Genomic DNA, 57671 nt, shown 5'->3' with positions numbered 1-57671 from the left:
ATTGCGCTGGCTGTCTGCGCTCTGGTCGATCCATGGTTGCGCGGTCCAGGAGACCTAGAGAGTTTGTCGGCGTTGACATGTGGCAAAAGCCGCGAAGTGCTACGTAACTCAGTGTGACCAGCAGGTTCTTGACGCTATCGCTACCTTGCTGTGAGACAGAGAGACCCTTGCGTTATATAAAGCAGGAGGTAGGGTCGGCCTACAACTACCCTATAGTTTCCTAGCGATTCGGAGGATCAGTGCCTATCTCGCTCCCCGCACCGGACCGCCGACGTCTTGCTACACCAGCGCTCCCGCTCGTCGTCTGCCAGGTCCGCATCGACAACCAAGATCGCTTGGCTGAAAGTGGTGCAGGCCGAAAGATCTATGAGGCACTGGGCGGGCGAAGCGGAAGCTATCCGAAGCTCACCCAGCTTCAAGCCAGCCGAGTTACGGTCACACCTGGTGCTGCCTTACCGGCGGAGCAGGTTCAGCATGCTTCTGAGCGAGGATGGCGTTTCACGTCTGATCCGGAGAATAAATGGACGCTTTCGGTATTGCCAGATAGCTTGGCTATCGAGACAAGCGAATTTCCCGGATGGGATGATATGCGTGTCAGGTTCCGTTCGTTACTAGAAGCCGTGGCCAAAGTTGAATGTCCTGCAGTTGAGCAGCGACTTGGATTGCGATTCGTTAACCTATTCACTTTTGGTGCCGGCGAAACGATGGAAGCATGGTCTAAATACATCCACCCCGAAGCGCTGGGACTTGCGTTACATCCCACGCTTGGGCCTGGAGTAATCGCAGCTCAGCAGCATTCAGTGATGCAGATTTCGGATGAAATTACGTGCACTGTAAGGATAGGTCCAGTTCGTCAAGATTCGGGCGAACTAGGATTTCTTGTGGACTTGGATTCTTATCGTGAGGCTGCAGCCCCCTTCGATATTGAATCCATCATTAGCGCGGCAGATGTCCTAAATGATACGAGCGTTTCCGTATTTCATCAGCTAGTTACGGCAGACCTGCTTGAAAAACTAGGGCAATCTGAGTAGAAGGACTAAACGCATGACGGCTCTTCAGGACCGGCCTACGGACTCCCTCACACTTGCAGAGCAAACAATCCACACGGCTTTGCAGCGTTCGCTCCGTTCTTGCCAGTTCTTCGAGGGACCTGCTACTGGCGATGAATATCACCCTGCAGCGTTTTCTTCTGGGCATCCTCCTCAGATTCTAATCGTCGAGCCGCCCGTTGAAAGAGTTTCCTCCGCTATCCAGGCTGCTAGAAAGATGGTGGAGGGCTTCCTAGTCCTCTTCTCGTCGCGGACAATTTTTGATGCACCCCTGCAACGTGAAATGTCATTCACTCTAATAAGTGAAACCGGAACTCTGGGTGCAATTAATGTCGCTCCGATTGACTTAAGTCAGGCGGAAGTCAAGGAGAATTCAGGTGCGTTTAAGCCGAATATTCACATCGGCGTTCGCGCCATGGATGAGCTGAGGGACTGGCTTACTTTAAGCGTTGAAGAGGTTTCGCAAATTGCGGACCTAGGTGCATCTACTTATTACTACTGGCAAAATAATCCTAATTCCACACCGCGCTCGTCCAAAATTGATCCTCTGTTACGGCTGCATGCGCTTATTGCAGTTCTGGTGACAGAAATTGGTGATCTCCGGACTCGCGACTGGTTGCAGTACGGGCAACCTTCTCGGAAAGAGCGGCTGCTGGCAGGTGGGCCCGGTGTGTTGGAAAGCTTGGAAGAGGAGGGGTATCAGATCATCGAAGACAGCGCTGCTGCCCTCCTCGCTCGTGCTCCGAAGGTGGTTCCTACGGCGGCCCAGTATGCTGAGGAGCTAGAGCTCATTAATGATGCTGAGAGATCGGCGTATGATGAGCTCCGCCCCGGGATTCCGACGTTGGATCCGATGGATCCGACCTGGGAGGACGCCACAAACTTTGGGACCTCCGACTAGAGCCTCTACCCCCTTCCCCTGGGATGACGCCGACCCCAGCACTCGTGACCGAATTGTCCGGAATTTCGAGATTGTCCGCCAGGACGTGTTTTTGTCTGCTCGGCGACGCGATCCAGTGTCTCTAGATCTTGTGCGTGCCTGGTACAGCAAATCCCTCGATGGTGTTCGTCTTGCAGACCCAGAGATCGTCGGTAAGTTCCGTGGGGAAGGTGTCGGCGAGATCAGTGTCTCCAGGGTCCAAGTTGGGGGACGTGAAGCTTGTCAGCCGCATGAGATCGCAAGCGAGTTATCTCTCTTTGAAAAAAAACTTGGTGAATATATAAAGCAACTAGATGCGGAACTTCCCTCGGGGGAGGAGCCGCCAGCTGATACCGATATGGCGATAATAGAGGCTTGCGCTTTTGCTCACGGCGAGTGGGTGCGCATTCATCCTTTCCCCAATAGCAACGGAACTACTGCTCGGCTTTGGGCGAATTGGGTTGTGATTCGGTATGGCCTGCCGGCCTTCGTTCGCGTAAAGCCCCGACCGGATTCCGTCAAGACTGCGGTTAAGGGTCCGGACGGAGAGTTCTTGTCCGCGTACGGGCTGGCTGGAAATATGTCGATGATCGGACGGCACGCCTATCTTAAAAAAGTGCTAGTTGAAATGTTGATTGAAGAACGATACCGCTTGTCTAAGCAGAACAATTAACGTCTCAATGTGCAAGGTGGAGGCAGTCTCTCCCGTCCCCGCTGCCTGAAGTGTTCGTGTGCCTCAATCGGCGTCAACTCCGTCTGTGCACGTTGGGTGTGATCAACGGTGCACGTAGCGGGTCAAGGGGCACGCGAAGTCGGAATTGACCCCTCAATCGGGCCACGAGGTCGGCAGCTATTGGGGACGGAGGAGGGATGGGCCTGGAATCACCCGGCTGACTCCTGGCACCTCGGAAGGCGTGGCGACATCGTCCCTCCAAATCCACGCCGTCACGCCTGTCCTATCGGACTCCTCCGGACAGCAGCGCCATCCAAGTCGCCCGAGCTTTGCTAATCGACCAGATGGAGGTCTCGTGGACCTGATGGCCGTCATCGAGTTGCAAGGTTCGACGGAGGAACGCCCGACCGGCACCCTCATAAAGTTCATAGACCGTTGCACGGCACCAACAGGTCCAGGCCACTGAGCGTGCCCGCTCAAGTGCCAAGTACGGCGGTTGCCAGTTCAATCGAATGTGATCTCGCTGCGGCATTGGCACATGTGGGCTCAGGCACTCGTCGAGCAGAATCACGACGTGCGCTCCGCGAGGCCCTCGAACCGACAGGACGCTTTGCGAAGTTCTTCGTACCGCTGAGCGACACAGTGGGCGACGGTGGCCGGGTTATCTACGCCGTAAACTCTGTACAGGCGGCGGCCCGTCTTCGGTGAGATCTTTCCCGTCCACCAGCGGTAGGCAAGCCCGTCCGTCCAGACCACGAGATTGGTCCAGATGGAGACCAGGGCGACGCTGTGGCCTTCGCGGACATCGGCTGCGACGCCGCAGTGTTCGAGGCCGATCCGCAGATGTTCAGCAGCCAGGGCTGCCGGACATCGCTGAGCCGGCGCTTTCCTGCCTGTGGCATTCATGACTCCAGCCCCTCCTGGTCACGGAGTCGCTGGGCGAGTTCGGCAACATCGTCGGCATCGATTGTCTGGTAGAGGCCACGATTCACCTCTTCATCGGTAAGGTGCCGACCGTTCCGGGTGGCCCATAAACGACCCGCAGAACTACGCCAAATGCACCATCCGGGAAAAGCCGCCTGGAGGTCTTCCAGAATTACGGGGGTTGACATGGAGTAAGCGTCATTCCATTTGGGCGACGAACCCACCGCGTTCCAGAGACGTCCAGGACGTTTCAAAGTTAGAGTCGAAAACGTCCCTGACGTCCTCACACCCTGAGGTGCACCGTGGCCAACGTCCCCTTACGCCGCGCCATGCTCGATGCGAAGCTGAGCAATCAAAAGCTGGCAGACCGATGCGGGGTGGATGTTAAGACGGTGGAACGCTGGTTACAGGATGAGGCACGAGTCCCGCACCTTCGGCACCAGCTGACCGCCGCCGAGGCATTAGGAGTTGATACGTCCATGTTGTGGCCAGAGGCTATCCGTAACACCGTGAAGACCGGGCCGGACCGGGAAGTCCTGACCGTCTACCCCTACCGGTCGGCGTGCCCCAAGTCGATCTGGCGCAACCTGATCAGCTCGGCCCGCAACGAGATCGTGTTCGCCGGATACACCAACTACTTCCTGTGGCTGGAGCACCCCAACCTCGCCAAGGTCCTCAAGCGCAAGGCCGAGCAGGGATGCAAGATCCGCTTCCTGATCGGCGACCCGGACGGCGAGGTCACCCGCCGGCGCGAAGAGGTGGAGAACGTCCCGCTGACCGTCTCCACTCGCATCAGGATCACCCTCTCGGAGATCGAGCAGGTTCGGAACGTGCCCGGCATCGAGGCGCGCTTCGGAGACGAGCACATCGCGATGAGCGTCTTCCGCTTCGACTCCGAGATGCTTGTGACGCCGCACCTGGCCAAGCTGGTCGGCCACGACTCGCCGATGATGCACCTGCGCCGCTATCAGGACGACGGGTTGTTCGACCGGTTCGGCTACCACGCCTCAGAGCTGTGGAGCAACGGCCGGGACGTCTGGGCGGAGGAGCCGCGCAAGCCTGCGGAGAGCGCCAGTTCTGGGTGATTAACTGGGTGAGGACGACCCCGGAAGGGGGCGGACAACGGTGGACATTCGTGGACCGTAAGCCCAGGTTAGCGCCGGTATCGGTTCTGGCCATGCCCCTGTTGGGATCGTCTAAGAGGCGAGCAGGTCGAAGTGGAAGCCGATCAGGAGCAGCCCCACAGATACCCACCGTGCCACCGAGGCGAAATTAGGATGCTGTAACGCGAAGCCGATAATAAACACCAGGAAGGCTGCCGTGCCGCCGCCCGCCACCGCGAGCCAGGCCCGCGCCTGTGAGTTCCCCATTGGCTCAGTAACCCCGATGATGAGTAGCGAGGCGATTGTTCCCGCGGCAAAGCCAGCACCGACGGGCCTCAAAACGGGTTGGGCAGTCATTAACCGCACTAGGCGGTCACCGTAGCGAGAGAGCTTCTCTGGCCCGACCAGGTCGATGAGGACTACGGCGCCGGCTACAAACGTGAGGATCTTCCCAGCGCGCCCCCACCACAACATCGGCACACCGAGCATGTCGTTCCCAATGGTGGGCTTTCCCTGGAGCCACATCTGCCACGCTTCGAGATAGCTGATGTCCGCCATGGACGGAGCGTAAAAGCGGCACAGGTCGCTGGCAATCCCCTGAAATCATGGAGACATCTCTATGCTGCGATGGCCTGAGAAGGAGTTTCGCTCGGTTCCGGAGCCGAGCCTGCCAAGGAGGTCTGTCGAGCGGGAACTTCCGTTCTTCGCTTCCTTCGAGATCGATAATGACTTCGCTGAAGAAGACGGCGTGGGTGAGTGACCAACTGGGTGACAACGACCCCGGACGGGGGCGGACGACGGTGGACGGTCGTGGACCGTACGCCCAGGTCAGCGCTGGTATCGGCCCTGGTCGTGTCCCTGCTCGGATCGCCTTACAAGCGAGATGTCACTGGTTCGAACCCAGTATGCCCACCAGCCAAAACAGCCCCATCCAAGCTTTCTGGATGGGGTTTCGTACTATCACCGTGTGATTGGTCTTAGCTGCGTATCCGGGGCGGCATGGTGAGCGATCCTGTATGCCGCAGAGGGAGCCGCCTCAGATGAGCCCGGCTCGTCTTCAGGCGACCTTGACGGAGTGCGGGCCGACGCTGATCGTCACCTCGACGTGCCCGCCCAGCGCGGCCGCGTAGGCCCGGAGAGTCTCCAGCTCCATGGCGTCGGGGTCACCGTTTTCGATCTGGGAGACCCGTGACTGGGAGATGCCGAGCGCGGCGGCGACCTCGGCTTGGGTTTTGCCCAGTGACTTACGCAGCTCTTTCAGGTGATAGCCCGCCACGTATGCATCCAGTTCGGCTTCGGCGGCAGCCTGACGCTCGGGAGCGGCCAGCTCGGGATGGAGCCGGTGGGCCTCAGCCTTGACCTCCTGCCAGCGGCGCGCAGGGCTCATCGCCTGTCCTCCTTCGTCTTCTCGGCCTTCTTCTCCGCGCGGTACTCCATGTAGCGAGACTTGGCCAGCGGGATCGCCTCGTCATACCAGCGCGACCACTTGCCTGCCTTGTCTCCGGCTACGAGAAAGACCGCTTCTCTGTCGGGTCGAAGATGAAGATGATTCTAATCTCTGATCGCCCTCGCGAGCCTGGACGGAGCTCCTTGAGGTTGTTCAGGTCGTCGTCCTCCAACGTGTCCACCAAGGGGCGACCAAGGGTGGGGCCGACCTCGGCGAGCCGGTCGATCGCCTTCTCGACGAGGATCGCCGAGTCTGGATCACTCTCACAGAGCTTCAGGAACCAGGACTCTACGTGGTCCAGTAGGACGATCTCCCAGGTCATCTCTAGAATATAACTTCTGGCTCATATCTGGGCCGGAGATTCGGCCAGGTCGAAGAGGTTCGCTCGACAAGGCTGGCAAATCTCCTTACGCCAGGGATGCGGAGACGAATCGCCGATGACGCACCTGCGCTGCTACATACAGGACGACGGGCTGCTTGACCGGTTCGGCCACCCATGCTTTCGAGTTGTGACGCAACGGGCGGGACGTGTGGGCGGAGGAGTCGCGGAAGCCTGTGCACTCCGGGTGGGACGATCGTGTTGCTCACGGCTTTCCGTAAGACCAAGCAGCACGATCAGCGACAGATTGACAGGGCGGTCCGGGCGCAGAAGATCTGCGAACGCGACCATCATGGGCCGGTGGCTGAGATTTATGAGGCAGGCGTGATGACTGGGTATCACACCCGCTGGGTGCGACCTGAACCCCAGGCCGAAGATCCCGAACGGATCATGATCCGGGAGGCATTGGCCTTCGGTAAGGCGTTGTATGACCGGCGTAGCGCACTTGGGTTGACCGTGGCAGAGCTGGCCGAGCGTGCCGGCATGACCGAGGATGAGGTCGAGTGCATTGAGGAAGGTGGAACCGCGCCGACGATCGCTTTGCTGCGACATCTGGCTGCGGCGCTGAACGCCGACGTCCGTCTTACTTCCGGTCATGATCTGGGCTCGGTCTGGTTCGAGCCGCACGCGGCCTGATCGACGGACACCGGTCACCTGGCGCGCAGGAAATCCCGCTCGCTGCCGAGGTGCTGTGGGGGTGTCACCAAAATCAGCGTCGATAGGAAGCGCAGAGAGCGCAAGTTCTGGGTGACGGGATCTACTTCCGATGAACCGTCTTCGTGACCAACCGGGTGACAACGTCCCCGAACGCCTGCGGACACTGACGGACGATCCCGGCAGGAAGAGCGTGGTCCCAAGCCACATTGAACCGGTACAGCGATTGCTTCGGGACCAAGAGGCCATGAATTTGCCGAATTGGGCTGTTGGTAATCAAGGGAAACGCTAACCGACTCTCGGGCTTAAGCGCCTTTGGGGAGCTCGGGGCATTCTTCGGCGACGATGCGGGCCAGTTCGGCACGGGATGCGATATCGAGTTTGCCGAACATACGGCGAAGATGAGTGGACACCGTGTGAGGCGAGAGGAACATACGCGCGGCGGCCTGGCGGTTGGTCATCCCCCGGGCGATCAGGCCGGCCACCGCGCGTTCCGTGTCGGTGAGGCTGTCCCATCCGAAAGACGGCCGCTGAGATTGCGCCCAGTGACGGCGCCGCACACCCAGGGCCCGCAGCCGGGCTCGCACCCGGGCCACGTCCCAGAGCGCACCGATGCGCTCGTAGCCTTCGAGTGCCTGGTCCAGGCTGTCGACGGCCTTCGCCGGGGCATCGGCGCCGGAAGCACCGGCCCACAAGACGCCAAGATCTTCGGCGACCAAGGCGCGTGCCCACGGTTCGGGCTGATCGGCGGCGGCGGCCAACGCGCCGGGATCCTGATGGAAAATGCCGCGGGCGTGGGCGAACGTGGTGGCGAAGACGGGGAAGTCCGGGTTGTTTCGGGCCAGGTACTCAGCCGTGTCAACCATGGCCTGCGCATACGGACGGTTCGCCGCGGCCAGCGCCAGCCGGGTCATCCAGGCGGCCGTGAGAGGCGTCGTGAGGAGTGTCCAGCGCCGCTCCTCCTCGTCGGTGTAAATGGTGTGGAGTACCTCGATCGCCCGTCCGATATCACCTTGGGCCTCGGCCACCGCCGCCATCACCCACCTTTCCCACACCGACCCGAACAACATCTCGGGCGCGGCGAGTATGGACTGGAAGCGTTCGATGTGCCCGACCGCGGCGTCGATGTCGCCCCGCCGCAGGGCAAGGACAGCGAGTATGGACAGCCCGACGCGGATGAATCCGTGTGTGCCCAGCTCCTCGGCGATCGTTTTCCCGGCTTGGGCCTCGGCGGCGGCGTCGTCAAGTCGGCCGGCGCCCAGATTCAGAACGGAGCGGAACAGCGCCGGTTGTGCGGCGAGCACGGTCAGCCCAAGATCTTTGATCTCCTCCTCGGCGGCCTGGATGGCGATGTCAGCCTCATCGAACTGACGCACGGCTCTGTAGTGGAGGCTCAGTATCAGGCGCGTATACGGGCGCTGGATGGCTTCGACGGTGCCGGTGTCGGTGATGTGCAGGGCTTCGCAAAGATGCGCGAACGAGTCGGCGATCCGCCCATCGACCATGGCGAACCGGGCGAGCAGCAGGAGCGCTCCGACCACGGCGGCATCGGTGTGCTGCTCGCGATCGGCCAGCACGGCTTCCGCCTGTTGCCGTCCTGTCCGGAAGTCGTTCAGCCAGGTAAGCCCCCAGAACATCGTCCATTCGGCGATGCCGCGGAGGTCATCGGGGATGTCCTGCTGGGCGAGCAGGCTTTCGGCCTCGGATATCGCATCTTCCGGTCGGCCGCTCAGCAGCAGGATGTGCGCCAGCGCGCATCGCAGGCGAGGGGCGTGGCGGGGCGGGGCCCTGCCCAGTGCGGTACGGGCGAGATCGGCTGCCTGGGACAGCCGTCCGATGACCGTCAGGGCATCGACCGCCGTGGTGGCGCGACCGAACCAGTCGGGGTCGGTGGAGTCGCTGAGTTCGAGCGCCCGTAGGGCGAGGTCGGCGGCGGTCTGAGGTGAGGACCGCAGTACTTCCCGCGCGGCTTGGTCCAGTCCGAGGAGTGCGGACGTATCACCGCGACCGACGCTGTGAATGAGGTGTGCGGCGGCGGGAACGGCCGACCCGCCTCGGTTGAGCAGCATCTCTGCTGCGTTGTGGTGCAGGGCCCGGCGTATGGGGGTGGGGATGGTCCCGACCACCGCCTGCCACAGCAGGTCGTGCCGGAAGGTGAGCTCGTCCCCGGCGGATTCGACGATGCCGGCCGACATCGCCTCCTCCAGCATCGGCAACAGGCCGCTGGTCGATTCGCCGAATATTTCGGTCAGATCTCTCACCGAGAATGAACGGCCCAGGATTCCGGCGCCCTGCAGCATGTGCCTGGTCGGTGCGGACAACTCCGCCAGGCGTTCCTGGGTGATCGCCTGAGCGTGCGGCAGCCGTGCCGAGACCATCCGCGCGTGGCCATCGGCGATCTGGAAGACGCCCTCGCCGTTGAATTTCTCCAGGAGATCGACGAGCAGGAAGGGGTTGCCGTCCGCGATGTCGGCCAGGGCCAGCACGTCCGGGTCGGGCGCTGCCCCGAGGACGTCGGTGATGACGTCGGTCACTGCTCGCTCGTCCAGCGCCTCCAGCGTGATCCGGTTCGCGCCGTCACGTTCCAGCACGTCGAACAGACAATTGAGGCGGGGGTCATCGCCGCTGCCGCTGGTGCGAGACAGCATCCAGACAAGCGGGTAGGAGGCGAGCTCTCTGGTCATCGACCGCAGCGCCAGCAGGGTTATCGGGTCGGCCCAGTGCAGGTCGTCCAGGGTGAGGAGCAGCGGTCCTTGAGCCACTCGCTGCTCCAGCGGTCCTTGCAGTCGCTCCACCAGCAGCAACCGCTGATCGGCCGGACCGCAGACGGTCAGGCGATCGTCGGCGGGAAGCGCGCGGCCCGATTGTCCGAGCGCTGAGGTCAGCGGGGCCAGCGGTATCAGTTGGGTCAGTTCGTCCGCGGTGCCCTGGGCGACTGCCAGTCCGGCTTTTGCTGACGCGGTGGCGGTTATGCCGAGCAGGCGGCTTTTTCCGACGCCGGATCGGCCCTCAACCAATAAGACCCCACCCCGGCCGACCTTGGTCGCCTGCAGCAGTCCGGCGACAAGCTCCCACTCCCGGGCGCGGCCACGCCAACCGGGCCATGACGATCGGCAGAAATCGGGCTCACTAGTGGCTTCATGTCCACGGCGGGATGAATCCCCCATAAATCCATGAACTACCCAAGTATCAGCCGCGCCAAGCACGAGATAGGAAGGAGGTCTGCGGTTTCTCCGTCTTCGTGGCGTCACCTTCAGGGGGAAGGCCGTCGCCCGCTTGAGAATGCGAGGCCTTTACTTGGATTCATCCTCCTCGCGCCCTCCATCATGTGGCATCCTCCCAAGATCCAATATTTGATCTCAAATGTCCGTCAAAACAGGATTAAGCCCGGATCTACAGGCGGCGGGGACTGCCTTCTGTGGCTCACCCATCCCGATGCCAGGAAGTGGAGGATCACGATCACAGACGGAATGACGTGGCGGAATCATCAGCGAGGTGGCTACTCTGGCCGCTTACGTGACGGCGCTCGGAGGTCAGTTCAAGACCGTGGCCGACTTCGGTGACTCGGTCATGGTGCTTGACGCACCTCGCCGGCGCCGTACGGGGTGATCGCGTTCGTGATGTATGCGTTCTTCTAGGTACCGGTTAGGCCGTCTCCGGGCCTACTCGGTGAAGCCTGCGTCTCGCCCCCATATAGGCGTTCACGTTGCTGCCAGGCCGTCTGGCCGCATGCCGTACCTGAGTGACCAACTGGGTGACAACGATCACGGACGGGCCCAGACGCCGGTGGATCGCCGTGGGTTTCAGCTCCAGATCAGGGCTTATGTCGGCCCTGGTCAGGCACGTGCTCGGATCGCCTTACAGGCGAGATGTCACTGGTTCGAACCCAGTAGTGTCCACCAGGAAAAACGTCCTCGCTCTCACCTTGAGCACAGAGCGAGAGTGACTACTGGGTGACTAATTCCTGAAGGCTCCGTCTAACGCCTCCGCGCATGTAGGTGCGCCGGGCGAATCCAAGGCCTGTTTCAAAAGCAAGGTTGGATGGGTGCGCGCCCCCTCCGGGACGGGCGGTGAGGGTGCCGTCCCGGAGGGGTTTCGGTCAGAGCCTCCGGTAGTAGACGGCGACGGAGTAGTTGTCGAGCCGGTGGCGGCGTTCCTGCGGGAGCTACAGGCCCAAGACCGGTCGGAGTCGACATTGCGGTCCTACGGCAATGATCTGCTGCTGTGGTGGCGATGGCTGGCGGCAGTCGGGGCGCAGCGGAACCAGGTGACCCTGCTGAAGGGCGGGACTTCGCACGGTGGATGCAGATCACGGACAAGCCGCCGCGGAAGCACTGGCGGCGCCGTGACGGCCAACCTGACGGCGCTAAGAGGCGCGGACCGGGTTCGGCGTATGGCGAAGGCATCCACGAGCACGTCGGCGATGTCCACCTCCTCACCCAGCACCTCACGCAATCGGTCCGCACGGATGTGGACGACCAGACCGGATTCCCGGACCCGGGCGGTGAGGAAGACGGTCTGTCCAGTGAGGATGCTCAGCTCACCGGTGAAGTCGCCTGCGCACCGCGAGTAGACGACTCGCTCGGGCTCGGTAGCCGTGGCGTCGCAGACGACGTCGATTGCCGTCGACTCGACGAGGAACCGGCCCCGCCGCGCTCAGGTCGAGAACCTATGAGTGCCCGGTGGACGAAGAGCGGAGAGATCCTGGACCGCCGCGCCCATGGGCGTCTCGCCGCCCAATTCGGCAAGGAACCGGTCGGCGCGTTGCACGAAGAGATGTGCCCCCTGCCGAAGCGCCACGGTGCGGGCCTGGTCGGCAAGGCGTACGGCGGCGCGGTCGTCGCCGGCGGCGTGCTCCAACTGCGCGCGGACGAGGACGAGCAGCGCCTCCGCGGAACGTTGGCCGTAGCGCTCGAGATACTCCTCGGCGCTGTCGAGCGCTGCCGCGGCCTTGTCCAGCGAGCCCGCGGCGATGCGCATCTCACCCAGCAGGGCGTACCAGGTCGAGACGCAGGTACGGGCGGGGCTGGCGAGGTTGGTGCGAATGAGTCGTTCGGCTTCGTCCGCGGCGGCCGCAGGGTCCTGTCCGGTCGTCGCCAGCGCCCAGCACCGGGCCAGGCGCAGGTAGGTGCCGAGGGAGGCGAAGGAGAAGTGCGGGTCGGCGGCGATCCCGCGCTCTGCTGCACGCAGAGCCCAGTCGGGGTCGCCGACCACCGAGGCGGTCCGGGCCTCGAAGGAGGTCGCGGCGGTGACCGCGTACGGGTCATCACCTGCCGCCTTCGACAGGGTGTCGAGCACTGCGCGCGCCTGGGCCGTCTGTCCGTGGTAGCCCGCGATCTCAGCGAACATCCCAGCGGCCATCAGCTGCACGCCGTCCCGCACGGAATCGCGGTGTTCTTCATCGTGGTCGGAGAGGAGGTCGAGGCTCAGCGCGCTCAGCCGCTGGAAGGACTCACCGATGTTCCCCAGGCACCACTCGTGGATGCCCGCCGCGGCCCTGCCGTAGCACCGGACGACCGGGTCCTCGGAGGTCCTGCCCAACTCCTCGAGCCGGCGGGCGAGAGGACTGCTGCGGTCCAGGTCGAGGGCCTGGCCGTGCGCGGTCCAGCGGGAGAACAGAAACCCAGCCGCCTCGCGATCGCGCCCGAGGCGCTGCGCGATCTGCTCTGCTCGCTCCAGCAGGCTGACGGAGGCCGTGCCGTACATCGAGCGCATCCCGACGACCGCGATCAGCTGCGAGAGCGCCCTGAGCTCCAGTTCGAGAAGTGACGCCCTGCGCGCCAGCTCTACCGCCGACCCGAGGTGGCGCTCGGCTGCCGCCAACGCCGTCTTCGCCTTGGCTCGAGCGCCGGCGCGGACCAGGGCCGCAACGGTACGAGCCGGGTCTGCCACGGGCCCCGCGGACCACAGGTGGTGTGCCACCCGCTCAGCGACGGACTCGTCGCTCAGTCCGACCTCCTCGATGGCGTCCGCGATGGAGCCGTGCAGCGCGGTCGCGCGACCTGGCGGGATCGCCTCTGACACAGCTTGGCGCACCAGGTCGTGGGTGAAGCGATAGGAGAACGGGTCGCCGGGCGTCGGGCCGACCAGACCGAGGCTGCGGACGGGTTCCAAGCGATCGAGGCAGGAACCCACGTCGAGGGACGCCATCCGGGCGAGCAGGGCGAGCTCGACGCTCTGGCCGACAAGCGCTGCGATCTCCAGCAGTTCCTGTGCGTCGCCGTCGAGCACGGCGAGGCGGTCGCGTACGACGTCGCGCACTGTCATCGGGACGGTGCCGCGCAGCACCGTCTCCGTGGTGAGCTCGCTGCCGGCGCCCCACAGCCGGCCCAGTTCCTGGACGAAGAACGGGTTGCCGGCCGTGCGGGTGTGCACTGAGGTGGCCACGTCAGGGGCGAGCCGGACGCCGGTCTCGAGGTGAATGAGCTCGGCCACCTCAGCGGGGCTCATGGGGCCGACCAGGAGCCGCCGGTGACCGGTCGCGCGACTGGCGGCGGCGAGCGTCCGGACCAGCTCCAAGCTGGGCGAAGGGCCCCGGTTGCGAAGCGCGCCGACGACAGCTGTGCCGGCAGGAAGGCGGGAGATGACATGATCCAGGAGCTGTAGCGAGCTCGTGTCGGCCCACTGCAGATCGTCGATCATCATCACGACCGGCCGCTCGCCGGCCGCCTCGGCGATCAGGCCGACGACCTGTTCCAGCAGGCGGAACCGGGCGTTGCCGTCGGGGATCGTCGGTGCCTCTGACCTCTCCACACGGGAGCCGACGAGGTGACCGAGATCGCGAGCCAACCACTGCTCGCACCGTGCCTCTGGCATGACGTCGAGCAGGCTGGACACCGTCTCGACCCACGGCCACATCGTCGGCGTGCCCTCGCCCTCGAGGCAGTGACCCCACACCACGAGGGCGCCACGATCCTCGGCGTGGCTGGCGATCTCCTCCATGAGCCGGCTCTTCCCGGCCCCGGGCTCGCCCTCGAGCAGCACGACTGCCGTGCTGCTCTCCAGGGCCGGCTCGACAGCACGTCGCAGCACCGCGATCTCGTCCGACCGGCCGACCAGTCGGTTGACGTCGCCCGACGGGGGCGTCGGCGAGGCCGGCGGCAGAGACGGTGCCGGCGCGCCCGAGGGCTCGGTGACCGGGGTCTGGGCGGCTGACGCCTGGGTCGCGGGGGTCTGGGTGAGCACCCGCTGGTGGGCGGCCTTGAGGGCCTTCCCGGGGTCGATTCCGAGATCCTCGGTGAGGCGTCTGCGCACCGCGTTGAACACGGCCAAGGCCTCCGCCTGCTGACCCGCGCCGCCCAACAGGGTGATGAGACTGGCCTGCACCGGTTCGTGCAGGGGGGCCATCGCGGCGGCCAGGTGCAGGGCCGGCAGCACTCGCGTGGGCTGTCCGAGCATCAGTGCGACGGAGGCCGCCTCGATGCAGGCCTGGAAGTACTCGTCGTTGAGGCCGGCGAAGATCGGTGCGGCTGCAGGTCCGTGCACCCACCCATCGCCGGCCGGTCCACTCCACAGACGGAGTGCGTAGAGGTAGTGATCCAGTGCCGCTGAGTCGTGCCCCTCCGCCCGCGCTGTCCGGGCGGCGCCGGACTGCTGCCGGAACCTCGTGAGGTCGAGAAGGTCTGCTCCGGCTGCGCACAGGTAGCCGTTGCCCCGCTTCAGCAGGTAGGCGCCCGTTCCTCGAGGGGGCAGGTCGGGCTCCAGCAGGCGTCGTAGCAAGCCGACATACTTGTGGATCACATTCAGGGCGCTGGCGGGCGCGTCCTCACCCCAGATCAGATCGATCAGCTCGCCGGTGCCGGTCGGTCGGCCTCCGCGAGCGAGGAGCAGCGCCAGCAGGTACGCCTGCTGGCGTGGCCCGGCCTCGAGCTCGCTCTCGCCCCGCCACACCCGCAACGGGCCGAGAACCTGCAGGCGCAGGGGGCCCTCGAGCGGAACTCCCCTCATCGCGTCTGTGCTTTCGGGAATGACGAGCGTTGCTGTCATGTCTGACCCCTTCGGTGGCCGGCCCCGATCCTGCCGTTCGCTGTGCGCCGGGTCGGAGTTGTACTAGTGTGAGTGTACGCACACTCTAAACGCTGGAGTGCCACTCTAGCCAGACTCGAATTTCCAACCAGGGGAGGCGCGGTGACGGACGGGGGCGTGCGACTGGCCGCACGGTTGATCGGGTTCACCGACACGTCTTTGCGGTCCTCGGCCAGGTGCCCGGCCCCGACGACGCACGCGAGCTGGACGCGATCCGGATCCGCGTCTCGGCCGTCCTGAGGCGCGACGCGTTCGAGTGCGCGACCGATGCCGCCTGGACCTCCATGAGAGCATTCGGACGCACCTGGGCCGGAGATACCGGTCACTACTGGGATGGGGAGCGAGACATTGTCAGACCAAGCACCAAGTCGCCGTGACGAGTACGCCGAGATGACTCGGCAAGAGGTCATCAAGGCCGCGCGGAAGCTGTACGCCGCGCCCGGCTACGCGCAGACCACGGTCGACAAGATCGCACGCGAGGCGCGTGTCTCCCCTGCCACCGTCTACGCCCAGTGTGGAGGCAAGGAGGGTCTGCTCCGGACCTTGATGGACATATGGACGACGAGCCCGACGGTGGGACGGATCATCACCGACTCGGCGGCCGCTCCCACAGGCCGGACCAAGCTGGAGGTCCTGGCTGCGGGCTACGCCGCGCACGCCGCGGAGGCCGGCGACATCATGCGCATCGTCGAGCGCGCCGCACCCAGCTCCCCAGCCGCCCAGGCATTCCTCGACGTCGCCGACCAACGCCACATCGAGGCGCTGGAGATGATCGTCGAGGGCATCGCCGGCAACGGCGACCTGGCCGAGGGACTCTCGGTCGAGGACGCAGCGAAGATCATCTTCTTCCACTTCCGCAACCCTCAACTGGTTCTCGCCGTGGAGACGTTCGGGTGGGGCGTCGACCGGGGGACACGGTGGCTTGTGGATCGGGTCGCGGCCGCAATCCTCAAGGACTGACGGGGGCGGACGCGTCACTCCGTCGCGACTCCACAATTCGTCCACAGCGCGTCAATACGTTTCGGTGAGCACCCCAAGACAACGGGAACACCGGGCGAAGGCGGCACACAACATGGTCACGATCCATCACCGGTACGCCATGGTCGATGGCTACCAGATCTTCTACCGAGAAGCCGGGCCGAGAGACCGGCCCACCCTGGTGCTTCTTCACGGCTTCCCCGCCAGCTCTCTGATGTTCCGGCACCTCCTCCCACGGCTGGCGGACCGTTGGCACCTCGTGGCACCTGACCATGTCGGTTTCGGACTCTCCGACGCACCGACGGTTGACGAGTTCACGTACTCCTTCGACTCGCTCACCGATATCACGGGAGCTCTTCTTACGCAGCTCGGCATCGAGCGGTACTGCCTGTTCGTCCACGACCACGGCGCGCCGATCGGGTGGCGGCTTGCCCTGAGGGCACCGGATGTGGTCACGGCGATCATCACCCAGAACGGCAACGCGTACGCCGAGGGATTGCAGCCGGAGTTCTTCATCACGGTGTGCGACTACTGGAGAGAGCAGACCCCCCAGACCGAGGCCGGGGTTCGTCAGGCGCTCACCCTTGAGCTGACCCGCTGGCGGTACCTCGCGGGCGTGACAGACGAGACCTTGGTGGACCCCACTACCTGGACTCACGATCACGACCTACTGTCGCGGCCTGGCAACGACCAGGTGCAGCTCGCGCTGTTCCTGGACTACGCCACCAACCTGACGTTGTACCCCAAGGTGCACCGATACTTCCGTGAGCGGCAGGTTCCGCTGCTCGCCGTCTGGGGGAAGGGCGACCCGATATTCGGACCCGCCGGGGCGCTCGCCTTCGCCACCGACCTGCCGGACGCCGAGGTCCGCTTGGTGGCCGGCGGCCACTTCCTGCTCGAGAGCGCTCTCGACGAGGTCGTGCCTCTCATCCGGGCATTTCTGGGCAAACACCTCTGACGCGCCCACTCCGGCCGGCGCGGTCCACAGATCGGTCACTAGTCGTCCACCGCGCCTCCCTACCGTTGGAAGCGATGGCAGGAGCTCCCGAGGAGCAACCAACATCTCACGGACGCGCCGGACGGCGCGTTCCCACTGCCGTCACCGGCGGTTCACCGAAGGAGAAGTCATGTCCAACACGCCCACCGTGGTCCTGGTCCACGGAGCTTTCGCCGATGCGTCCAGCTTCGCCCGCGTCGTCACCGAACTGCTCGCCGACGGCACCCAGGTGTTGGTTCCCGCCGTACCCAACCGCAGCCTCGCCGGCGACGCGGCGTACGTCGCCTCCGTCGTCCGGCAGATCGAGGGACCCGTCCTCCTTGTCGGTCACTCCTACGGCGGCGCAGTGATCACCGTCGCCGGTCGTGAGGACAACGTGGTGGGGTTGGTGTACCTGGCTGCCTACGTCCTCGACGAGGGCGAGAGCCTCGGGGAACTGCAGAGCCGCTTCCCCGACTCGCCGCTGGCCGGGGCCCTCGTTTACACGCCCTTCCCCGTCGAGGGCTCCGACGAGCCGGGCACCGATGTGTCGGTGGACATCTCCAGGTTCCCGGAGATCTTCGCCGCGGATGTGGACACCGTGCTCACGCGCGCCCTGGCCGTTTCACAGCGACCGCTCGCCGGGGCCGCCTTCGGCGAGCCGGCAAGCACGGCCGCTTGGAAGGACCGGCCTGTGTGGGGGATCGTCGCGTCCTCCGACCAGGCCATCAACCCCGACGTCCAGCGGTTCGGCTACGAGCGCGCCCAGGCCAAGGTCACCGAGGTCGACTCCTCGCATCTGGTGATGCACGCCCACCCGGCGGAGGTCGTCCAGGTGATCCGCGAGGCACTCGCTTCCGTGACCGTGTGACGACGCCGGCACCCGATCGAGCGTGACCCACCAGGAGGAGCCCAGGGCGGCGTCGCAGGCCCGACCGGTCATGCTGATCCACGACAGGTGGCTCCACGAGGCGATGCCCCCCGTTGGTGCGCCGGGTCGCCGGACGCGGCCACTCCCTCGTCGTCGACGACGGTTGGCTGGATGTCGCGCATGCCGTCGTCTCCTGGCTGAACGACGTCGACCCCCACCCGGACCCGGATCGAGGGTCGGCAGCGACGCTCCCGATGTCGCCATCGAGACGGACGACCCGTCACCAACACTTCCTTGGATATCGAGATGAGAGGCAGGTAGGTCATGCAGTTTGGGATCTTCTCCGTCGGTGACGTGACGACGGACCCCACCACCGGGCGCACCCCGTCCGAGCACGAGCGCATCAAGGCGCAGGTGGAGATCGCGAAGAAGGCCGAGGAGGTCGGCCTCGACGTCGTCGCGGTCGGCCAGCACCACAACCCGCCGTTCGTCGCGTCCTCCCCGACCACGACGATGGCCTACATCGCCGCGCAGACCGAGCGGATCATCCTCTCGACGGCCACGACGCTGATCACGACGACCGATCCGGTCCGGATCGCCGAGGACTACGGCACCCTCCAGCACCTCACCGACGGCCGGATGGACCTGATGCTGGGCCGCGGCAACACCGGCCCGGTCTACCCGTGGTTCGGCAAGGACATCCGCGAGGGGATCAACCTGGCCGTCGAGAACTACGCATTGCTGCATCGGCTGTGGCGAGAGGACGTCGTGGACTGGCAGGGCCGGTTCCGGACGCCGCTACAGAGCTTCACCGCCACCCCGCGGCCGCTCGACGGTGTGCCGCCGTTCGTGTGGCACGGCTCGATCCGCAGCCCCGAGGTCGCGGAGCAGGCGGCTTACTACGGCGACGGCTTCTTCTCCAACCACATCTTCTGGCCGGCCTCGCACACCCGGCAGATGGTCGCGCTGTACCGACGCCGCTTCGAGCACTACGGTCATGGCACCGCCGACCAGGCGATCGTCGGTCTCGGCGGCCAGTTCTTCATGCGGAGGAACAGCCAGGACGCCGTGGCCGAGTTCCGCCGGTACTTCGACAACGCTCCGGTCTACGGCCACGGGCCCTCACTGGAGGACTTCGCCGCGCAGACTCCGCTGACCGTGGGCTCACCGCAGGAGGTGCTCGAACGCACGCTGGCCTTCCGGGAGTACGTCGGCGACTACCAGCGCCAGCTGTTCCTCATCGACCATGCCGGCCTGCCGCTGAAGACGGTGCTCGAGCAGCTGGACCTGCTCGGCGAGCTGCTGCCGGACCTGCGCGCCGGCTTCGCCGAGGGCCGACCGGCGCACGTGCCCGACGCGCCGACCCACGCCTCCCTCGTGGCGGCCGCGAACGGCCCGCATGACACGACCCTCCACGCCGTCGACGACGTGACGGGCACGACGGACCGCGACGAGGTCTTGGCGTGACGTCGCTCGTCGTCGTCTCGGCCGGGCTCTCGAACCCGTCCTCGACGCGGTTGCTGGCCGACCGGCTGGCTACGGCGACCGTTGAGACGTTCGGGGAGCTCGACGTCACCCACGTCGAGCTCCGCGGCCTCGCGCACCAGCTGACCGATCAGCTCCTGACCGGGTTCCCGGCGCCGGAGCCGGCGGCGGCGGAGCAGGCGGTCCGGGAGGCCGACGGGCTGATCGTCGTCACGCCGGTGTTCTCGGCGTCGTACTCGGGCCTGTTCAAGACCTTCTTCGACGTTCTGGAGACCGGCGCCCTCGACGGGACGCCGGTGCTGCTGGCCGCCACGGCCGGCACGGCTTGGCACTCGCTGGTGATCGAGCACGCCCTGCGGCCGCTGTTCGCCTACCTGCACGCCGTCACGGTGCCGACCGGTGTCTTCGCCGCGACCTCCGACTTCGCCGGCACCGACCTCGGCTCCCGCGTGCTCCGCGCGGCCGGCGAGCTCGCCGTCCTGATGGGCAAGACCGGCGGATCGTCGGGCGTGGTCGCCGAGCGCCGGCATGTCGACACAGACCTCGCCGCAGCGACACCTTTCGAGCAGCTCCTCCGCCAGGCCGGCGCTCCCTCAAGCGCACGGACCGACCCGACTGTGTAGACCTGCTACCCAGGACATCAACGGGCTCGCGAACCCGACGGGCCTCACCGCACGGTGGTGGCCGGACCGACGGTGTTGGCATGCCACGAGCCCGCGACCGCGTCGCGACGTCTGGCATCGGTCGACGGATGCGCGTCGTGCCCGTCCGCCGTGATGACTCGGACAGCTGCTCTTCCCCTGGCGCCTTCCTCCGCTCCGAGAGCACCAGCGGCACTCGAACCTCGCGACACCCGGGGACCGCGATTGCCTGCGTCTGGCAAGGAGGACAGGAGACCGTCGTCAGGTCATTCCCACTCAACCGGTCATGCACAAGAACGTCAGTCTCTTCGCTCCGGCTTCCTAGACATACCGCTTGATCCCATCAACTCATCAGGAGTCACAATGAAGATCTTCCGGGCACGACGGCTGCACGCGGTCAGCGTTCTCACCCTCATCGGGATGCTGCCCCTGACCGGTGTCTCCGCAACTCAGGTGATCGGCAACGCGGGCGGTCGACAGTCGGTGACGAGCACGGCGCCTTCAGGTGAGTCGGAGCCCAAGCCCACGGTGGTGCTCGTCCACGGGGCCTGGGCGGACTCCTCGGGATGGGCGAAGGTCACCAGTGACCTGCAAGCCCAGGGCTACCAGGTCCTCGCGCCGCCGACTCCGCTGCGTGGGCTACGCGAAGACTCGGAGTACCTCGCCGCATTCCTCCGTGACCGAACCACCGGCCCGGTCGTCCTGGTCGGCCACTCGTACGGAGGAGCCGTCATCACAAACGCCGCCAGGTCGGACAAGGACGTCGAGGCCCTCGTCTACATCAACGCGTTCGTTCCCGACGCAGGTGACAGCATCCTTGGGTTGCTGGACCCGAACCACGAGCTCGACCCGGCTGATCTCTTCGACTTCGTGCAGTACCCGGGCGCTCCGGACGGCGACTACGACCTCTACCTGAAGCAGAGTGCCTTCCCGGACGCCATCGCGAACGGGATCCCGGCGCGGGCCGCGGCTGCGATGGCTGTGGCCCAGCGGCCCGTCACCCTCAGCGCGCTCACGGCTGAGTCCGGCGCGCCGGCCTGGAAGTCGCTGCCGAGCTTCTACCTGCTCGGGACCCAGGACCACATCGTCCCCGTCGCCTTGCAGAGCGCGATGGCCAAGAACGCAGGGGCCAAGATCACCAGGGTCAAGGCTGGGCACCTCCCGATGATCACCAACCCGCACGCCGTCGAGGCACTGATCGTCGAGGCCGATCGGTCGACGCCGACCAGGTAGGCAACGCGATCTCGAGCCACCGGGCCGTCCGCGTCCTGCGCGGACGGCCCGGTGAAGTGCGCGGCCGAACCTGCCGGACCTTGCCCGGCTCGTCTGAGGCTGTTCGAACGGAGACGCCCTCTGAGTGGTCATGGGGCGTCTCATCCCAGCAGTCGGCGCTGCCGGCTCGGCGCAATGGTGCACAGGGTCTTCACTCTTCCTCCACTGCACCCACGTAGCTTCGGCGACCTGGCCGCCCAGTCGCGGCTTTTCCTGTATCGCAACAGACAAGCAGACCGCGAGCATGAGGCTCGCTCCGACGAGGGGGACAGATGAGCCGCAACTACCATTCGATCGCATTCACCGAGCCGGTCCTGGACGCGCAGGGCCGGTACGGAAGCCGGACCGCTGTCCACCGCACGGACCGGCATCTCGCCGGCCCGAGGCCTTCGAGCATCGGGGCGGCAGACGGGACGGGCTCAGCTCCGAACACCGAGGCTGCGGAGACCGATGAACTCGATCAGATCAAGGATCCATTGGGCCGCACCGAACGAGACTTCATCGCCGGGCGGGACGGCTTCTATCTGGCGACGGTCGCCACCAGCGGTTGGCCGTACGTCCAGTTCCGCGGCGGCCCACCAGGATTCGTGACAGTCCCCGACGAGCACACGCTGGCTTGGGCCGACTTCCGAGGCAATCGTCAGTACATCAGCACCGGCAACGTGGCGCACGACCCGCGCGTATCCATCATCTTCATGGACTACGCCCGCCGGCTGCGCCTCAAGATCTTCGGAGTCGCGACCATCAACGACGTACGCCACCGAGGACCGTCGTCAAGTGCGTCCGCGGTCCCGGGGTACCGGGCGATCGTCGAACGTGAGGTGCGCGTCGAGGTCAAAGCGTTCGACTGGAACTGCCCTCAGCACATCACTCCGCGCTACACGGCCGAGGAGGTGGCGCCCTTGCTGCAACCGCTTCGGCGCCGCATTGACGCCCTAGAGGCCGAGAACGACCTTCTTCGCGTCCGGGTCGCATCATTCCTGTCGGACCCCGAGACACGTCTATCCCAGCCACAACAACCGGAGGAGAGCCGGTGAACGACGACAACATCCTGGACCGGATCACCGCACTGGTCGATCGTGAGCACAAGTTGCGCAGTCATCGGGCAGACGGCTCCCTGGACGAACGGACCGAACACCACGAGCTGCACGCGGTTGAGGCGGAACTCGATCAGTGCTGGGACCTTCTCCGCCAACGTCGCGCGAAGCGGGACTTCGGTGGAGACCCTGATGAGGCCGTCCCCAGGTCCGCTTCAGTGGTCGAGAGCTACTGGCAGTAGGTCGGGGGCAGGGCTCGAACTGGGCTCTGCTGCCTGCAAGTAGCCCGAAGGCGACCGAGCCTGCAACTTCGCGAAGCAGGCTCTCATGAGCCGCACCAACGTCCACAGGCTGAGGTGACGTTCCTCAAGTCCTTCGGCGATAACGGCTTTCACGGGGCCGAGTTGGAGGACGAGGACTTGCCGCGCATGGCGCAGCTCGTCGAGACCTACCTCGATCTGCCGCTGGGGCTCGTCGACTCGGCAGACACTCTTGCTGATCGCTGCGGCCTTGGACCGGGTCGCCGAGGAAGGTCCCGGTTTGGGACGGCCCTTGGTGGACACGCTTCAAGGGTCCACTATCCGTAACCTCAAGGAGCTGAGGCCTGGATCCAGCGGGCGGAGCGAAGTGCGGCTGCTCTTCGTTTTCGACCCTTGGCGTCAAGCTGTGTTCCTGGTCGCCGGAGACAAGTCGGGTGACTGGAGCGGTTGGTATGACGTGGCGATCAAGGCAGCAGAGGTGCGTTTTGCCCGGTACCTCAAGGAGAGGGAACAATGAGCGATCAGGCGGTGACATGGGAGGAGCTGCGTGCTGAGCTTGTCCAGCCCAGCGATGAGGAGGAGGTTGCCCAACTCCGCGATGGGCTCGTAGCTCGCCAGCGCGCTTACCAACTCGCTGAAGCCAGGCGCAAGCTTGGCCTGCGGCAGGAGGATGTCGCTCAGGCGATGGGCGTGTCACAGGCCCGCGTCTCACAGATAGAGAGTGGAGCGATCAGCGAAGTGGCCACCCTGGCCGCTTATGTAACGGCGCTCGGAGGTCAGCTCAAGATCGTGGCAGATTTCGGCGACTCGGCCATGGTGCTCGATACGCCTCGCGGTCGCCGTACTGGGTGATCGTGTTCATGACGGATGCTGTGGTTCCCGCGTTCTTCTCTCCTTGAGGGCTTTCGCGTTGCTGCCGCGCGTCTGGCAGCGTTTCGTACTTGAGTGACCAACTGGGTGACAACGAGGTGGGACGGGGCCGGACACCGGTGGACGGGCGTGGACCGTACGCCCAGGTCAGCGCCAGTATCGACCCTGGTCGTGCCCCTGCTCGGATCGCCTTACAAGCGAGATGTCACTGGTTCGAACCCAGTAGTGCCCACCAGCAAATGGGCGGAACGGTGCCCATGTGGCGCTGGATCGGAGATGGAGCGACGACGTTCAGCTACTGACAGGACGCACTCGCCTCCGCCGTCCGTCGCATCGCGTGAGCTACAGACATTGAGTCCGTCCAGCAAGCCCGAATCCACACTGTGCGCTGTCAAGCGTGTCCTAGGGCTGAAGGGCCAAGCGTGTCCCGGGACGCGACACACCGTGAAGACCGGGCCGGATCGGGAAGCCCTGACCGTCTTCCGCTCCGACTCCGAGATGCTCGTGACCCCGCATCTGACCAAGCCCGTCGGCCATGACGCACCTGCGCCGCTACCAGGACGACGGGCTGTTCGACCGGTTCGGCTACCACGCCTCCGAGCTGTGGATCAACGGCCGGGACGTCTGGGTGGAGGAGTGAAGAGAGCGCACGGAGAACACGAATTCTCCAGCTCGGTAACCCTCTATGCGAAGCAAGCGATCAAAGGGAGAGCAGGTTCGTACGAGGGGAACAACGTGCGTGTTGAGGACTTGTCCGACGCTGAGCGCCGAGTATGGGAGGCATTCCCGCACGGGGAAGAGGTCGATTTCACAACGGGGAAGCCGGATGAGGACGACCCGGCGGTGGGTGCGGTCTGGGGGATGGAGCGGACGGTTCGCGCTCGGGTGATCGCCGCGCTGTTGATGAGCGAGGAAGTGCCACGATCGCACCGGATCCCAGCTATCAGGATCAAGGGTGCCCGAATCACCGAACGGATGAATCTGGCCTATTCCACCATCTGCCACTCGGCGCGGTTCCTCTCCTGCTTCTTTGAGCAGGCGCCAGGTCTGTACTGGGCGCGATGCCAGCAGATGAGCTTCAAGGGCTCTCACCTGCCGGGTCTGTCGGCCTCCAACGTGCACATGGACGGGCACCTGCGACTGGACGGTTGCGTGGCCACCGGCCTGCTGGAACTGCGCGGAGCCCAGCTTGCGGGAAGCCTCACGATGAACCGTGCGCGGATCTTCACACTTGGCATGGCGATCGACTGTGATCGGATCCAGACCGGCCGAGGCCTGTCCGCGAAAGGTCTCCACGCCACAGGCCAGGTTCGACTGTCCAGCGCTCGGGTGATCGGCGCGATGGTCCTGGACGGGGCCCGCCTCACCGATACAAGGGGGTTGCCGCTCGACCTGGACGGGCTGGTCGCCGACGGGAGCGTCCTCTGCCGGGGGATGGCCGTCACCGGGATGGTGAGCTTGCGCAACGCCCGGGTGACCGGACCGTTCAGCTTCACCGGAACCACGATCGACCATCCGGGCCAGATGGCTTTTCGCGGTTCCCGGATCACCGCCGAGGGTGGCCTGTACCTGGGTGACGGGTTCACCGCGACCGGCACAGTACGGCTGGCCGACTCGCGGATCGACCGGGAGCTCAGCCTGAAAGGTGCCCACCTGACCCATCCCGACGGTCACGCGCTCCAGGCCGCGGAGCTACAGGTCGAGGGAAGTATCGACGCACGCGGGCTCACCTCCGAGGGGCGGGTGAACCTCTCCCAGGCCCGCATCGCGGGATCGCTGGACCTCACCGACGCGACCCTGTCCGCACCGGGCGGTCAGGCATTGGCCGCCCGGCAACTGGAGGCCCGCGAGCTGTACCTGCGCCCGAAGCAGACGCCCGAAGGCGACGTCGATCTGCGGCACGCCCGGATCGGCGTCCTCTATGACGCCCCCGGCACCTGGTCGCCGCGCTGTCAGAACGGTCTTGTCTACGACGCGCTGGATCCGATGCTGTCCGTCACCCAACGCTTGACCTGGCTGAAGGACGACCTCGACGGATACGTGCCGCAGCCGTACGAACAACTCGCCGCCGTCTATCGGAGACTGGGGCACGACGTCGATGCCCGCACCGTCCTACTGGTCAAGCAGCGGCGGCAGCGTACCAAGCTCCCGTGGCACGCCCGCGCCTGGGGATGGCTACAGGACATCACCGTCGGGTACGGCTACCGTCCCATTCGCGCCGGCCTGTGGTTCCTGATCCTGCTCATCACCGGTGCCGTCGTTTTCACCCTGAACAATCCGCCCCGTGCCGAACTTGGCAAGGGCCCCACTTTCAACGCCTTTGTCTACGCTCTGGATCTGCTGTTCCCACTGATCGACTTTGGGCAGGAGAAGGCATACCAACCCACCGGCGGCGGCCAGTGGGTCGCCTACGGTCTTGTCATCGCGGGCTGGGTGCTGGCCACCACCATCGCCACCGGCATCACTCGCGCTCTCTCCCGTCAGTGACCCCGAGACGACCCGCCTGGTATCAGAACGACGGGCTGTTCAACCGGTTTGTCCACTACAGCTCAGAGCTGTGGAGCAATGGCCGGGACGTCTGGGCGGAGGGGCCAAAAACCCGGCTTTCGGCGCTCAGAAACCCGGGTTCGGACAGTGGGTGACCGGCAGCGGAAGAGTCGGTGAATTGGGTCGTCTCGAGTTGCCGGGTGTGGAGCGAGCGCTGCAGGGTTGGGTAACGACAGCCATTACCCCCCACGATGGAAGTGCTTTCCTGTGCGTCTATTGGCCTTCCTCGCCGCCCTTGTTGTCGTGCTCCTCGTCGCCGCTCCGGCGCAGGCGCACGTCCGCGCGACCTCGGTAGCGGTCGACCTGCGTAGCCAGGACGACGGCGTCGCCGCCGTCGTCGACGTGGAGTACGACGTCCTTGCCCGGCTGCTGAGTCTCGACGGGGTCCTGAGCCCGGACGCGGTCGGCGCGGACGCCGAGGTTCCGACCGAGGTGCGGCGCCGTTCGCTGGACGCGCACGTGAGCGACGTGGCGGCGTACGTCGGCGGGCGGCTGCGGCTGAGCCGCGGCTTGATCGGCTGCACCGCTGAGGACGACGCCCGCGTCGAGCTCGCCGACTCCGGCGCGGTGCAGGTCGCGCTCGCCTACGACTGCCCGGCGTCCGGCGCGCTCACCGTCCGCAGCGACATCTTCCGCGCCTCCGACGGCGTGGTCGACGAGACCACCACGATGGTGGTCTACGACATCGATGGCCGCCGCGGTTCGACGTTGCTCGACACCGCCCGCACCAGCGTCACGGTGGGGCGCACCGACCTGCTCAGCGAGATCCCGCGGTTCGTCCGGCTCGGGGCGGAGCACCTGCTCTTCGGGCTCGACCACGTGCTGTTCCTGCTGGCGCTCCTGCTGGGAGCGAAGCGGCTGCGCGACGTCGTCGAGGTCGCCACGGCCTTCACGGTCGCGCACTCGGTGACCCTGGTGCTGGCCGCGATCGGCTGGGTCAGCGTGCCCGGGTGGATCGTCGAGCCGCTCATCGCGCTGTCGATCGCGTTCGTCGCGCTCGACAACCTGCTCTCGCCGAGGACGAGCCACCGGCTGCCCGTGGTCTTCGGCTTCGGGCTGCTGCACGGGCTCGGCTTCGCGGGCACGCTCAGCGTCGACGGGCCGCTGTCGGCCTCGACGCTGGCCAACCTGCTCTCCTTCAACGTCGGCATCGAACTCGTCCAGTTGACGATCATCGCGCTCACCTTCCCGGCGCTGCTGTTCCTGCGCAGGGCCGCGACCACGCCGGTCGCCACTCGCGCCCTCATGCTCGGCACCGTCGCGGCGACCGTCGCCGTCGCCGGTGCCGGTCTGGTCTGGTTCGTGGAACGCTCCCCGCTCCTGACCTGACACCTCCCTCCCTCATCCCGAAGGATCCCGATGTCCGCGTTAACCTGGACACGCGCGCGCTCGCGCGTCGTCCTGTACGCCACCACGCTGGGGCTCGCCGCCAGTGTCGTGGCGGGCCCGCTCGTGTCATACGCGGCGGCCGCCATCGACCCGCCGGAGGCCACCGTCGGCGGCGTCGTGTACGTCGACGCCAACGGCGACGGCCAGCGCAACCCCGGCGAGGCCGGCCTGGCCGGCGTGCGCGTCTCCGACGGCAAGGTCGCCACCATGACCGCCGCCGACGGCGCCTACTCACTGACGATTTCCACCGACCGTCGCAAGACGGACATCGTGTGGGCCGGCCAGCCGCGGGGCTACCGGTTCGGCCTGGACCAGTACAAGGAGCCGAGGTTCTGGGCGAACCTTGGCCAGCTCGCCGACGACGCCACGCCGACCGCGGACTTCGCGCTCGTCCGTGACGACCTCTCAGACGGCGACACCTTCTCCTGGGCCAACATCGCCGACCCGCACGTCAACGCACAGCTGCCCGACCAGATCCGCGAGATCAACTCCACCGGCACCGACCTGCGCTTCATCGCGGTCAGCGGTGACCTCACCAACGACGCCAGCCAGGGGCAGTTCGACACGTATCGTCGCGGCGCCCAGCAGTCGGCCGTCGGCGTGTGGCCGGCCGTCGGCAACCACGAGTACGCGAGCGGGTCGGTGTACGCGGACAGGATCGACAACTATCGCAAGAACGTCGGTCCGGAGTGGTACTCGTTCAACTACGGCAACCGGCACTTCGTGGTGCTCGAGAACAACGGCTCTGCACCGTTCGAGGAGGAGATCGACTGGCTCAAGGACGACCTCGCCGCGAGCGTTCCGCTCGACGACGACCCGAAAAACGACATCGAGCTCGTCGTCCTCACCCACCAGCCGATGAACGTCCCGTTCGGCTCGCCATCGGAGTACGACGCCTTCGGTGACGTGCTCGAGAAATACAAGGCGCAGCTGATCCTGGTCGGCCACGAGCACTCCAACCACGTCGAGAACAAATCGGCGTTCGCCTCGACCGCCAAGCACATCCAGACCGTGTCGAGCTCGTACACGATCGACAACGCGCCCCGCGGCTTCCGCTACATCCACATGGCGGGCCCGGGCTTCGACAACCCGTTCCGGATGTACGGCGAGAACGAGCACCTCACCATCGTCAACCCCGCGCCGGGCTCGAAGGTGCCGGCCGCGGGGATGCCGGACGTCCAGATCAACGCCTACGACACCGGCGACGAGGTCGTCTCGGCGCGCTTCCAGATCGCCGGCGACAAGAACTGGAGGCCGCTGTACCGCAGCGGTGAGTTCACCTGGCGGGGCAACCTGCCCAACAGCCAGCAGAAGCCCGGTGCGCACAGGATCGACGTGCAGGTGGTCGACGCGGCGGGCAAGACCTGGACCAAGTCGGCGGACTTCACCCTCACCGACGAGCCGGAGCTCAAGCCGGTCGCCGGTGGCGACTGGGACCAGCACCACGGCGACCAGTCCCACTCCGGTGTCGCGCCGGCGCAGGAGGCGGGCCGCCGCCTCGCCTGGAGCTTCCGCACCGAAGGCACCTTCCTCACCGGGTCGCCGATCATCCACGACGGCGTCGTCTACGCGGGCACCCGCGACGAGAACGGCGACGGCAACAGCCGGATCCACGCCGTCCGGCTCAAAAACGGCAGGGAGCTGTGGAACGCCGAGGTGCCGCAGTCGATCCACGGCAGCCTCGCCTACGGTGACGGCCTGGTCTTCGCGCCGACCCTCGGCTCGGAGCTTTACGCCGTCGACGCGGAGACCGGCAAGCTGCGCTGGAAGGCCGTGCCCGAGCAGGCGCCGGCCCCGAACAACCAGCGCACCTACGGCTACTACTCGCCGGCCGTCTCCGGCCACACGGTGCTCTGGCCCTACCAGACCCGCTTCGGCATCGGCAGCCAGGGAGTCCTCAAGGCGCTCGACACCCGCACCGGGAAGCAGATCTGGGCCTCTCCGATGTCCGGCGCGACCATGAGTGACGGCACGCCCGCCGTCATGGACGGCACCGTGTACGTCGGCAACGAGACCGCCGACCGCGTGCTCGCCTACGACCTGGCCACCGGCGCCCGCAAGTGGACCGGAACCGAGTCGCTCGGCAGCTGGCAGGACGGCGTGCCGACCGCGGCCGAGGGCAAGGTCTTCATCGGCGCCAACAACGGCATGATCGCGCGTGACGCCAAGACCGGCGCGACGCTGTGGACGTACACCAGTTCGCGCTCCTCGCTCGTCTCGAGTGGCTCGACCCCGAGCGCCGCGGCCGTCAAGCAGGGCGTCGTCTACATGGGCTTCCCGAGCGGTGCCGTCGTCGCCCTCGACGCCAAGACCGGCAACGTCATCTGGGAGCGGGCGCTGCCCGGCGACATCTACCACGGTGGCGTCATGTCCAGCCCGGTCGTGGCCGGCGACACGCTCTTCGTCGGCGCCAACAACGGCAAGTTCTACGCGCTGGCCTCCGACACCGGCCAGATCCTGTGGAGCCACGAGATCGGCACCTGGGTGGGCGCCGGACCGGCCGTCAGCGGCAACACCGTCGTGGCGGGCGCCTGGGACGGCAACCTCTACGCCTACGTGCCCGGCGGCGAGTCCGCACCGCGCTGGGCGACCGTGACCGGTACGGTCAGCGACCCGGAGACGGGCGCTGAGATCGCCGGCGCGAAGGTCACCGCCGTCGCCGACGGTCAGGACACCGTGGTGACCAGCACCGACGCCCAGGGTCACTACCGGATCGGCCTGCCGGCGTCGACCTGGACCGTCACGGCGGCCAAGCGCGGCCTGATCGCCGACGACCGCTCGGCGGTCAGCGTCACGGTCGGCACCACCGGCAACGCGACGGCCGACCTGAAGCTGATCAAGGTGGTCCACCCGACCGCCGGCAAGTCGACGTACGCGCCGGACTACGGCAACGGCAGCACGCGCACGGACGTCGTCACCGGCAAGGAGTACTACTACCTGGCCAACGACAAGATCCGGGCGTCCGTGACGCCGTACGCCGCCGGCGACAACGGCGTCGGCGGTAACAACCTCGCCGGTGGTCTGGGCCAGGGCGCGCTGTCGGACATCATGCTCAACGACGCCAACGGCGCCGAGACCATCGACTGGGGCGAGATGCTGCTGCGTCCGAGCCTCACGCCGCCCGACTCGTGGGACCGGCCGAACGACCAGCTCGACCTGCCCGACCTCGCGGTCGACGGCGCCGCCGTGGTCGGCAACGGTCAGTACCGGGCGAACCCGGCCATCAAGGCGCAGGTCCGCTACGAGACCCTGCCCGACGCTCCGATCGTGAAGATGACGGTCAAGCTGACCAACACCGGCACGACGGGCTACCAGGGCTACTTCAACTACATGATCGACCCCGACAGCTCGCTCGACAACGGCCGGATCCCCGGGGTCAGCGGCGTCAACCCGGGTCTGAAGACCTCGGGCTGGACCGGGAACTACGTCTACGTCGGCGCGGACGCGGCCACCACGAACGGCCAGGCCGCCCACGGTCTCGCGTGGGCACTGGACACGCCGGCCGCGGTCGGTGCGTACGGCTACGTCGAGGGTCTCTACTACGACGCCACGATGGCGCCCGGTGCCACCAAGCAGTTCAGCTTCTACCACCTGACCGACTACGCGACCGCCGGCGGCGACCCCACCGGCAACATCGCGAAATGGGCCGACGAGATCGACCTGCACGACGCGGCCGTCCCGGACGCCGCTCGCGCGGCCGGCACGATCACCGCGGGCGGCGCCGCCGTCTCCGGCGCCCGGGTCGCCCTCGAGCAGGCCGGCAAGGCGGTCGCGACCGCGAGCACCGACGCCCAGGGCAAGTACCTCGTCAAGGCCCCGGCCGGTCAGTACGACGTCCGGGTGTCCAAGCTGGGCTACCAGACGGCCACCGGCACGGTCACCGTGCCGGCGGCGGGCAGCGGCGTCGCCGACGTCGCACTGAGCCCGGTCACGGTCGAGGCGGGCTACGGCAAGCAGATCGGCTCGGGTCTGGTCGAGGCGGGCTACGGCGACGTCATGCTCGAGAACAACAAGCTCTCGATGGCGATCGCCGACGCCTACAACGACTCGCAGCTCTCCGGTAGCACCCGCGGCAAGCCGGTCGACATCGCCGTCCGCGGCATGGCCGACCAGTTCGACTGGATCAACCTGCCCTACGTCTCGGCGACCCAGCCGACCGGCACCAGCGCGTGGGACATCCGCTCGGTGGCGGCGACCGACGTCCAGATCGTCCAGGCGACCGGCGACAAGGCCGTCGTCCGGGTAGCCGGGCCGGTCAAGGGCTTCACGGGTCTGACGGCGGCGACGACGTACACGTTGAAGCCGGGCGACGACTTCGCCACGGTCTCGACGGAGCTGAGCAACTCCGGCTCGGCTCCGCTCAGCGTGTGGACCGGTGACGCGATGGACCACGACGCGGCCGGCCAGGCCAGTGTCATCCCGGGCGCCGGCGTCGTGGCGCCGGGTGCGACGACGGTCTACACCCCGACCAAGCCGTACATCGGCATGACCGGGACCGACCCGCAGGTCTTCGGTCTCGTCTACGGCACGCCGGCCGGCGCCTTCGACGTCTACGCCGCGGGCAACTGGGTGATGAGCCGGTTCAACGTCGACGTGCCGGCGGGTGGCTCCTACACCCTCACCCGCAAGCTCGTCGTCACCCCGGGCACCGACGCGGTGGGCATCCTCGACGGCGTCCCCGCGCCGTAACGCACGCCCACCCCGCCACACGGGGCCGGCCCGGACTCCAACCGGGCCGGCCCCGTGCGCCGAGCCGCCAGAACTCCGATCGCCTGACACGGAAGAGGTCCCAGGTTCGAGTCCTGGTAGCCTCACCCGGTTTGACCAGGCAAGAAGGCCGCTATCCGATCTTCGGAGAGCGGCCTTCTTGCTGTCCGCGTGTCTGAGCCTTGTATGCCACTGGCAAATTGGTTATATGCGGACAAGGCGCCGAGGTGGTGGTTCTCGCATGATCTGGGAGGTCCGCGGATGGCTCTTTCCCCCGCCGCGCACCGGCGTCCAGGTCCGCCGTGGCGTCAGGAGACCGTCACCGAGGTGAAGCGGGTCTCGAACCCCTCGCCCCTGGGGGCCGCGCACATGACGCCCGCGAGTGCCGGGACCTCCGGAGGGAAGTAGGCGAAGCGGAGCATGGTGACCGGCGCCGCGCCGTTGAGCCCGTACCTCACGGTCACGGCGTCACCCTTGCGCTCCAGTTCCAAGGTCACCGACTCCACCGGCTCGGACACCGTGAGCATCGACCAGTCGGAGAAGTCCCTAGTCACCACGGCGCTCAGGTTGATCTTCCTGTCGACGTACTCGACGCCCGCCTTGATCCAGTTCTTCTCGTCGATCCGGAGTACGGCACCGGCCTGGTCGTACCGGTCGGCGTAGGAGGCCTGGAAGGTCGTGGTCACCCGCAGGTCGCCCGGCAGTGTCCTGCCGAAGATGTGGGCGGTGTCGTAGATGTATCCGTAGTGGGTGATCCGCCACAGATCGGTGCGCGCCTCGGCGGTGATCCGGAGGTCCTCACCCGCCGCCCATTTTGCGGGCTCGTTGATCCACTGCCACTCACTGAAATCCTGGATCGTCACGCGGTCATTTTACCGATCGCCTCTGAGAGATCCACTGCCACTCATCGGGATGATTTCAGTGAGTTTCGCGTCGGGTAGCCATGTTCAAAATGGGTGAGAACAAGCGCGGCTTTGACGACGTCTCCGATTCCGCTGGGGCCGGCGGTAACGTGCCGATCGGATCGTCATCTCACAGGCGCGGGGACACGCCGAGCCGGACTTACGCCTCCGTCGCCGGCCTGCTGCCGCTTCGGCGGGATTGACGGTGGAAGGGATGGACAGAGGGGGGAGCCGCCTGCTCAGTCCAGGAGCTCCCGGACGAGAGCCCGAGCCAGCCAGTCCTGAAACGCCTCGTAGGTCCAGCCTCGGGCGCCTACCAAGTGGTGGTAGATGCCGGGGTCGTTGTAGACCGTGATCACGTCTGCGGCATGGTCGGCATCGAGATGTTTCGACAAGGCATCCGCAGAAACCAGGAGGGCGACGATCTGATCGGCTCCGGCTCTCCGTTGCCGCTGGATGTCCTGCCAGAGGGCGGCAACGTCCGGATCCGCGTCGGACGCCATCCGTACGACGTGGTAAAGGGCCGACACGCGTGCCACTGCGCCGGCCAGGATGGCAGCGTAGACGGCGATGATCTCGGCGCCGTCTGAGAGGGACTGCATCGCACGCGATTCGGGCCGTTCCGCAAGGCTCTCGGGGCGATCGTCACCCACGATCGCCTGGTCGTAGGCGGTTTTGAGGAGCCATGGCTTACCGCCCGCTGCCGTGAAGACGGTGGAGCGGCTGACTCCCGCGGCCTCGGCGATGGCATCCACGGAGGTCGCGGCATAACCGCGTGTGGTGAACAGCTCCGCCGCGGCTTTGAGGACCGCACTGCGCGTGTTCGCGGCTTGTTGAGCCCTGATGCCCGAGCGGTACGGCGCCCTGCTCCCTAACCTCTCCGGCACGTTGCTCCATTCTCCCGGTCATCCTGCGGCAGGAAGCCTCCGTGGAGGGCCACCTGCTCCTGTGAGCGCAGTGGCTCCGGGTCGCCATTGTCCACCCTCGGCCAGGCTCGGCTCCACTCGGGTGAGGCCCGATGGGGCTACGCCAGGTGCGGTGACAGATTTTCATCAGACTCTGAGTATGATAATTTATATTTCAACAAACTCTTGATCGTGCCCAGAAAGGCATGCGCATGTACATTCCAATCACCCCTGTCCCTGGAGAGTTCGCCGGGCGGCGAGCGCTCGTCACCGGTGGTTCGCGAGGAGTCGGGGCCGCTGTCGCACAGCGTCTGATCAGCGGTGGTGCCACCGTCGTCACCAGTGCCAGAAGCTGGAACGACGAGACTCCGAAGGGCTCCACGTTCATCAGCGCGGACATCCGGACAGCCGAAAGCGCGCGCCGGTTGGTCGACGCCGCACTTGAGGCGCTTGGCGGACTGGACATCCTGGTGAACAACGCGGGGGCCGCTCGTGCGCACTTCGGTGGGATTCCCGACGAGGAGTGGGAGGACTCCCTCGCCATCAACTTCCTGTCCGCGGTGCGCGTGACAAACGCGGCCCTACCGGCGCTGCAGCAGGCCGGCCGAGCCTCCATCGTCAACATCTCGTCGGGCGTCGCGGCCAATCCGCCCGCGCCCATGCTCCATTACGGTGCGGCCAAGGCCGCACTGGCCAGTTGGTCGAAGGGCCTGGCCGCTCAGCTTGCCCCGATCGGCGTCCGAGTCAACACCGTCACGCTCGGCATGGTTGAGACGCCCGGCGGGACCGAGCTGCTGCAGTCGGTGATGGAGGCGATGGGAGGCAGCACGCAACACGCGTACTCTGCCATTCCTCTGGGGCGCGTAGGCGACCCCCGGGACGTGGCCGAGGCCGTTGCGTTCCTCGTTTCCGAACGAGCGCAGTGGATCGCCGGGGCCGACCTCCATGCAAACGGAGGAGCCTGATCCTCAGCGCCTCCCTGGGCCTTGCCGACAGCGCTCCCCAGGCCCCCGGGGCGCGGCAGCCCCGAGGCACGGCTCCTCGGGGCTGCCCGGCCCAGAACTCGCTCCCGCACACTCACCTCGGCCACCGTCCACCACCTTCTGGCCGCGCGTCCGGCACCCGACGAGGCCGCCGATTACCGCGCCGGCGGCAGAAGGAGCCAGTGATCTTCGTGACGCTGCAGACCGTACCGCCGAGGCATGCCTCGCCCGAGATCGTCGTGTCCGGGCTCGCGTCTCTGAAGGACGCCGTCGCGGCGGAATGGCTCAAGCTCCGGACCGTGCGCTCCACGTGGGCGGTCTGGGCCGGAGCAGCCGTGTCCACCCTGATCGGCCTGGTCATCCTCATGATCCATGTCGGCTCCTATGATCAGGCCTCACCGGCGGAGCGGGCGTCTTTCGAGAGCGCCGATCCAGCCGTCCTCGTCATGCCGGTCGTGGCATGCTTCATCGGTTGTCTCGGTGCTCTGGCCGTCACCACCGAGTTCTCGACCGGCTCCCTCGGTCCCAGCCTGGTCGCGGTCCCTCAGCGGCGGATGCTGATGGCCGCCAAGACCGTGGTGGTCACCTGCGTCGCATTCGCCGGCGGCGTGCTGTTCGCGGGCCTGTCACAGATCGTCGCCATACTCATCCTGGGCGACCGATCCGCGCCGCTCAATCCCTGGGCTCACTGGTGGGACGCGATCCCTTCCGCGGCCGGTACGGCCATCACGACCCTTGTCACCGGTCTCGTGGCGCTGGGGCTCGGGGCGGTCCTGCGGTCGACGGCCGCGACGGTGACGGTGATCGTGGCGCTCACCTTGGTGGTGCCGAGTTTCGCGCATTTCCTGCCGGCGTCCCTCCATCTGCGGGTGGCCTCGGTGCTGATTCCCAACCTGGCTCCCCAGATCGTGGGCGCCGAGTCGGCGTATCTACTGTCACCTCCCGCGGCTATGGCGGTCCTGGCGTTCTACGTGGTCGTAGCGCTGGGGGCGGGAGGTCTCGGTTTCTCCCGCCGCGACTCGTGATTCACCTGCCCCGGGACGGGGAGGTGCGGATGTCGGAAACCGGGTCGCGGCCATCGAAGGGACGGGAGGCGAGCCGGACACGGCCGGGCCGGATGCCTCCTCGCGGTTTCGCGCAGACCTGAGGACATCACCCGGCGCGCCCGCGTGGTTCTGACGCGGCTCAAGCCCTACATGGACGCCCTCCAGGCGCACGAGCCGCTGACTCGCTTCGCCATGAGCGCCTGAGCCCACCGACAGCCCGGTCACCGTGCGGATCTGCCCGCTCAGTCCTCAAGGGGTTCTGCGCCGACGAACCGCAGCTTCAGCATCTCTGGGGAGAAGGGGAGACCGGTGATCCTGCTCGCCAGGGCGAACGAACGCTCCATCGGGAAGTCGATGTGCGAGTCGTCATCGTCGATGTCGTATTCGGGGTCCAGGCCGGCTTCGCGCATCTCCTCGACGAAGCGGTCCGGGTCGCTGCCCGACCGCGCGTCCGGGAGCATCGGGTCGAACCAGACGACCGGCTCGCCGCCGACGAGGTAGGCGAAGGTGTCCGAGGCGTACTCGTGGCAGCACACCGACACGACCTCGGTTCCCCGCGAAACCCGGCCGCCGATCTCGGAGTCGCCGGCGATCTGCCATCCCCCCGGTTCGATGACCAGGGTCCAGTCACCGATCTTCGCGGCGCCGATGTAACCGGCCGCGTCGTCCCTCATACTCTCCACCGAGCGCTCTTCCAGCTCGTTGAACGCCACCTCCTCCAGGGTGCCCTCGTCCACGCCGAACCGGCGGAGGACTTCGTCCGGCGAGAGACCCCGGACGAAGGACACGCAGTAGATCTCACCCAGTGGGTCGCTGTCGGAGAGCCAGCGGAACTCCTCGGGACGCTCTGTCATCATCGCTCCTTTGATCACGTGAGCAGCATGATCGCAGTCGTCGCCGACAAAAGGGATTCAGAACTCCGAATTGGTGAAGGAGGGACGGGGGGCGATCCTGACCACGGGGATGTCCTCTGGACGCCGGCCCGGGAACCGCCTGCGCCGGCTGCCGGACGCAGATCACCCGGACGTCGTGCTGGGCCGGCGGGGGCGGACCAGGGCCCGTCGGAGGTCGCAGAGTTCGACGTCGAAGTTGTCGGCCGTGGCGCGCAGCCGGGAGAACATCGCGTCCGGGCCGGCGACCCAGAGCCGGTCGACGCCCAGCTCGCGCAGCGACCGGACGGCCTCGATCCAGCGGATCGGGCGGACGAACCCGTCGAGCAGGCTGGTCCGCAGCGCCTGCGGGTCGGTCAGCACCGCGCCGTCCTGGTAGGAGACGATCGGCATCCGCGGCGCCGACAGGGTGTACTGCGCGCACACCTGCTCCATCTGCGCGCGAACCCCGGTGAACAGGGACGCGTGCGCGGGCGGACGCATGGTGTACATCGAATACCCGCCGACCGCGCTGATCGCCGCCTTGAAGCCGGCCAGCTCCGCCTCGCGCAGCGACACCATGTGGAAGTCGGCGTCCAGCCGGCCGGAGATCTCGTGCCACTCCAGATCGGCCAGCAGCGCGTCCAGCCGCTCCGCGGGCACCCGGACGAACGAGTGGGTGACGATGTCACGATGCTCGGTGGCGAAGTAGCGCCGCTCGACCCGGGCGATCTCGTCCACCAGCCGGACCGCGTCGGCGAAGGGCAGCGCGCCGGTGTAGGCCAGCGCGGCCCGCTCCCCGAAGCTCGGGCCGACGCAGTACTCCGGGGCGGCGCCGAGCCGCTCCTCGGCCCACTCCGCCAGCGCCAGGCACGCGACGAACACCGCGACCTGGACCGGTTCGGCGTAGTCGTCGTCGGGCGGCGCGTCGGCCAGCGCGTCGGCGAGGTGGTAGCCCAGCGCGTCGTCGGCCTCGGCGAGCCGCCGGCGCGCGAACGGGTGGATCATCAGGAACGTGCCGAGGTCATTGCGGCGGACCGGCGAGAGCGCCGGGAAGACGATCGCGGCGGTCATACGGACACCTCGGCCGGCTTCTCGGCGACCGGCCCGGCCGCCAGCTGCTCCAGCGCCTTCCGGTCGGGTTTGCCGTTGCGGTTGAGCGGCAGCCGGTCCAGGACGACGACCTGGTTGGGCTGCTCGTAAGCCGGCAGCACCGCGCAGATCCGCTCCCGCCAGTACGCGGAGTCCGCACCGGTCTCGTCCTCGACGAAGAACACCAGCGAGCTGCCGCGCCGGTCGTCCGGGACCGCGATCACCTTCGCCGAGCAGCCGGCCTCGGCGATCCGGACCTCGATCTGCTCGGGGTAGAGCGTGTAGCCCATCCGGTGCACGGCCAGCTTGCGGCCGAGGATGAACAGGTTGCCGTACTCGTCCAGCCGGCCGAAGTCGCCGGTGCGCCGCCAGCCCCGGGCGACCGGGGCCAGGGCTCCGGTCGGATCGAGGTAGCCCTCCATGAGGTCCGGCGAGTCGACCTCGATCTCGCCGATCTCGTTCGGGCCGAGCACCATGCCCGCGTCGTCGGCGATCCGCACGCCCATTCCCTCGACCGGCCGGCCGGTGGCCACCGGGTTGTCCGCGGTCGCGAAGGCGACGTTGCCCAGCTCCGTGCTGCCGTAACTGTCCAGCAGGGGCTTGCCGCACAGCTCGACGTACCGGTCGACCAGGGTGGGGTCCAGCGGGGCGGCGCCGCTGCAGAACAGCCGCACGCCGCGCAGGTCGGCCATCGGGTCGGGACGCCGGGTGACGATGTTCCAGATGCTGCGGTAGGTGGCCGGGGTCGCGTCGAGCACGGTGGCGCCGGTCTCGCCGGCCATGCGCAGCGCCCGGTCGACCCGGCGGTACGGGGCGACCACCAGGGAACACCGCACCAGCCAGGCGATGAACACCATGGACAGCCCGTACTGGTGGGAGAACGGCAGCAGCGGCAGCAGGACGTCGTCCGGGCGGTGGCCGATCTGGTCGGCGTTGCGCTCCAGGTTCTTCAGGAACCGCGCGCCGGTCTTCACCACGCCCTTCGGGACGCCGGTCGACCCGGAGGACCACATGATCAGCCCGTCCGGCAGCCCGCGCCAGACGTCCAGGTCCAAGGGGCCGTCCAGCACGGGCGAGGGCCGGGACGCGGCGGCGGCCAGCAGCTGGTGGACGGAGACCGTCTCACCCTCGGCCGGCGGCAGCGCGTCGTCGTCCACGATCGACAGCGCGGCCCGGGTCAGCCGGTGGATGCGCGTGGTCTCCTCGGCCTTGTCCTGGTGGTCGACGAACACGATCGACGCTCCGGCGTGGGCCAGGCCGAGCAGCACCGTGACCCAGGCGATCGAGTTGTCCGCCTTGAACAGCACGCGGGTTCCCTGGCGGACGCCGAGGTCGGCCAGGACCCCGGCGACGCCGGCGGCCGACCGCTCCAGTTCGGCCAGGGGCTGGGCGGAGTCGGGTGCGAACACAGTGGCGGTCATCGGCGGATGCCGTCCTTCCGCGGGTGGAGGTGCGAACGGAGTCAGGTCAGCGGGAACTTCAGCTGGCCGGAGGCGATCGGGTTGACGTAGTCGGTGCTGACCATCCCGGCCTTCCTCATCGCCAGGCCGGTCAGGCCCTCGAAGATGGCCCGGCGGGCGTTCATCGTGGTCGAGTAGCCCGGGTCCAGGTGCGGCGCGACCTCCACGACGTCCATCCCGATGACGTTGGTCTCCGCGCACAGCCGCCGGAACGCCGGGAACAGCTCGCGCGGGGTCAGCCCGCCCGGCTCCGGCGTGCCGGTGCCGGGGGCGTACGCGGGGTCGAGAACATCGATGTCGAGCGACAGGTAGATGAACTCGGGCCCGTCGAGGGCCTCCTCGATGACCTTGTCGAGCACCGCGTTGAAGCCCAGCCGCTCGACCTCCACCATGAAGTGGGTCCGCAGGCCGGCGCGGCGCATCCAGTTGAACAGCGAGTCGTCCGGACCGGTCGGCGTGCGCAGTCCCACCTGGATGAAGTTCTTGCCCGGGATCTTCTTCTCCTCGATCAGCCGCCAGATCGGGGTGCCGTGGGTGATCCGATGGCCGAAGATGTGCTCGTGGCAGTCGGGGTGGGCGTCGAAGTGGACGACGCCTATCTTGTCCGGTCCGTACATGTCGGCCAGCGCGCCGACACTGGCGATCATGAGCGAGTGGTCGCCGCCCAGGATCACCGGCACGGCCCCGACCTCCGCGACCTCGCGGACGGTCGCGGCGATGGACGGCAGCGACTTCTCGACGCTGAAGATGTCGACCGCCGCGTCCCCGTAGTCGACCACTTTGAGCAGGTTGAACGGGCTTATCCGGGTGCTGGCGTTGACCAGTAGTTCGGGGGTGTTGAACAGATAGCGTTCGTCGGAGCGGAGGGCGCGCGGGCCGTAGGCGGCGCCCCGGTGGCCGGATGAGGAGTCCAGCGGCACGCCGAACACCGCGACGTCGACGGCGCCGGCGCGCAGGTCCTCCTGGTCGAGGCAGACGGGCACTCCCATGAACGTGGGGATGCCGCTGTAGGCCGCCTGCAGGAAGTTGCGCCGCAGGTCGATCGGCCCGGGCTCGCGCGCCGGGGCCTGCGAGCGGTCGATCGGAATTCGCCAAACCTCTTCGGCCCCGTTTTCCGTCACGCCACTTCCTTACTATAAACGCGACTGTAAACGCGTTGTCCGGCAACTACTCAACGCCAGCGGCACGTTACTGAGCAGCGTTTAGTGAGCCAACCCCAGCAGATCCCCTATCTTCTGAAAGCTAAAGGCGGGGAAAAAAGAACCACCCCTAGAGCACCCCTGTTCACGCCCCGGATGCGATCGTGTCAATTCCGTGAATACCTGGGGAGCCCCGGACCGGGCCCGCCGGGGCGGCTCCTGCGAGGCGTGGTCATCCGACCCCTGCCGATCCTTACGGAGCCTGGGCCGCCGGGTCTGGAAGCACCGGAAGGCCTGTCCGGCCGGTGCTGCCGTCACCGGTCCACAGTGCGACCTGCCCACCGGCGCCGGCACGCCCACGCCGAGGCCAGGTCATGATCGCTGTTCACGCAGCTGACTTGCTCGCGTCAACTTCCGATCAATTTCCGACTGACATACTGTCGCCGCCGCCCAAGGAATCCAAAAGCATTTCCTCCTGCGACGGCGGCGAAATGTATCGAGCACTACGTCGAGCCGACCGAATACCGCACAACCTATTTTCGGTGCGGTGAAAGGCGGCATGGCATTAGCAGGCCCCGGATAACGGGTGTGACCTCGGGGAGGAACCACGCATGGTGGTTGTCGAACGGCAGGAGCAGTTGGTGGTCGTCGAACGGCAGGAGCAGCTCGCCGGTTTCACGACCGCGCTCGCGGAGTGCCAGGCCGGCAACGGCCGGCTCCTGGCGGTCAGCGGCTCATTGGCCAGCGGGAAGACCACACTGCTGCGCGTGTTCACCGAGCGCGCCGCCGCCGCGGGGTTCCACGTCCTGTGGGCCACCGGAGCCCGGACCGAGCGGGAGCTGCCGCTCAGCCTGATCAACCAGTTCTGCCGCGACTTCCCGGTCGTGATCGGCCACGCCGACTGCGCCAACCAGGCCGAGCTGATCCGTGTGGTGCCCAGCGCGGCCGCCGCGTTGCTGACCGCCAGCGAGCAGACGCCGGTGCTTCTGGCGGTCGACGACCTGCACCACGTCGACGCGCTCTCCCTGCACTCCCTGATCTACCTGATCCGGCGCATCCACAGCGCACGGATCCTGGTGGTGGTCAGCGGCGGCGACCTGGTGGAGCCGACCGATCCGCAGCTGTACGCCGAGCTGATGGAGCTGGCATCCGGCAACCACCTCACGCTGCCACCGCTGTCCCGGCGCGGGGTCGGCGAGTTGCTCGCCGAAGCCCTGGGCGACCAGCCGACCGACGCGCTGGTGGACGCCTGCACGCGGGCGTCCGGCGGCAATCCGCTGCTGACCCGGACGCTGATCGCGGACCTCCGGAACTCCGGCGGGCCCAGCTTGGACCGGGACGGGCAGGTCCTGCCCGGTCCCGCCTACACCGCCGCGATCCGCCGGTATGTGGAGAGTTGCGACCCGGTGACCCGGCGGGTCCTGGCCGCCACCGCGCTGTTCGACAGGCGCCCGCCGGCCGGCCCGCTCACGCTCGCCCGCCTGGCCGAGGTCGACACCGCGGCCGCCCGCCGGGCGCTGTCCGGCCTGGAGAGCGCCGGCCTGGTCAGCGACGGCTGGCTCCCACACCCGGGAACCCGCCAGGCGATGCTCGAACAGCTGCCGCCCGTGGCCCTGACCGACCTGCACCTGCGGGCGGCCCGGCTCCTCTACGAGGAAGGGTCGGCACCGCTCGCGGTCGCCCGGCACCTGCTGGCGGCCGGGCGGACCCCGGACTGGGCAGGCCCGGTGCTCAGCGTCGCCGCCGAGGAACTGCTCGGCGCCGGCGACACCGAGCTGGCCGTCGCCCTGCTGCGGCTGGCGCACGACGGCGCGACGGACGACGTGGAACGGGCCGGGCTCAAGGTCGCGTTGCTCCAGGCGGAGTGGCGCACCGACCCGGCCGCCGCCGGGCACCGGCTGGGGCAGCTCGCGGCCGCCGCCCGGGCCGGCCAGCTGAGCGTGGCCGCGCGCGTGGCCACCGCGCACTGCCTCCTCTGGCTGGGGCGTACGGCCGAGGCGGTCGAGGTGCTCGACAAACTCGCGGCGCTGGAGGCCGACGCGGAACAGAGCGCCGAGATCCGGTTCCTCACCGTGTGGGCCCGGTTCACCCATCCCGGCCTGCTCGACGACGAGCAGATGGAGCCCAGGGCGTCCCGGCGCGGCGCCGAGGGCGTGGTCAGCACCCGGGACGCATTGGCACACGCCCTGGAGACCGTACTGGCCAAGGGCCCGAACAGCGCGGCGGTGGTCACGGCCGAACAGGCCCTTCCGCGCTCCCCGCTCCGCGGCGACGCGATGGCCTCGCTGGCCACGGCGCTGATCATCCTCATCTACTCCGACCATCTCGAGACCGCGACCCTCTGGACCGACCGCCTGCTGGCCCAGGCCGGCGAGCGCGGCGCGCCGTCCTGGCGGGGCATGCTGATGGCGGTCCGCGCCGACATCGCGCTCCGCTCCGGCCAGCTGGCCGACGCGCAGCGCTACGCCGAGGTCGCGCTCGGCATGATGTCCCGCGAGAGCTGGTCGACCGCGGTCGGCGTCCCGCTGGGCACCGTGCTACTGGCACAGACCGCGCGCGGCCGGCTGGCCGAGGCCGGCCGGCAGCTCGACCAGCCGGTGCCGGACGCGATGTTCCAGACGGTCTGGGGCCTGTACTACCTGCGGGCACGCGGTGGCTACTACCTGGCGACCGGCCGGGCGGAGGCCGCCCTGGACGACTTCACCACCTGCGGGGACCTGATGGCCCGCTGGAACCTCGACCTGCCCGCTCTCGTGCCCTGGCGCATCTACGCGGCCCACGCCTACCTGGTGCTCAACCAGCCGGAACAGGCCCGCGCGCTGGCCGAGATCCAGCTCACGCAGCTGGGCCAGGAGCCGAGCCGGACCAAGGCGGCCGCGCTGCGCGTGCTGGCCGCGGTCGCCCCGCTCTCGCAGCGCCCGACGCTGCTGCGTGAGGCCGCCGAGATGCTCCGCGCCTGCGGGGACCGCCTGGAGCTGGCCCACACGCTGGCCGACCTCAGCCAGGCGCAGCGCTCGCTCGGCGACTTCCACCGCGCCCGGATGACCGTCCGGCGGGCCTACGACCTGGCCGGCGACTGCCAGGCGGACGCGCTGCGCCAGCGGCTGCTCCCCGACGTCGACGACGCGGTGCTGGAGGCGGCCGACGAGCCTGACGCGGAGGCTCTCAGCTCGCTCAGCGACGCCGAGCGGCGGGTCGCCGCGCTGGCCGCCCAGGGCAGCACCAACCGGCAGATCGCCAACAAGCTGTTCGTCACGGTGAGCACCGTCGAGCAGCACCTGACCAAGGTCTACCGCAAGCTCAACGTGACCCGGCGGGTCGACCTCCTGGTCAAGCTCGGGCCGCGGATCAGCAACATCGCGTGAGCGCCGGCGGCGGGTGAGCACACCGGCCGCCGGCCCAGCGGAGCACCCGGCGGGAGCGAGCACGTCCGCCGCCGGCTCAGCCGAGCACCCGGCGGGAGCGAGCGCACCCGCCCATCGGTTCAGCCGGGCACCCGGCGTTCAGCCGAGCACCGGCGTTTAGCCGAGCACCCGGCGGAGCGTCCCCGGCGGCGTGCTCCGCCGACGCCACTCGCGCGGGTAGCCGACCGACACCTCCTCGAAGCGGACGCCGTCGTACCAGGTGGTCCGGGGAATGTGCAGGTGCCCGTAGACGGCGACCGCGGCCCGGTACCGCAGGTGCCAGTCGGCGGTCTGGTCGGTGCCGCACCACTGGGCGAACTCCGGGTAGTGCAGGATCCGGGTGGGCTCGCGGACCAGCGGGAAGTGGTTGACCAGCACGGTCCGCAGGTCGGGGTCGACGTCCGCCAGCCGCCGCTCGGTCTCCGCCAGCCGGGCCCGGCACCACGCCTCCCGGCTGGGGTACGGGTCGGGGTGGAGCAGGATCTCGTCGGTGCACACCACGCCCACCTCGTAGGCGTGCGCCAGCGACGCCTCCTTGGTGGCCATGCCCGGCATCCGGAACGAGTAGTCGTAGAGCAGGAACAGTGGCGCGACCGCGACCGGGCCGCCCCGCCCGGTCCACACCGGATACTCGTCCTCCGGGGTGACGACGCCGAGTTTCCGGCAGACCTCCACCAGGCTGCGGTACCGGGCCTCGCCGCGGAGCTGGATCGGGTCCTCCCGGGGCGTCCACAGCTCGTGGTTGCCCGGCGCCCAGATCACCTTGGCGAACCGCCCGGCGAGCAGGCCCAGGGCCCACTCCACGTCGGCGAAGATCTCCCCGACGTCACCGGCGACGATCAGCCAGTCGCCGTCGTGCGCGGGCCGGATTCCTTCGACGATCTCACGGTTCTCCGCGTAGGCGATGTGCAGGTCGCTGATCGCGAACAGCGTTGGGTCTTCCACCGCCGAAGGCTATGTACGGCGCTCACCGGGCCCAACCCCTACCGCACCCCGGCGGGGCGGTGTCCACCGATGTCCACCCCGCTGCCCGCCGCTGTCAACCGATCGATGGACAGCTGTCCGTCCGCCGGTCGTCGCGGTCCGTCGGCCCGGCGGCCAAGGATGGAAGCGTGACAGACGCGGTGCAAGTACACGGCCTACACAAGAGCTACCACGGGGCTCCCGCCGTCGACGGTGTCGACCTGACCATCGCCGACGGCGAGATCTTCGCGCTGCTGGGCCCCAACGGAGCCGGCAAGACGACGACCGTCGAGATCCTCGAAGGGTTCCGCAAGCGCGACTCCGGCGAGGTCCGGGTGCTCGGCGAGGACCCGCAGCGGGCGCCCCGGCGCTGGCGGTACGGCATCGGCCTGGTGCTGCAGAACGCCTCGGACATGGCCGACATGACCGTCGTGGAGACCGTGCGGCACTTCGCCGGGTACTACCCCGACCCCCGCCCGGTCGACGAGGTGCTCGAACTGGTCGGCCTGACCGAGAAGGCCGACAAGAAGGTACGGACGCTCTCCGGCGGCCAGCGCCGGCGGGTCGACGTCGCGATCGGCGTGGTCGGGCGACCCCGGCTGCTGTTCCTGGACGAGCCGACGACCGGGTTCGACCCGGAGGCGCGCCGCCAGTTCTGGGCGCTGATCCGCCAGCTGTCCGAGCAGGACGCCACCACGATCCTGCTGACCACCCACTACCTGGACGAGGCCGAAGCGCTGGCACACCGGGTCGGTGTGATCTCCGCCGGACGGATCCTCGCCGTCGACACCCCGGCCAACCTGGGGGGCCGCGCGTCGGCCGAGGCCACGGTGAGCTGGATCGAGAACGGTGAGCCCCGGCACCTGCGGACCGACGACCCCACCGGGGCCACGCTCAAGCTGGCCGCCCGGTTCGACGGCCAGATCCCCGGCCTGGCCATCACCCGGCCATCCCTGGAAGACATCTACCTCGACCTGATCGGAAGCCCGCGATGACCGCCCTGACCACCGAGACCCCCGAAAACCCGACATCGACCCCGCGCACCGTCCGGGAGCCGTCGGTCTGGCGGTTGTGCCTGTCCCGCGGCGGGGTCGAGCTGCGCCAGTTCTTCCGCGAGCGCACCGCCGTGATCTTCACCTTCGCGCTGCCGGTCGTGCTGCTGATCCTGCTCGGCGCGATCTTCGACAAGCAGATGGCCGCCACCGGCATCCCGTCCAGCCAGCTGCTGGCCGCCGGCATGATCGCCGCCGGGATCGGCTCGACCTGCTTCGTCAACCTCGCCACCAGCATCACCAGCGACCGGGAGGACGGCACGCTCAAGCGGCTGCGCGGCGTGCCGATGCCGCCGATCGCCTACTTCGTCGGGAAAATCATCCTGGTCCTGGTGACCGCGGTGGTCGAGGTGGCGATCGTCCTGGCCATCGCCACGATCTTCTACGACCTGCCGCTGCCCACCGACGTCGGGCGCTGGGTGACCTTCGCCTGGGTCTTCCTGCTGGGGGTGACCGGGTGCTCGCTGCTGGGCACGGCGATGAGCAGCGTTCCGCGATCGGTGCGCGCCGCGGCACCCATTGTCAACCTGCCGTTCCTCATCCTGCAGTTCGTCTCGGGTATCTTCATCGTGCCGATCACCACGCTGCCGCAGGTGCTGCAGCAGATCGGCGCCGTCTTCCCGCTGAAATGGATGGCGCAGGGCTTCCGCTCCGTGTTCCTCCCCGACGCGGTGGCCGGCATGGAACCGGCCGGCGTCTGGGAACACGGCCGCATCGCGCTGGTCCTGGCGGCCTGGTGCCTTGGAGGTCTGATCCTGTGCCTGACGACGTTCCGCTGGCAGGGACGGAAGGACGGTTGAGCCGCACGCCGGACGAGTGGCTGCGCTGGCAGCCGGTCTGGGACGCGTACTTCGTCCTGGTCAGCGCCGCGGGCCTGGGTGGAGTCCTGCTCACCGGCGGGGTCGATCCCGTGCGGCGGGCCGGCGCCGCCGGGCTGCTGGTGCTGCTGGTCGCCGCCCACCTGCTGCTCGGCCGGCGGCTGATCCGCTTCGACCGGGGCACCCGGCGGGCACTGCTGTACCAGTTGGGGGTGGTGCTGGTGTTCGCCGCCGCCGTCGGGCTGGTGACCAGCAGCGCGTTCATGCTGTTCGCGCTGTGCGCCCCGGCGTTCATGACCGTCGGCCCGGTCGCCGGCGGGCTGATCGTGCTGGTCCTGAACCTGGTGTGGCTCGGGGTGGCGGCGGCCGGCGAGACGTTCCTGGGCTCCGGCTCGCTGCTGGGCGTCGCCGGGGTGACGGGAGCGGCGCTCTCGATCGTGCTGGGCGTCTGGGTGAGCCAGATCATCCGGCAGAGCACCGGGCGGGCCTCGCTGATCCGGGAGCTGGAGGCCACCCGGGCCGAGCTGGGCCGGCTGTCCTACGAGGCGGGGCGCGCCGCCGAGCGCGAGCAGTTCGCCGACGCCATCCACGACACGCTCGCCCAGGGCCTGTCCAGCACGATCATGCTGTTGCAGGCCACCGGCTCGGCGCTGGCGACCGACAGCGAGCGGGCCCGCCGCTATCTGGAGCTGGCCGAGACCACCACCCGCGACAACCTGGCCGACGCCCGGGCGCTGATCACCACGCGCCCCCTGCCCGAGGCCACCTCCGCCTCCCTGGCCGACGCGCTCCGCCGGGAGGTCGACCGGCTCCGGGACGTGCACGGCGTCAACGCCTCCCTGCGGGTGGACGGCGCCCCCGACCCCGCCGACACCGCGCTCAACGTCGACCTGCTCCGGCTCGCGCAGGAGGCGCTGAACAACGTCCGCAAGCACGCCGACGCCGGCCGGGTCGAGGTCGTCCTCTCCGTCGACGCCGACTGCGTACGACTGGAGGTGCGCGACGACGGCCGCGGGTTCGCCACCGACGCCACCCCGCCCGGGCACGGCCTTCCGCTGATGCGCAGGCGGCTGAGCCAGGCCGGCGGGGTGCTGCAGGTCGACTCGGCGCCCGGCAAGGGCACCTCCGTACTGATCCGGGTGCCCACGTGACGATCACCGTGCTGCTGGTCGACGATCACCCGGTGATCCGGGCCGGCATCCGCGCCATGCTCTACGACGCACCTGAGCTGACCATCGTCGGCGAAGCGGCGTCCGGCTCCGCCGCGCTGACCGCCGCCCGCGACCTGACGCCCGACGTCATCCTGATGGACCTGCGGCTGCCGGACGGCGACGGGGTCAGCGCCACGGCGGCGATCCGCGCCGAGCTGCCGGGGATCCGCGTGGTGATCCTGACGACCTACGAGACCGACGGCGACATCCTCCGCGCGGTCGAGGCGGGCGCCGTCGGCTACCTGCTGAAGGACACCTCGCCGGCCGACCTCGCCCAGGCCGTCCGGGCCGCCGCGCGCGGCGAGACCGTTCTCTCCCCTTCGATCGCGGCCAAGCTCCTCGACCGGGTGCGTCAACCCCGCCCGGAGACGCTGTCCCGCCGCGAGGTCGAGGTGCTGCAACTGGTCGCCCAGGGGCTGACCAACGCCGACATCGGACGCGCCCTGTTCATCACCGAGGCCACCGTGAAGACCTACGTCGTACGGATCTTCGCCAAACTGGACGTATCCGACCGCACCGCCGCCGTCATGGCGGCGATGCAGGCCGGAATCCTCAGCTGACCACGGCGCCGTCAGCCGGCCGGGCGCTCAGTAGGGCAGCTCGATCGGCGCGATGGAGGGGAAGGCGTCACCGGGGCCGGGGTTGGCGGCGGGCGTCCGGCCGCCGAGGTGGTGCAGAACGCCCCAGACCGCGTTGAGCGCGGTGGTCACCGCCCCCTCGGCGAACCCGCCGGTCCACGACACGTCGTCGCCGGCGAGGAAGACCCCGCGCTGGTGTTCGGGGAGCGCGTCCTGCATGAAATGCGTGAACAGGCGCCGCTGGTAGCGGTACTGGCCGGGCAGGTTGCCCTTGAACGCGCCCATGAAGTGCGGCTCGGTCTCCCACGTCACGGCGATCGGCGGTGCGATGATCCGGCGGCGGACGTCCACGTCCGGATAGATCCGGCGCAGGTGGCGGAGCATGACGTCCAGCCGCTCGTCGGCCGGCAGCGCGGCGGCCTTCAGCGAGTCGTCGTTCCAGGTGTACGACAGGCACATCACGCCCGGCGCGTCCGGGCCGTCGTCGAACAGGTAGACCCCCCGCGGCGCCCGGTCGGTGAGCGTCATGCCCATCACCGGACGCCCGGTCCGCTCGTCGAGGTCCCGCCAGAAGGGCCGGTCGACCAGCGTGAACAGCTTCGAGCCGCCCATGTAGTGGGTGCGTTCGACCGCGGTCCAGACGTCGACGGGGAACAGGTCCTCGTCCGTGTCGATCCGGGAGAGCAGCAACCGCACCTGCGGTGTGAGCACCGCCGCGGCGAACTCGGCGGCCCCGTCGGCGGTCTCCACCCGGATCCGCCCGCGGGCCCGGGAGATCCGGGTGACCGCCGGCCGCCAGCCGCCGGAGTGCAGGGACGCCAGCGAGGTGCCGGCCGGCCAGTGCGCCATCCGGTCCGGCGCGTGCTCCCAGAGCCGCAGGGGGAGTCGCTGGGCCCCACCGGTCAACGCCCGGTGCCGGTCGTCGGCTCCGGTGTAGACGACCCGGAGGATCTCCAGCATCGAGTTGGGGAAGTCGGTGTCCCAGCCGCCGGAGCCGAAGCCGACCTGGCCGAAGATCTCCCGGTGCCGGAACGAGGCGAAGGCGGGCGAGGACGCCAGGAAGCCGTAGAAGGACTGGTCGTCCAGGAGCGGTACCAGCCGGTTCCAGAACGCCTTGATCGTGACGGTGTCCCGGCGGCGGATCGCGGCGTCCATCGTGGTGAAGTCGGCGCCCTCCTCCAGCACCTTGGTCCAGGCGTCGTAGACCTCCTGGTACACCGTCGGCAGGTCCTCGGTCACCCGGGCGAAGTGCCGGGCGCCGTTGACGTCGACGACGGTGTGCGGGGTCGCCGGGGCCAGCGGGTTCGCGAACGGCCGGGTCTCCAGCCCCACCAGGTCGACGTAGTGAAACAGCGTGGTGGCCGAGGGCGGGAAGCGCATCGCGCCCAGCTCGGCGACCGTACCGGGGTGCCCGGGGAAACTCGCGGTCCGCATCCGGCCGCCGAGTTGCTCGGCCTCGAACACCACCGGGCGCAGGCCCAGGCGCATCAGCTCGTACGCGGCGACCAACCCGGAGATCCCGCCGCCGACCACCGCGACCGGCGTGCCGAGCCGCTCGGGGGGGACCGAGCCCAGGCCGTCGGCGTGGCGCACCCACCGGTCGTAGTCGAAGGGGAAGTCGGGGCCGAACATGGTGATCGGTGGTGCGGACAGGTCCGCCGCGAGCGCGGTCATCTCGCGCGCACGCCGTCGGCCGGAGCTCCGCCGACCGGCGCGGTGGCGCGCGCCGGGCCCAGGTGGTGGCCGGTCACCGGCGTCCCCGGTGTGATCGGCGGCGTCGCGACGCCGTCCGCCCCGGACGCGGTCCGGGCCGGTCGGCCCGGGAATCCGTCGCGATGCGAACGGCCGGCGACCGATTCGAGGTGCCGGCGTGCGAAGCGTGTCGCATCCGCTGTTTCCAAAATATTCATCGGTTGTTCGTCCCGCAATTCGAGCAGGCGTTGTGATGTGACGGATAAATTGCTGTGCCCCGCTGTTTCCGGAGCATTCATCGGTTGTTCGTCCCGCAATTCGAGCGGGCGATATGGCGTGACGGGGAAATTGCTATCGGCGCCCGCCGCGGCCGACAACCCCTAGGTGACTCGGATACCCCAGTCCTTCCGGATGTGTGTATTCCGTGAATGCGCCGGTACTTACAATGGCGAGGTGTCCGGCAACGAACCACTGAAACTTCGCCGTCCCCGTCATCGGCTCGAACGCCGCGCCCTGGGCTGGTGGAGCGTGCAGGCCTTCGTCGTCGCGCTGCCTCCGGTCGCGGTGCTGGCACTGCTGACCGCGCTGATCCCGCCGGCCCGCACCTGGCTCGGGCTCAGCCTCGGAATCGTCGCCGCGGTCGGGCTGGCGTACGTGCTGGCGATGCCGATCTGGCGGTACCGCGTCCACCGCTGGGAGACGACCGACGACGCGGTCTACGCGGTGTCCGGCTGGTTCTGGCAGCGAGCACGGATCGCGCCGATGGCCCGGATCCAGACCGTCGACACCACCAGCGGGCCGATCCAGCGGATGTTCAGGCTGGCGGGGCTGGTGGTGACCACCGCATCGGCGGCCGGCCCGGTCCGGATCCAGGGCCTGGACCGCCAGGTCGCGGCCGATCTGGCCGAGTCCCTGGCCGCCCGTGCCCAGGCCATGCCCGGAGACGGCCAGTGACAGCGGCGGACTGGCAGCGTCTGGACCCGCGGATGCTGGCGATCAGCCTCACCTGGCTGGTCCCGCCGCTCTGCTCGACCCTGCTGACCCTGTCGATCACCGGCGGCGACCTCGACCTGGCCGCGGTGATCACGCTGGGCTCCATCGGCCTGACCTTCCTGATCATCGCGGTGGCGTTCGGCCTCCGGCTGCTGACCACCCGGTTCCGGATCACCGACGACCAGGTGGAGCTGCGCACCGGCGCGCTCTTCCGGCAGTACCGCACGGTGCCCCGCGACCGGATTCGCAGCGTCGACGTCACGGCGAACCCGTTCCACCGGGCCCTGGGGCTGCGCGTGGTCCGGATCAGCACCGGTGAGCACGTGGCGGCCGACAGAAGGCAACTCACCCTCGACGGCGTGTCCCGGGACCACGCCGAGCGGTTGCGGCGGCGGCTGGCACCGGACGGAACGGCGCCGGACACCGCGCTGGCCGTCCTGCGCTGGCGCTGGCTGCGGTATGCGCCGCTGACCCTCTGGGGCGTGGCGGGGGTCGGGTTTGTCGTCGGCGGGTTCGCCCGGTTGCTCGACTCGCTGAAGATAAACCCGGCAGAGGTCGGGTTTCTCCGCGCGGCCTGGTCCGGGCTGACCGGCCTGCCGCTCTGGGTCGCGATCACCGTGCCGGTCCTGGGCGTCGTGCTGCTGGGCGCGCTCACCTCTCTGGTGACGTTTGTCGAGACGTGGTGGGACTACCGGCTGGAAGCGGTCGGCGACGGCGCGCTCCAGTTGCGCCGCGGCCTGTTCAGCACCCGGTCGGTCTGGCTGGAGCGCCGCCGGCTGCGCGGCGTCCAGATCGCCGAGCCGCTGCTGTTGCGCCTGGCCCGGGGCGCCCAGCTCAACGCGATCGCCACCGGGCTGGGCAAATCCGACGACCGGTCGACGTCGACCAAGAGCGCGCTGCTGCCGCCGGCTTCGCGGCTGGAGGCGGACCGGGTGGCCACCGCCGTCCTCGGCGAGAAGCCGGGGTTTCTGGCCGGCCTGGAACTGGCCAGGCCGCCCCGGGCGGCGCTGCGCCGCCGGGTCACCTGGGGTCTGGCGGCGGTCGCACTGTTCGAGGCGCCCCTGGTGATCCTCGGTGTGCTCCTGACCGAGGTGCTGCTCCACATCGCCTGGATTTCGAGCCTCGTGCTGGTACCGCTGGCGCTGGCCGCCGCGGTCGACGCCTACCGCAACCTCGGCTCCGGCCTGCTCGGCCGATATCTGGTCACCCGCTACGGCACCTACGCCCGGCGCACCGTCCTGCTCGACCGGTCGGGAATCATCGCCTGGAGCGTCAACCAGTCCGCGTCCCAGCGCCGGGCCGGCGTGGCCACCCTGGTCGCGATGGTCGCCGCCGGCCGGGGCGGCTACAAGATCCGCGACGTGGCCCTCGCCGACGGGCTCGCACTCGTCCGCGAGGCGACTCCCGGGATGTTCGAGGAATTCCTCGAATCGACTCCGGACAATTGTTCTGAACCCATCGAGAAAAGCGTTCCCGCTCTGCCTGTCCAGCGCCAAACGCCCTGATCAACCCGCGGGCGGAGTAAGCGCCACCGGTACTCGTCCGGCCGATTAACCGCTCGGCCGATGGATAAAGCACCGGCTGAGTCGCCGGTCACGCCACGTCACGGGCGCCTACCCCACGAAGTGGCCGTGAATATCACGGCCACTAGGGGTGCGGTAGGAGCTGTGGTGAAAAGTTCAGCTGGATAGCCTCGCCAAGCGGTATGGGCTATTCCTGTTCTTTTCGCCGAAGGTGGGCGCTAGATGATGAGTTCGTCCGGGGATTTCGGAGCACCTACGCCGACCGGTGACGGAGCGGGTACCGCGGCGGGATCCGAGCTGCGGCGGCGCCTGGCAGGCCTGCCGGCGCCGGAGGCGCAGCGGATGCTCACCGGCCTGGTGACCGAGCTCGCCGCGGCCGCGCTGCGCCGCCCGCCCGGCGAGCCGGTCGCGGCCGACGGCACGTTCTTCGAGACCGGGTTCGACTCGCTGACCGCCGTGGAGCTGCACAGCCGACTGGTCGCCGCGACCGGACTGGCGCTCCCGGTGACGCTGGCGTTCGACTACCCGACGCCGGCCGCGCTCGCCCGCCACCTCCACGCAGAACTCCTCGGCCTCGCCCCGGAGCGGATCGACATCGACGCCGCCGTCGGGCACGCCGACGAGCTGATCGCGATCGTCGGCATGGCCTGCCGGTTCCCCGGCGGCGTCCGCTCGTCCGAGGCGCTCTGGCGCCTCGTGGAGTCCGAGGCCGACGCGATCGGGGAGTTCCCCGCCGACCGGGGCTGGGACCTCGACGCGCTCTACTCCGCCGACCCCGACCAGCCGGGCACCAGCTACACCCGCCACGGCGGGTTCCTCTACGACGCGGCGGAGTTCGACGCCGACTTCTTCGGGATCAACCCGCGCGAAGCCCTGGCCATGGACGCCCAGCAACGCCTGGTCCTCGAGACCTCCTGGGAGGCACTGGAGCGGGCCGGCATCCCGCCGGAGACGCTGCGCGAGCAGCGCGTCGGCGTTTTCGTCGGCGCGGAGACCCAGGAGTACGGACCGCGGCTTCAGGACGCCGACGGCCTGGAGGGCTACCTGCTCACCGGCAACGCGGCGAGCGTCGCGTCCGGCCGGGTCTCGTACACGCTCGGCCTGCAGGGCCCGGCACTCACCATCGACACGGCCTGCTCGTCGTCGCTGGTCGCCCTCCACCTGGCCGCACAGGCGCTGCGCCAGGGCGAGTGCGAGATGGCGCTGGCCGGTGGCGTCGCCGTCATGGCCAGCCCGGCGTCGTTCGTGGCGTTCTCCCGGCAGCGTGGGCTCGCCGCCGACGGCCGGTGCAAGCCGTTCGCGGCCGCGGCCGACGGCACCGGCTGGGCCGAGGGCGTCGGCATGCTGCTGGTCGAGCGGCTCTCCTCGGCACAGGCCGCCGGCCGGCGGATCCTCGCCGTGATCCGCGGCTCGGCGGTCAACCAGGACGGCGCGTCCAACGGCCTGACCGCGCCGAACGGTCCGTCGCAGCAGCGGGTGATCCGGCAGGCCCTGGCCAACGCGCGGCTGGAGGCGGCGGACGTCGACGCGGTCGAGGCGCACGGCACCGGCACGATGCTCGGCGACCCGGTCGAGGCGCAGGCGCTGCTTGCCACCTACGGGCGCGACCGCGCCGGCACCCCGCTCTGGCTCGGCTCGCTGAAGTCGAACATCGGGCACGCCCAGGCCGCGGCCGGGGTCGGTGGCGTCATCAAGATGGTGCAGGCGATCCAGCACGGCCTGCTGCCGAAGACCCTGCACGTGGACGAGCCGACGCCGCACGTCGACTGGAGCGCGGGCACCGTACGGCTGCTCACCGAGGCCCAGCCCTGGCCCGAGACCGACCGGCCGCGGCGGGCGGCGGTCTCCTCGTTCGGCATGAGCGGCACCAACGTCCACCTCATCCTCGAAGCGCCGCCGACGGGAGAACCCGCCGCGGCGGCTCCGGAGCCGGGTACGCCGGCGGCCGGGGTGTTCGCGCTGCCGGTTTCCGGACGGACGCCGGAGGCGCTCGCCGGGCAGGCGGCGAACCTGCTGGGCCGGCTGGACGAGCCGGACGCCGACCTGGCCGATCTGGGCTTCTCGCTGGCCACGACGCGCACCCACTTCGCCCACCGTGCCGTCGTGTTCGGCGCGGACCGCGAGCAGGTGGCTCGGGGTCTGGCCGCGCTCGCCGCCGGGGACCCCTCCGCGCAGGTCGTCACCGGGGCCGTGGCCCCGGGCCGGACCGCCTTCCTGTTCACCGGCCAGGGTTCGCAGCGGGTGGCGATGGGCCGCGAACTGTACGCCACCCAGCCGGTCTTCGCCACGGCCTTCGACGAGGCCGGCTGGTATCTCGACCTGCAACTCGACCGACCGCTGGCCGACGCCCTCGCCGACGAAGAGCTGCTCGGCCGGACCGAGTACGCGCAGCCGACGATCTTCGCGGTGGAAGTGGCGCTGCTTGCGCTGGTCCGGCACTGGGGACTCACCCCGGACGTCCTGGTCGGACACTCGATCGGCGAGATCGCGGTCGCCTATGCCGCCGGGGTGCTGTCGCTCGCCGACGCAGCGGCCCTGGTCGGCGCGCGCGGCCGGTTGATGCAGGCGCTGCCGGCCGGCGGCGCGATGCTCGCCGTCCAGGCAGGCGAGTCCGACGTGCACGCGGCGTTTCCGGACGTCGACATCGCGGCGGTCAACGGGCCGGACGCCGTCGTGGTCTCGGGAAGTGAGGCCGAGATCGGACGGGTCGCGGCGGTGGCGGCCGAGCGGGGCTGGAAGACCACCCGGCTGCGGACCAGCCACGCCTTCCACTCGCGGCTGATGGAACCGATGCTCGCCGAGTTCCGTCGCGTACTGCGCTTCCTGACCTTCCGCGAGCCGAAACTGCCGATCGTCTCGACGGTGACCGGGCGTTTGGTGGAGTCGGGGCAGTGGTCGGATCCGGAGTACTGGGTCGAGCAGGTCCGCAGCCCGGTCCGGTTCGCCGACGCGCTGGCCGCGCTGGACGGCGTCACGAACTACGTGGAACTCGGGCCGGACGCCGTGTTGACCGCACTGGCCCGGCAGGCGGCCCCGGAGGCGGTCTGCGTGCCGCTGCTGCGGCGCGACCGTGACGAAGCCGCCACCGCGATCGCGGCGCTGGCCGCGCTGCACGTCCACGGGGCGACGGTGGACTGGCCGGCCCTGTTCCCCCATGCCCGCGTGGTGGACCTGCCGACCTACGAATTCCAGCGACAGCACTTCTGGCTGGAGAACGGCCCGGCACGGCCGGGCGCGTCCGACCCGGGCGACGCCGGCTTCTGGGCCGCGGTCGACCGCGCCGACCTGCCCGCGCTCGCCGCGGAGCTGGGGGTCGACACCGCGGCCGTGGCCGGCGTGCTGCCGGCGCTGGTGTCCTGGCGGACCCGCAGCCGGGAGCGGTCGCTGATCGACGGGTGGCGGTACCGGATCACCTGGAAGCCCGTCACCGATCTGGCCGAGGCGGTGCCCCGTGGGACCTGGGCGCTCGTCGGTGATGACGCGCTGGGGCTTGCCGAGGCGCTGACGGGGATGGGCGCCGAGGTTGTGGTCGTGCCGGTTGGAGACCGTGCTGACCTGGCCGTGCGTCTGGGTGAGTTGGCGCCGGCCGGGGTTCTGGTGCTTCCGTCGGCTGCTCTCGCCGGTGTGCTGGCCGTTGTCCAGGCGTTGGCGGACATTGAGAGCGGCGCGCCGTTGTGGTTGGTGACCCGGGGTGCGGTGGCCGCGGGGCGGGCGGACGGTGCGCCGGATGTCGCGCAGGCCGCGAAGTGGGGTCTGGGCCGGGTGATCGGTCTGGAGCACCCGGAGCGCTGGGGCGGCCTGCTGGACCTGCCGGAAACTCTCGACGCCCGGGCGGTCACGCGGCTCGGGGCGGTGCTGGCCGGTGGGCTCGGCGTTGAGGACCAGGTCGTGGTCCGCAGCGGTGGGGTTCTGGTTCGTCGGTTGGGGCATGCTCCGGCGAGTGTGGCTCCGGCCTGGCGGCCTCGTGGCACGGTGCTGGTTACCGGTGGTACCGGTGGGCTGGGTGCTGAGGTGGCGCGGTGGGCGGCGGCCAATGGGGCCGAGCGGCTGGTGCTGGTCTCGCGGCGTGGTGTGGATGCGCCCGGGGCGGAGGCGCTGTTGGCCGAGTTGCCGAATGCCGAGGTGCACGCGTGTGATCTGGCTGATCGGTCTGCGGTCGAGGCTCTTCTGGCCGTGGTCGGTACGGTCGACGCCGTGGTGCACGCGGCCGGTGTCGGCGAGGATGCCGAGCTGGCCGACGCCGATGCCGCGCACCTGAACCGGGTGCTGTCCGGCAAGGTCGACGGGGCGTTGCATCTGGACGCGCTGGTCGGTGACGTCGATGCGTTTGTGGTGTTCTCGTCGATCTCCGGAGCCTGGGGCAGCCGTGGCCAGGCCGCCTACGGCGCCGCGAACGCCGCCCTGGACGCCCTCGTCGAGCGCCGTCGCGCGGCCGGCCGGCCCGGTACGGCGATCGCCTGGGGGCCGTGGGCACGGATCGGGATGGCCGCCGACCAGGGCGAGACCGAGCTGCTGCGGCGGCAGGGCCTTCCCCCGCTGGCACCGGCTCAGGCGATCGCAGCCCTGGCCGGCGCGGTCGGTGCCGGGGACAGCACGATCACCGTCGCCGATGTTCGCTGGGCGGAGTTCGTGCCGCTGTTCGCCGCCGCTCGGGCGCGTCCGCTCTTCGATGATCTGGTCGAGGCAGAGGTTCCGGCCGTTGCCGGGACGGTGTTTTCCACATTCGGGCAGCGGTTGGCCGGTCTGGCGGTGGGTGATCGGGAGCGGCTGGTTGTCGAGGTGGTGCGGACGCATGTCGCGGCGGTGCTGGGTCATGCCTCCAGTGAGGCGGTGGC

General features: G+C 68.3%; 43 protein-coding genes. 28 read left to right on the top strand and 15 right to left on the bottom strand.

Features of this window, described 5'->3' with window-relative positions; all coding sequences use genetic code 11:
* The first annotated feature begins 239 nt into the window (after nt 1–239).
* The 3 genes from CHC08_RS32905 to CHC08_RS32900 all read left to right on the top strand — a co-directional run bounded on the left by CHC08_RS32905 (nt 240) and on the right by CHC08_RS32900 (nt 2641).
* Nucleotides 240–1031: a TIGR04255 family protein gene (locus CHC08_RS32905; protein ID WP_089211282.1), complete on the top strand. Its 792-nt coding sequence runs from the start codon at nt 240–242 to the stop codon at nt 1029–1031.
* A gap of 13 nt (nt 1032–1044) precedes the next feature.
* Complete coding sequence (locus tag CHC08_RS48655; protein ID WP_143653427.1) at nt 1045–1950, top strand: hypothetical protein; 906 nt, start codon at nt 1045–1047, stop codon at nt 1948–1950.
* Nucleotides 1951–2080: 130 nt separating this feature from the next.
* Entirely contained in the window at nt 2081–2641 is a 561-nt protein-coding gene (locus CHC08_RS32900) for a Fic family protein (RefSeq protein ID WP_218825606.1), read from the top strand.
* Nucleotides 2642–3208: 567 nt separating this feature from the next.
* On the opposite strand, the gene CHC08_RS48650 is transcribed toward CHC08_RS32900, so the two are convergent.
* Nucleotides 3209–3547, bottom strand: a complete 339-nt coding sequence (locus tag CHC08_RS48650) for a hypothetical protein (protein WP_143653426.1) — start codon at nt 3545–3547, stop codon at nt 3209–3211.
* A 527-nt stretch (nt 3548–4074) separates the two neighbouring features.
* Here CHC08_RS48650 and CHC08_RS32890 point away from each other — a divergent pair.
* Nucleotides 4075–4650: a hypothetical protein gene (locus CHC08_RS32890; RefSeq protein ID WP_245878697.1), complete on the top strand. Its 576-nt coding sequence runs from the start codon at nt 4075–4077 to the stop codon at nt 4648–4650.
* Between the two features lie 111 nt (nt 4651–4761).
* Here the strand turns inward: CHC08_RS32890 and CHC08_RS32885 are convergent, their stop codons facing one another.
* The 3 genes from CHC08_RS32885 to CHC08_RS32875 form a co-directional block, all read right to left on the bottom strand.
* A complete protein-coding gene (locus CHC08_RS32885; RefSeq protein ID WP_089211278.1) occupies nt 4762–5226 on the bottom strand; it encodes a hypothetical protein in 465 nt (154 codons plus the stop codon).
* A 499-nt stretch (nt 5227–5725) separates the two neighbouring features.
* Nucleotides 5726–6055, bottom strand: coding sequence for a helix-turn-helix domain-containing protein (locus CHC08_RS32880; protein ID WP_089211277.1), 330 nt, complete (start codon nt 6053–6055; stop codon nt 5726–5728).
* A gap of 118 nt (nt 6056–6173) precedes the next feature.
* Entirely contained in the window at nt 6174–6437 is a 264-nt protein-coding gene (locus CHC08_RS32875; RefSeq protein ID WP_338055710.1) for a type II toxin-antitoxin system RelE/ParE family toxin, read from the bottom strand.
* A gap of 255 nt (nt 6438–6692) precedes the next feature.
* Here CHC08_RS32875 and CHC08_RS32865 point away from each other — a divergent pair, with 255 nt between their 5' ends.
* Complete coding sequence (locus tag CHC08_RS32865) at nt 6693–7130, top strand: helix-turn-helix domain-containing protein (RefSeq protein ID WP_245878696.1); 438 nt, start codon at nt 6693–6695, stop codon at nt 7128–7130.
* A 323-nt stretch (nt 7131–7453) separates the two neighbouring features.
* Here CHC08_RS32865 and CHC08_RS32860 read toward each other — a convergent pair whose 3' ends face one another.
* Together CHC08_RS32860 and CHC08_RS32855 are read right to left on the bottom strand one after the other, a co-directional pair.
* Entirely contained in the window at nt 7454–10354 is a 2901-nt protein-coding gene (locus tag CHC08_RS32860) for a helix-turn-helix transcriptional regulator (RefSeq protein ID WP_143653425.1), read from the bottom strand.
* Nucleotides 10355–11804: 1450 nt separating this feature from the next.
* Nucleotides 11805–15134 (bottom strand): BTAD domain-containing putative transcriptional regulator, encoded by a 3330-nt coding sequence (locus CHC08_RS32855; RefSeq protein ID WP_218825605.1) that lies wholly within the window; start codon nt 15132–15134, stop codon nt 11805–11807.
* Between the two features lie 429 nt (nt 15135–15563).
* Here CHC08_RS32855 and CHC08_RS32850 point away from each other — a divergent pair, with 429 nt between their 5' ends.
* The 13 genes from CHC08_RS32850 (at nt 15564) to CHC08_RS32790 (ending at nt 32188) form a co-directional block, all read left to right on the top strand.
* On the top strand, nt 15564–16133 hold the full coding sequence (locus tag CHC08_RS32850) for a TetR/AcrR family transcriptional regulator (RefSeq protein WP_179282343.1): 570 nt from the start codon (nt 15564–15566) through the stop codon (nt 16131–16133).
* Between the two features lie 112 nt (nt 16134–16245).
* Nucleotides 16246–17109 carry an alpha/beta fold hydrolase gene (locus tag CHC08_RS32845; RefSeq protein ID WP_089211273.1) on the top strand — a complete coding sequence of 288 codons (864 nt, stop codon included), beginning with the start codon at nt 16246–16248 and terminating at the stop codon, nt 17107–17109.
* Nucleotides 17110–17278: 169 nt separating this feature from the next.
* Complete coding sequence (locus CHC08_RS32840; RefSeq protein WP_089211272.1) at nt 17279–17998, top strand: alpha/beta fold hydrolase; 720 nt, start codon at nt 17279–17281, stop codon at nt 17996–17998.
* Nucleotides 17999–18322: 324 nt separating this feature from the next.
* Entirely contained in the window at nt 18323–19465 is a 1143-nt protein-coding gene (locus CHC08_RS32835; RefSeq protein ID WP_089211271.1) for an LLM class flavin-dependent oxidoreductase, read from the top strand.
* Complete coding sequence (locus tag CHC08_RS32830) at nt 19462–20106, top strand: CE1759 family FMN reductase (RefSeq protein WP_089211270.1); 645 nt, start codon at nt 19462–19464, stop codon at nt 20104–20106. Before CHC08_RS32835 ends, CHC08_RS32830 begins: the two co-directional genes overlap by 4 nt.
* A gap of 381 nt (nt 20107–20487) precedes the next feature.
* Nucleotides 20488–21357 (top strand): alpha/beta fold hydrolase, encoded by an 870-nt coding sequence (locus CHC08_RS32825; protein WP_218825604.1) that lies wholly within the window; start codon nt 20488–20490, stop codon nt 21355–21357.
* Between the two features lie 311 nt (nt 21358–21668).
* The gene (locus CHC08_RS32820; RefSeq protein ID WP_089211269.1) at nt 21669–22433 is read left to right on the top strand and encodes a pyridoxamine 5'-phosphate oxidase family protein; all 765 of its coding nucleotides are present in this window, start codon (nt 21669–21671) and stop codon (nt 22431–22433) included.
* On the top strand, nt 22430–22675 hold the full coding sequence (locus CHC08_RS32815; protein WP_089211268.1) for a DUF2630 family protein: 246 nt from the start codon (nt 22430–22432) through the stop codon (nt 22673–22675). The genes CHC08_RS32820 and CHC08_RS32815 overlap by 4 nt, the downstream gene beginning before the upstream one ends.
* A gap of 250 nt (nt 22676–22925) precedes the next feature.
* Nucleotides 22926–23210: a type II toxin-antitoxin system RelE/ParE family toxin gene (locus CHC08_RS32810; protein WP_338055709.1), complete on the top strand. Its 285-nt coding sequence runs from the start codon at nt 22926–22928 to the stop codon at nt 23208–23210.
* Nucleotides 23207–23545, top strand: a complete 339-nt coding sequence (locus CHC08_RS32805; RefSeq protein ID WP_089211266.1) for a transcriptional regulator — start codon at nt 23207–23209, stop codon at nt 23543–23545. Before CHC08_RS32810 ends, CHC08_RS32805 begins: the two co-directional genes overlap by 4 nt.
* Before the next feature lie 993 nt (nt 23546–24538).
* The gene (locus CHC08_RS32800) at nt 24539–26050 is read left to right on the top strand and encodes a translocation/assembly module TamB domain-containing protein (protein ID WP_143653424.1); all 1512 of its coding nucleotides are present in this window, start codon (nt 24539–24541) and stop codon (nt 26048–26050) included.
* Between the two features lie 267 nt (nt 26051–26317).
* Nucleotides 26318–27439: a HupE/UreJ family protein gene (locus CHC08_RS32795; protein WP_143653423.1), complete on the top strand. Its 1122-nt coding sequence runs from the start codon at nt 26318–26320 to the stop codon at nt 27437–27439.
* 30 nt (nt 27440–27469) lie between these two features.
* Entirely contained in the window at nt 27470–32188 is a 4719-nt protein-coding gene (locus CHC08_RS32790; RefSeq protein ID WP_089211263.1) for an outer membrane protein assembly factor BamB family protein, read from the top strand.
* 326 nt (nt 32189–32514) lie between these two features.
* Here the strand turns inward: CHC08_RS32790 and CHC08_RS32785 are convergent, their stop codons facing one another.
* A complete protein-coding gene (locus tag CHC08_RS32785; RefSeq protein WP_089211262.1) occupies nt 32515–33069 on the bottom strand; it encodes a DUF1349 domain-containing protein in 555 nt (184 codons plus the stop codon).
* A 278-nt stretch (nt 33070–33347) separates the two neighbouring features.
* Nucleotides 33348–33995, bottom strand: a complete 648-nt coding sequence (locus tag CHC08_RS32780; RefSeq protein ID WP_089211261.1) for a TetR/AcrR family transcriptional regulator — start codon at nt 33993–33995, stop codon at nt 33348–33350.
* Nucleotides 33996–34225: 230 nt separating this feature from the next.
* On the opposite strand from CHC08_RS32780, the gene CHC08_RS32775 reads away from it, so the two are divergent.
* Complete coding sequence (locus CHC08_RS32775; RefSeq protein ID WP_218825603.1) at nt 34226–34978, top strand: oxidoreductase; 753 nt, start codon at nt 34226–34228, stop codon at nt 34976–34978.
* 209 nt (nt 34979–35187) lie between these two features.
* On the top strand, nt 35188–36021 hold the full coding sequence (locus tag CHC08_RS32770; RefSeq protein WP_218825602.1) for an ABC transporter permease: 834 nt from the start codon (nt 35188–35190) through the stop codon (nt 36019–36021).
* A 263-nt stretch (nt 36022–36284) separates the two neighbouring features.
* Here the strand turns inward: CHC08_RS32770 and CHC08_RS32765 are convergent, their stop codons facing one another.
* From CHC08_RS32765 to CHC08_RS32750, 4 genes are all read right to left on the bottom strand, one after another.
* A complete protein-coding gene (locus tag CHC08_RS32765; RefSeq protein ID WP_089211304.1) occupies nt 36285–36896 on the bottom strand; it encodes a DUF6461 domain-containing protein in 612 nt (203 codons plus the stop codon).
* 162 nt (nt 36897–37058) lie between these two features.
* Complete coding sequence (locus CHC08_RS32760) at nt 37059–37985, bottom strand: ACP S-malonyltransferase (protein ID WP_089211259.1); 927 nt, start codon at nt 37983–37985, stop codon at nt 37059–37061.
* The gene (locus CHC08_RS32755; RefSeq protein WP_089211258.1) at nt 37982–39424 is read right to left on the bottom strand and encodes a class I adenylate-forming enzyme family protein; all 1443 of its coding nucleotides are present in this window, start codon (nt 39422–39424) and stop codon (nt 37982–37984) included. Before CHC08_RS32755 ends, CHC08_RS32760 begins: the two co-directional genes overlap by 4 nt.
* A gap of 41 nt (nt 39425–39465) precedes the next feature.
* Complete coding sequence (locus CHC08_RS32750) at nt 39466–40584, bottom strand: agmatinase family protein (RefSeq protein ID WP_089211257.1); 1119 nt, start codon at nt 40582–40584, stop codon at nt 39466–39468.
* A 629-nt stretch (nt 40585–41213) separates the two neighbouring features.
* On the opposite strand from CHC08_RS32750, the gene CHC08_RS52535 reads away from it, so the two are divergent.
* Nucleotides 41214–43967, top strand: a complete 2754-nt coding sequence (locus CHC08_RS52535) for a helix-turn-helix transcriptional regulator (RefSeq protein WP_089211256.1) — start codon at nt 41214–41216, stop codon at nt 43965–43967.
* A gap of 156 nt (nt 43968–44123) precedes the next feature.
* Here the strand turns inward: CHC08_RS52535 and CHC08_RS32740 are convergent, their stop codons facing one another.
* Nucleotides 44124–44951 (bottom strand): metallophosphoesterase family protein, encoded by an 828-nt coding sequence (locus CHC08_RS32740; protein WP_089211255.1) that lies wholly within the window; start codon nt 44949–44951, stop codon nt 44124–44126.
* A 167-nt stretch (nt 44952–45118) separates the two neighbouring features.
* Here CHC08_RS32740 and CHC08_RS32735 point away from each other — a divergent pair, with 167 nt between their 5' ends.
* Genes CHC08_RS32735 through CHC08_RS32720 form a run of 4 tightly spaced genes read left to right on the top strand, consistent with a single transcriptional unit; the run spans nt 45119 to nt 48610 of the window.
* Entirely contained in the window at nt 45119–45964 is an 846-nt protein-coding gene (locus tag CHC08_RS32735) for an ABC transporter ATP-binding protein (RefSeq protein WP_089211254.1), read from the top strand.
* Nucleotides 45961–46821 carry an ABC transporter permease gene (locus tag CHC08_RS32730; RefSeq protein ID WP_089211253.1) on the top strand — a complete coding sequence of 287 codons (861 nt, stop codon included), beginning with the start codon at nt 45961–45963 and terminating at the stop codon, nt 46819–46821. The genes CHC08_RS32735 and CHC08_RS32730 overlap by 4 nt, the downstream gene beginning before the upstream one ends.
* On the top strand, nt 46818–47990 hold the full coding sequence (locus tag CHC08_RS32725; protein WP_218825600.1) for a sensor histidine kinase: 1173 nt from the start codon (nt 46818–46820) through the stop codon (nt 47988–47990). Before CHC08_RS32730 ends, CHC08_RS32725 begins: the two co-directional genes overlap by 4 nt.
* A complete protein-coding gene (locus CHC08_RS32720; protein WP_275937223.1) occupies nt 47987–48610 on the top strand; it encodes a response regulator in 624 nt (207 codons plus the stop codon). The genes CHC08_RS32725 and CHC08_RS32720 overlap by 4 nt, the downstream gene beginning before the upstream one ends.
* Nucleotides 48611–48637: 27 nt before the next feature.
* On the opposite strand, the gene CHC08_RS32715 is transcribed toward CHC08_RS32720, so the two are convergent.
* Together CHC08_RS32715 and CHC08_RS48645 are read right to left on the bottom strand one after the other, a co-directional pair.
* Nucleotides 48638–50302: a flavin monoamine oxidase family protein gene (locus CHC08_RS32715; protein ID WP_218825599.1), complete on the bottom strand. Its 1665-nt coding sequence runs from the start codon at nt 50300–50302 to the stop codon at nt 48638–48640.
* A complete protein-coding gene (locus CHC08_RS48645; protein ID WP_143653422.1) occupies nt 50299–50697 on the bottom strand; it encodes a hypothetical protein in 399 nt (132 codons plus the stop codon). The genes CHC08_RS32715 and CHC08_RS48645 overlap by 4 nt, the downstream gene beginning before the upstream one ends.
* Before the next feature lie 76 nt (nt 50698–50773).
* On the opposite strand from CHC08_RS48645, the gene CHC08_RS32710 reads away from it, so the two are divergent.
* The 3 genes from CHC08_RS32710 to CHC08_RS52530 all read left to right on the top strand — a co-directional run.
* Nucleotides 50774–51274 carry a PH domain-containing protein gene (locus CHC08_RS32710; protein ID WP_245878694.1) on the top strand — a complete coding sequence of 167 codons (501 nt, stop codon included), beginning with the start codon at nt 50774–50776 and terminating at the stop codon, nt 51272–51274.
* The gene (locus CHC08_RS32705) at nt 51271–52818 is read left to right on the top strand and encodes a PH domain-containing protein (RefSeq protein ID WP_089211250.1); all 1548 of its coding nucleotides are present in this window, start codon (nt 51271–51273) and stop codon (nt 52816–52818) included. The genes CHC08_RS32710 and CHC08_RS32705 overlap by 4 nt, the downstream gene beginning before the upstream one ends.
* 240 nt (nt 52819–53058) lie before the next feature.
* Nucleotides 53059–57671, top strand: a 4613-nt coding sequence (locus CHC08_RS52530; RefSeq protein ID WP_275937222.1) for a type I polyketide synthase, incomplete at its 3' end; no start/stop codon positions are given.

This window comes from Streptosporangium subroseum (genome assembly GCF_900188345.1).
In the GTDB taxonomy this organism is placed as follows: Bacteria; Actinomycetota; Actinomycetes; order Streptosporangiales; family Streptosporangiaceae; genus Streptosporangium; species Streptosporangium subroseum.
Note: the sequence above shows the minus strand (reverse complement) of the source record. Positions and strands in the feature narration are given on the sequence as shown.

Coding starts and splice junctions, on each gene's coding strand:
- CHC08_RS32765 (WP_089211304.1), bottom strand. CDS start 36,896: ATGACAGAGCGTCCCGAGGAGTTCCGCTGGCTCTCCGACAGCGACCCA.
- CHC08_RS32790 (WP_089211263.1), top strand. CDS start 27,470: ATGTCCGCGTTAACCTGGACACGCGCGCGCTCGCGCGTCGTCCTGTAC.
- CHC08_RS52535 (WP_089211256.1), top strand. CDS start 41,214: ATGGTGGTTGTCGAACGGCAGGAGCAGTTGGTGGTCGTCGAACGGCAG.
- CHC08_RS32875 (WP_338055710.1), bottom strand. CDS start 6,437: ATGACCTGGGAGATCGTCCTACTGGACCACGTAGAGTCCTGGTTCCTG.
- CHC08_RS32820 (WP_089211269.1), top strand. CDS start 21,669: ATGAGCCGCAACTACCATTCGATCGCATTCACCGAGCCGGTCCTGGAC.
- CHC08_RS32845 (WP_089211273.1), top strand. CDS start 16,246: ATGGTCACGATCCATCACCGGTACGCCATGGTCGATGGCTACCAGATC.
- CHC08_RS48655 (WP_143653427.1), top strand. CDS start 1,045: ATGACGGCTCTTCAGGACCGGCCTACGGACTCCCTCACACTTGCAGAG.
- CHC08_RS32730 (WP_089211253.1), top strand. CDS start 45,961: ATGACCGCCCTGACCACCGAGACCCCCGAAAACCCGACATCGACCCCG.
- CHC08_RS32835 (WP_089211271.1), top strand. CDS start 18,323: ATGCAGTTTGGGATCTTCTCCGTCGGTGACGTGACGACGGACCCCACC.
- CHC08_RS32825 (WP_218825604.1), top strand. CDS start 20,488: ATGAAGATCTTCCGGGCACGACGGCTGCACGCGGTCAGCGTTCTCACC.
- CHC08_RS32715 (WP_218825599.1), bottom strand. CDS start 50,302: ATGACCGCGCTCGCGGCGGACCTGTCCGCACCACCGATCACCATGTTC.
- CHC08_RS32760 (WP_089211259.1), bottom strand. CDS start 37,985: ATGACCGCCGCGATCGTCTTCCCGGCGCTCTCGCCGGTCCGCCGCAAT.
- CHC08_RS32775 (WP_218825603.1), top strand. CDS start 34,226: ATGTACATTCCAATCACCCCTGTCCCTGGAGAGTTCGCCGGGCGGCGA.
- CHC08_RS32800 (WP_143653424.1), top strand. CDS start 24,539: ATGAATCTGGCCTATTCCACCATCTGCCACTCGGCGCGGTTCCTCTCC.
- CHC08_RS32885 (WP_089211278.1), bottom strand. CDS start 5,226: ATGGCGGACATCAGCTATCTCGAAGCGTGGCAGATGTGGCTCCAGGGA.
- CHC08_RS32840 (WP_089211272.1), top strand. CDS start 17,279: ATGTCCAACACGCCCACCGTGGTCCTGGTCCACGGAGCTTTCGCCGAT.
- CHC08_RS32805 (WP_089211266.1), top strand. CDS start 23,207: ATGAGCGATCAGGCGGTGACATGGGAGGAGCTGCGTGCTGAGCTTGTC.
- CHC08_RS32755 (WP_089211258.1), bottom strand. CDS start 39,424: ATGACCGCCACTGTGTTCGCACCCGACTCCGCCCAGCCCCTGGCCGAA.
- CHC08_RS32855 (WP_218825605.1), bottom strand. CDS start 15,134: ATGACAGCAACGCTCGTCATTCCCGAAAGCACAGACGCGATGAGGGGA.
- CHC08_RS32850 (WP_179282343.1), top strand. CDS start 15,564: ATGACTCGGCAAGAGGTCATCAAGGCCGCGCGGAAGCTGTACGCCGCG.
- CHC08_RS32880 (WP_089211277.1), bottom strand. CDS start 6,055: ATGAGCCCTGCGCGCCGCTGGCAGGAGGTCAAGGCTGAGGCCCACCGG.
- CHC08_RS48650 (WP_143653426.1), bottom strand. CDS start 3,547: ATGAATGCCACAGGCAGGAAAGCGCCGGCTCAGCGATGTCCGGCAGCC.